We start from the raw sequence: 57,671 nt of genomic DNA on the forward strand, positions 1-57,671 counted from the left end.
TGACCGTCATGCTGTGGCCAGAATTGTGCTTGATGGCTAGTTTGCGGTTGTTGGTGGCTCGGTCCAGCTCAGCGATGGCCAGCTCTTCCCCACCCATTTTCGACGGGCGGAAATTCGAAGCAATCAGCCACTCCTGGTCTGGACGATCCTTTTCTGCCTGGGCCAAGGTGTCATACACATCCTGTGCACTGTGGCAATCACTCAGGTCAATCTCCGCCAGCGTCAGGCCAAACCACACCGAGTGGCAGTGTGCGTCGTTAAAGCCCGGCGCGATAAACGCGTTGTTCGCATCAAAACGGTGGCGCGCACCCAACTGGTGGGCTTGGGCCTCATCGAGGATGAAAAACCGGTCGCCGACAATGCCGACTGCGCTTGCCGACGGGTTCTCGCGGACACCAGTCCAGATGCGGGCATTAGTAATGAGCGTGTCGAGCAAGGCCATGATGAATGTTGCTTCCTTTCAGTTCTTCTCAGCGTTCAGTCTCAGTCACAGGGAGGTTCCGCAGCTCCTTGCGCAGGATCTTCCCGGTGCTTGATTTCGGAATCACGTCAATGAACTCCATCATGCGGATCTTTTTGTATGGTGTCACGCGCTGCGCCACCCATTCCAGTAAAGCCTCGGCACTAACAGCTGGATCAGCAGCATCAACGCCCTGCTGCAGCACCACAAACGCACGCGGTAGCTCTTCCCCAGCAGATTCACGCCGGTGCCCGACTACTGCGGCATCGGCAATGGCCTCATGCGTCATCAACAGCGCTTCCAATTCCGCAGGCGCAACCTGATAGCCCTTGTACTTGATCAATTCTTTCAAGCGATCAACCACGTAAACGTTGCCGCGGTGATCCAGGTTTGCGATATCACCGGTGCGCAGCCAGCCGTCGTCAAGCATGATCCTGCGGGTCGCCGCCTCATTGTTGAGATACCCCAGCATCACTTGTGGGCCACGCACCCACAACTCGCCGTCGGCCGAACGCTGGCCCGCACGCGCAGGCGGTGGAATTTCCTCGAAAGCGGCAGAGTTAACGTCTACCACCTTGATTTCCGTATTAGCTACCGGCACCCCGATGGAATCCAGTGGGGTCACGCCGATATCGCCGACGTTCGTAACCGGGCTGGTTTCTGTCATACCAAACCCCTGAATAACGTTAACCTCCAAGCGATCAGCAACGGCGCGCGCTAACTCACCATCCAGGGAGGCCGCCCCGGAGAGCACAGTTTCTAAAGCGCTGATGTCAAAATCAGCAACCAACGGATGCTTAGCTAACGCCACAGCAATCGGCGGGGCGATAAAAGTAAAAGTCACCCCATATTTTTGGTGCGCGGCCAAAAAACTTCCCAATTCAAACTTCGGCATGGCCACGATGTGCGAACGTAAACGCAAACCAACGTTCAACAACACATTCATGCCATATATATGCGAAAACGGCAGCACGCACATAAGCACAGAATCGCGGTGCACCCCGTTAGCCTGTAGCCGAGCAGTCATCTGCACAATATTCGCCACCAAGTTCCGGTGGCTAAGACGCACGCCCTTCGGAAGCCCCGTGGTTCCTGAAGAATAAGGCAGCGCAGCCACATGCGTGGCAGGATCAATATCAAGATCCGGCGGGGCATACCCTGCAGCCACGAGAGCCTGCACACCGGTGTTTTCATCAGTAAGATCCACGATGTTCTGAGCAACGATTCCAGCCTCTTCGGCTCCGGCAAAGCCAGCTTGCCCCAGCATGCTGGTGGTGAACAAGTAGCTCGCACCAGAATCTGTGAGCTGCTGCGCAATATCCGCGGTGTTCAACAGTGCGCCCAACGTGGTTACGCTCGCCCCGGCGCGCAAACTTCCGTGGAATGCCACGGCAAAAGCAAGACTATTCGGGCAGTGCAGCCCGATAACATCTCCCGGTTTTATTCCCCGGTGCGCGAGCGCACCAGCAAATGCGTCGACAAGCGCTTTGAGTTCCGCGTAGGTGGTTATGGAACCGGTCGCATCATCGGTGATAGCGATGTGGTCACGATCTTCATCGGTCAGGTTGCCAAACAACACGTCATAGACAGTGCTATTCGGGATTTCCAGATCTGGTTGTGCACTGTAAATTGGCATGTTTTCTAAGTTTTAAGCTTTCTAAACCCCGTAAGCTACTTTTAATCGCGGGAATTATAGCGGCTCATCAAACGTTCAATGAGTTCATCTGTGAGCTTGTCATCCGCCAAAATGGCATCAAGCAACCGCTGCGATTCTTCCGTGGATACCGGCTCTTCGGTGTCATAAGAATCACCGCTCAAGTCCATGCCGAAGTCGGTCTCGTCAGCAGCGCCAGAGTCGGTACTAGCGCTGAGTTGATCCACATCAGAATCAAAAGAATCCATAAAGTCGCTGACTTCTTCTTCCGTCATCTTCTTGTGCTTGCCCGAGCGTGCCTCTTTTTCCATACGACGCTGCAGCGCTGCTTCCATCTGCCGGTGCCTCCAAGAACGCACGCGGTGTGGTTCCAGCTTGCGCCCCACCGCGCGGCTTTTATGCTCAGCCTTCTTAGCCAGCACTTTCACCTGCGCCGCGGTGTCATTGATTGGTGCCCAATCCTGGTGGGCAGGCACGCGCCAACCAGCCCAAATACCCAACAGTGCAAGGAAAATAGAAACTAACGGGCCGACGACCATGCCGACGGCCAGCATGCCGAAGTGATTGCCGATGAGCACAATGCTGGCACAGGCAATCGCCGGAATGACCGTGGGCTGATTATTGCCAAAAACAGCTGGCTCCCGCCCCATGGAAATATCACGAATCATGGAACCACCCGTAGCGGTAAACACGCCCATCATGATGCACGGAATCAACGGCAGACCGTAGGTAATAGCCTTCACCGCACCAGTTCCTGCCCACAGGCCAGAGACGACGGCGTCGCCATGCGCCTGGATATAATCCCAGGTTTTACCCTTGAAATAGACAAAGCGTGCAATCAGCGCACCAGTAAAAGCCAGGTACAGATATTCTGGCTCGCTCATTGCCGCGACGGTGCCCTGGTTAATGAGCACGTCGCGCACCATACCGCCACCCAGCGAGGAGAACATCGCGATAAAAAAGAACCCGATGATGTCATAGCCGCTTTTCCGAGCGATAGTGCCGCCGATAATTCCCATCAGCAGCACGCCGCTGACATCAGACCAGCGGTACAAGGATTCAATGAGCGGATCTACTTCAGACATAAGCAATATTGAACTCCACCGCTACGCAGAGCGCGAAATTAGTCCACCCAAATACGGCAAAGATTTCTTAGCTCATCGCGTTCTTATCACGTGCGCTACTGCTCTCACTAGCGCGCTACTTCTCCTGCAGTACCGCCTGGCCTTTGCTTGGATAATCGGTGATGAGGCCATCTACGCCGGCAGCAATCTGCTCACGCATAGTGTCTTCATCATTGACAGTCCACGGCACCACCGCCATGCCCGCCTTGTGCGCCTGAGTAATCAGCTCCGGCGTAGCGACCGGGTGGTAGTCGTCGTCACGCGGGGTTTGCCCATAAGGAACCGCATGTCCAGGCGAAAGCACCTGCACGCCTAACTGTTTTGCGGCTTCTACGATGTCACCGTCGACGGCATCATAATCAACATCGCCAATCCAGGCCGAGCCCGATTTCCATGTAGTTTCGTCCCACAACAAGACCAGCGGAATCTCAGCATCGCGTTCACGCACCAGCGGCAGCGATGCCCAATCGAAGGACTGAATCATGGTGCGATCCGCGACATCAGCATTCTCCACCTCATCCATGATCGCATCGACGAATTCCTGTGGGGATGCCGTTTGTTCGCGGTGCTCCGGCTCCAGCTTGGTTTCGATATTGAAGTGCACATCCGGGTAATCTGCGGCGATCTCGAAGACCTCAGAGAGTTGCAGCAAACGGTTGTCGTCCTGCGGGGCAGCGTCCGGGAAATCGTCCAGGTTCTTATTGCAGTTCAGCATGGACAGCTGCGCGAAAGTCAGATCGTGGACCAGCTTGCCGACGTACGGGAACTGTGGATCACCCTCGGTAACAGGCTTGGTGTCCTGGCATTTCTCGGCATCGATCTTCGTATCGTGCCAAACGACAGGGACCCCGTCGGCAGACAACTCGATGTCGAATTCCAGGGTGGTCACGCCCATTTTCAGGGAATTAACCAAGCCCTCACGCGAAGACTCGATCCATTCACCACGCCCAAAACGGTGTGACTGCAAATCAAACCCTTGCGGCAATTTCGCCGCCGCTGCTGGTACGGGGTTCGCCTGCACGTCCAGGTCTGCAACCTGCTGTTTTTCAAAGGTCAACTTTTCTTCCTTCCCAGTAGTGGCGGCTTCAGTTGCGCTTTCTACGATTTCACTAGCACTGTCGGCCGCGTTGTTTGCTGCATCAGCGGCGTCATCAGCCTGCGAACATCCCGCCAGGGCAATAGCACTTGCCCCGAGTGCTGCGATGACTTGTACACCACGACGTCGGCTCATCCGCGGATTATGCGGGCTACGCGGACCAAAAATACGTGCACTGTCTGTCATAAATTGCTCCTAACATGAATAAAATATCGAAATTCAGGGCATCCCAACGCGCTCGTGTGGCATCGTTGAAATGAACGCTCCCCCGCGTTTCCCTGTTTACTGGGCTGTTTAGAACAGCTTGTTTACTGAGCTCTTTACAGAGTTAAGGAGATTACCGTGAAGTTTTCCACCCGTACATTCGCGGCAACTTTTGCTGCTGCCGGAGTTTTCGCTGGAATGATCGCTGCACCAGCTAGCTCTCAGGCACAAGCTTTCAACTTGCCTACAAGCAGCATCCCGCTTTCTTCTAGCCTGCCGACGCCACAGCAGCCGGGAACCCCAAGCACGCCTGGTACGCAGCACCGGCCGAGCACGCCTGGAACCCCTGGTGCACCAAGCAAGCCTTCTACCCCATCGAACGTGGAAGCTAAGCGGGCAGCAGTCATCGCGGAAACAAATAAGTTCCGCGCACAGCAAGGGGCACAACCGCTGCAAAGCAACCCTGCGCTTAATGCCGAAGCACAACGTCGCGCCGAGGAGCTTGCGCGGAACAACGCTTTCCATCACTTCGAGCTTGGCTCGCTTGTAGCAAACCACGGCGGAGTCGGTGAAAATATTTTTCAGCTCTCAGACGGCTTCAATTTCGCGCCAACAATAGTGCGCGGCTGGGCCAATAGTCCAGGACATCACGCGAACATGGCGAACGAGCAAGCAACACAAACCGGCATCGGCATTGCGAAGGGGCCCGATGGTAATTGGAGGGTTCTCGCTCTATATTCCGAGCGCTAATCCCCACTAGTAGCCGGTCGCTAGTAGCAAGTAACTACTGGCTCAACTCCCCCGGCTCCGGCCGCATGGCGTTGTTACCCGCCATGCGGCTTTTTGTATTCCGTGTACTGCGAAAGCAAACGCATAAGAAGCGCCCAGCTAGCACAAAAACCCACAAAACCCCCGCAGAAAACTCACGGAAAACACGGAGAAACCAGGCATAACTACGCAGGCCGATCGTCTCTACACGCAAGGGCAATTTGCTTCAGATCGCTAGAATGGTCGCTGACTAATATCCCTGCTACATCACGAGGTAACAGCATGAGCGTAGGCCACGTGGGCACAGCAATCGCCCGTAGTCTTGAACTCCACGACGTCCCACGAATCTTCCAGGTACCAGGCGAAAGCTTCCTTCCGGTACTGGATGGTCTTTACGAATCATCCATCGACACCATCGTGTGCCGCCAAGAAGGCGGCGCCTGTTATATGGCAGAAGCCCACGGCAAAGCCACGGGACAGCCCGGCGTCGCCATGGTCACCCGCGGCCCGGGCGCCGCGAATGCGTTCGTCGGCATCCACACCGCCTGGCAGGACGCTACTCCCCTGGTACTGTTCGTAGGGCTGGTACCCACCAACGACCGCGACCGCGAATCCTTCCAGGAATTCGACATCAAAGCGTGGTTCGGCACCCAAGCAAAGCGCGTTTATGTGCTTGACGACGCCTCCCGCGCCAGCCGCGTCGTCGCCGAAGCCTTCCATCTAGCCACCCAGGGCCGCCCCGGCCCGGTGGTCATCGGCCTACCGGAAGACGTCCTACACCAAGAATTCACCGGCGATCTCTGCAATCCTCTACCTGCCAGCCCTGGCGCGTTCAGCGATGCCAACCTCGATTACCTCGCTTCCGAGCTCCGAACAGCAGAAAAACCGCTGATCTTTGCCGGTGGCGCGCACTGGACCCCGGAAACCAGCGCAGCCGTACAAAAATTCGCTGAGCAACAGCAGATCCCGGTGGTGCACGACTGGCGCGCCAGCGACCGCACCGCGTTTTCCTCGCCAGCAAATGCCGGCTGGTTGGGCTATGGCCGCAACGATGCCGCCGCTGAATTGCTATGCGAAGCAGACTTGGTCGTAGAACTCGGCGCCGTCCTCACAGATGTCCCTACCGATGGCTACACACTGCGCCAGAACTTGGACGCGAAAAATATCGTAATCACTACCGATACCACTTTGTTGGGGAATTCCGCGGCCGTCAGCCACCACATTCTGGCCAGCCCGCAAGCGTTCGCGCAGGTTACCGAGGAACTGGCCAAGCGCATCGGCTCCGAAGAGCGGGTCACCGCTGGCAGTGAAGCTAGCACGGGCACCAGCGACAGCACAGATGCTGCTATCACCGCCACACAGCGCGAATGGTTCACCGCTGCCCACCGCAAGCACCTAGCGTTCTCGCACGTCGGTAAGCCAGAAGATTGGCCCGCCACCGCAAAAGGCACCGCGCACATGGCAGCCATCATGGCCGCGATCCAGGAACAGGCCCCACACGATGCGTTGTACACCTTTGGCGCGGGAAACCATTGCTTGTGGGCGCAGCGCTACCTACGCACGGAAACATATCCTTCGCAGCTCAGCGTACGTAACGGTTCAATGGGCTATTCCATTCCCTCAGCCGTCGCGGCCTCGTTGCAGTTCCCGGAACGCACCGTCATCACCATTGCTGGCGACGGCGAATATCTGATGAACGGGCAAGAACTTGCCACCGCGGTGCAAGCCGGCGGGGCCTTTCTGGTAGTGGTCATGAGCAACGCGGAGTTCGGCACCATCCGCACTCACCAACTCAACCACTACCCTAAGCGAGTGTCCGGCACGCAACTGGCGAACCCAGATTTCGCTGCCGCCGCCGTGGCCTTCGGCGCGCATGGCGAAACCGTCACCTCTGACCAGGACGCCACCAGCGCAGTCAAGCGCGCCCTGGCCGCGGTGCGTGAAGGGAAACCGGCATTAATTAACGTGATTACCGACCAAGCACTTTCCATCCCCACCATTCGGCAAAACACTGAGGAGTAGCATTACGACGAGTACAATTCGTCACCCAAACAACTAGCAGCCAACAAACAGCGCCCAATAACTAGACTTCAACAACTAGAACCCAACCACTAGAACCCAGCACCCAGTACCCAGCTCAAACAAGAAAGCAACCGCTATGAGCACAAACAACCAGAACGCCAGCAACACCGGCGTGCACCCCGACGGGGTTAGCCAAGCTAGCCCCACCAGCACGAAGCAACGGAAAAAGAAGAAGGCAGAGCCAGCCGGTTCTACTTCCACCTGGGTAATCACGTTGTTCGGCACCGCCGTGGGCGCGGGCATTCTGTTTTTGCCTATCAACGCTGGTTCTTTCGGTTTCATCCCGCTGCTGTTCGCCACGATCATCGCATTTCCACTGGTCTATTATTCGCACCGCACCTACGCACGCATCGTCTCCGGCGCACCGGAAAAAGACCACGGCAAAGATGTTTTAGAACTCTGCACGCAATACCTGGGACGGCGTGGCGGTGTAGCCATCGCCATCCTGTACTGGATCTCAGTATTTTCCACTGTGCTCATCTACGGGGTTTCCATCACCAATGCCGTCGATAGCTTCATCGTGCACCAAATGGGCGGGCCCTCCATTAACCGTTGGGTCTTGGCGACGCTGTGTGTTGGTTTGATGACCGCCGGTTTTGCCTTCGGCCGCAAACCTATGCTGTGGCTCGCGCAAATGTTGGTCTACCCACTGATCGGTTTCCTAGCGATCACCTCGATTTACCTCATTCCACGCTGGGATATTTCCAGCTTCTTGGAATTCGAATATGGTGACGGCGGTTTCTTGTCCGTCGTCAAGGGTGTTTTGCTGATCCTGCCGGTGATGGTCTTTGCTTTCTCCCATATGGCAGCACTCTCACAGCTGTCCGTTGACATGCAACCGGCATATGGCAAAAATACGGAAAAGCGTGTGTCCAAAATTGAATTCTACACCGCGATTCTGCTGGTCGTATTCACCATGGTCTTCGTGTGGTCGTGCGTGTTGGCTCTTGGCGCGGACGGTATGCGCGAGGCGCGTGAACAAAATATTCCGGTGCTGTCCTATTTCGCCAACGTCACTGGAACTCCCATCATGGCCGCGATTGCGCCAATGGTTGTGGTCTGTGCGATCGTTTCGTCGTACTTCGGTCACCTGTTGGGCAGCGAGGAAGGTACCGAATACCTCTTCAAAACCGTGGCACCAAAAACTGCCGAGCGCATTCCACGTCGCAACCTGCTCATCGGCATCTACGTCTTCGCTTTCGTGACCACGACGCTGGTCGCTGTGTTCAACCCGTCGATCGTTACCCTGGCATCTCTGGTCGCCGGCGTTTTCGTGGTCTTTATGGTCTACTTGTTGCCGGTCTATATGTTCCGCAACCTGGATGTGTACAAGCACTTCCGCAAGGACAAAGCGAACTATTTCGTTCTTGGACTCGGTGTGGTCATTATGCTCATCACCATCTGGGATCTGTTCTAATTCTTCATCCCCGCATTTTTAGGAGGTCAGCCACATGCTGCGCAAAGATCTTGGCGAGTTCCCGTATTATCGCCCGGGCAAAAGCGCCGAGGGGAAAGTAAAGCTCTCATCCAACGAAGCCGACTACGCCCCACCATCATTCGTGCAAGATGCCATCCACGCTGCTGTGCAGTATGGCAACCGCTATGGCGAATTCAGGTCCCCGGAGCTCACAGCAGCGCTTGCGGAATACCTTGGGTTGAGCGAGGACAATCTTTGCGTTGGCCCTGGCGCTTCATCCATCGTGCAACGCGCCGTCCGCATCACCTGTAATACCGGCGATGAGGTGGTCTTTCCTTGGCGCAGCTTCGAGGCCTACCCGCTGTATGTGCGCATGGCTGGCGCCGTTCCAGTCACAGTCCCGCTTGCCGACGACTACAGCATCGATTTGCGTGCCTGTGCCAAAGCCATCACGGACAAGACCAAACTGGTGATCTTGTGCAACCCGAACAACCCTACCGGCACGACTTTTAGCCGCGCAGAATTCCGCGAGTTCATGGATATGATCCCGGATGATCTTGTGGTGCTGATCGACGAAGCTTACTGGGAATTTAACGATGACCCGGAGCGCCCAGATGCAGTGCAGGAAATTCAGGATTACCCAAACCTGATTGGCGCACGGACCTTTTCCAAGGCCTTCGGTTTGGCCGGCATGCGGGTTGGCTACGGCTTTGCCCAGCCAGAATTGGCAAAAGCGATGAACTTGGTGGCACTGCCACTGGCCGTGACCGGAATGGCGGAACAGGCAGCAATTGCTGCCCTGGCACACCGCGAAGCTTTTAGCCCGCGGGTGGAAGAATCCAAGCGCCAACGTGATCGCATTGCACAAGCTATCGGCGCGGCACCGTCGCAAGGCAACTTCGTGTGGCTACCACGCGCGGATGCGGCAGACGTGGAACAGCGCATCTTTGATGAAGGCGTGATCATCCGCCGTTACGGCGACGAAGGCGTACGCATTTCCGTGACTAGCGAACAAGAAGCCGATGCCTTCTTGAATGCGTGGGAACGCGCGGGGTTGAGCAAAAGCGATTCCCATTGCTAAACAACCCGGCGACCCGGCGCGCTGCATTAGTGGTCACACGGAACCAGTGGCACCGCTGCACTGGTTAGAACTGCACTGGTTAAAACAACGGCTCGTAATTCGGCAGTTCCATGGTCGAATCGAGCCCATACGTTGCGCACATGGCAGCCAGCCTACCGGGTGACTTAATCGAGAATTACGCCTTTCCGCAAAATGATATTGCCGTATTGGGCGGTTTCACCAGTCACGACTGTCAGATACGAACTTTGTGCGCGCTCATAGAAGCGAAACCGCTCTAAAAATTCTGGTTCTGCACCTGGGTCATACGCCGAAATTATCTTGCGATAGCTGTCCCAGACCGGAGCGTCAGAATCACCTGCTACCGGTGCCATGAGCAAATATTGTTTATCCTCGTATTGATCGAGTTTAAACAAAGGCATGATTGCCTCAAGCAAAGCAGGGATTCCTAGTCCATCCATGCGGATGGCACGCTGCCCATCACCGAACCGGGGATAATGGGCGTCGGCAAGCGTTATCTCGTCACCATGCCCCATTGCGGATAGTGCTGACAATAATTCGGGAGTCAGTAAGGGCGATATTCCGCGCAACATTGTTATTTCTTCCCCATCGTTGGTGCTGCCTCAATATCATCAGGTTTCTGGTGCTTGATGGCGTACAAGCCGAAGGCACCGATAACGATGAAGCACAGCAGAACGAAAGTGAAACCAACTTGCGGGTTAGTCGCGTCTTGGATTGCACCTTGGATCATTGGCGCGATTGCACCACCAATGATCGCCATCACCAGACCCGAGGAAGCGAATTTGGTATCGCGCCCCACTCCAGTCAAAGAAATTCCGTAAATGGTTGGGAACAGCAGCGAAATGCACGCGGACAAAGCGACAATGCACAATGCGCCCAAGACGTTTCCGGAAAGGATGCCGATGATCGTGAATACCACACCTAGACCACACATTATGGTCAACAGGTAGCGACCCTCGATTTTACCCATCAACCAGACCATGACGAACCTGGCAACCAAGAAGAACACGAGTGAGATCTGCAGCCACCAACCAGCAGTTTTTAGGTCTGCATCGAGCGTGTACTGGATATAAAACGGAATGAAAGTCCAGATACAAGTCTGTGCCGCCACATTAAAGAACTGCGCGACGACGCCGAAACGATAGGTTCCGTTGTTCCACAGGCGCCCAACAACGCCCTTCGGAACATTAGAGAAGTCGGTTTCTTCCATCGCTTTGTTCTTTGGAACTTTAACGAAGAAGATCGATAGCGCCAGCGCTACGTACAACACGCCCAGGATGATGTATGGAATCATCACCTTTTCCAGTTCCTGGGAGGTTTGCTCGAGCAACTGGTCTTCGCTAAGTCCGGACTTGTCGACGGATTCACGAATATGAGGTGCTACCAACAGGGTGGCCATCAAAACGCCGATGTTGGCACCGATCGGGTTGAAGGCCTGCGCAAAGTTCAGGCGTCGAGTCGCATTCTTCTCCGGCCCCAGCGACATTACGTACGGATTCGCTGAAGTTTCGACAATCGACAATCCACCGGCAAGAATAAACAGTGCCGCAAGGAATACCCCGTAGGTCATAATTTGTGACGCAGGGAAGAACATGAAGGCGCCCAGTGCTGCCATGCTCATGCCCAGGACAACTCCGCCTTTGAATCCCAGCTTGGTATTGATTATGGCTGCCGGGATGGCAAGTAAGAAATATGCCCCGAAGTATGCAAACTGTACGAGAGCTGATTGAAACGCGTTCATATCGAAAACCGAGCTGAACACGTTAACCATTGGAGCGGTGAGGTCAGTCGAAATTCCCCACGCCGCGAAACACGAAACGATCAGGACGAAGGGAAGCAGCAACCCTGGGTAAAGGAATCCACCGGATTCGTTTTTCTTCGTTCCAGTAGATTTTTGCGTTCCTGTAGCTTCTGTTCCCGCGCTATTCGCTGGGTTCAGATTTGATTTTCCATTCATATCGCATCCTTAGAAAATGAAGGCTTAGGCCTTGGGTAGTGGCTCTGGGTGGTGGCGATTTATCCTGTTAGGCACCAGGCGTGTAAAGATATTTCTCTGTGCTGGCCAGAGTCATTTCACAACTGTTTCCCGGTAACAGTGGCGGCATGTAGTTACCGTTTTTGATCACGACCGGGTCCACGAAATGCTCGTGTTGGTTATCGACATATTCGATCAGCCGGTTTTCCAATGTGCATGACACTGACAGATAATCGAACATCGCAAAATGTTGCACGGCCTCGCACAAGCCGACGCCGCCAGCATGCGGCACCACAGGCTTGTTAAATTTATGTGCCAGCAAATACTCGATGAGGAGTTCTTGTGGCCCCGCCACCCGGGTAGCATCTACCTGCATAATTCCGAAGGCATTAGCCTGCAAAAATTGCTTATAGAGGATTCGGGATTGCATCTGCTCGCCGGTTGCTACGGGGATTGGGTCCACGGCGCGGGCAATCGCAGCGTGCCCGAGCACATCATCAGGGCTGGTCGGTTCTTCCACAAACGCGAGATCGAATTCGTGGAATTGTTTAATCCAATCAATTGCCTGTGGGACGTCCCATACCTGATTGGCGTCCACTGCCAAGCGAACGTTGGGACCGATTGCTTCCCTGGCTAGGGCCAACCGACGCAAATCGTCATCAAGGTTCTGGCCGACTTTGAGTTTGATCAGCTGGAAGCCTTTGTCCTGGCTTTCCGTTTTCGCCAATCTGACCATCTTGTCATCGGAATAGCCCAGCCATCCGGCCGCCGTGGAATATCCCGGGTAGCCGTGAGCCAAAAGATTATCGATTCGCTCTTGCTGGCCTCTTTTACCATCTTTTAGGAAAGAGATAGCTTCTTCTGGAGTTAAAGCATCCGTGAGATACCGGAAATCGAGAGTCGCCACCAAGTCGGCTGGATCCATCTCCGCTAATAACCGCCAGAGTGGCACCTCTGCACGTTTAGCTTTCAGGTCCCAGAACGCATTCAGCACTGCACCGATAGCCATATGCTCGACGCCTTTTTCTGGGCCCAGCCAGCGCAGTTGGGAATCATGCACCAGGTCATCCCAGGCACGCTTCATATTGTCGAGGTATGGTTCTATCTCTTGCCCAATAAATCGTTGGCTAAGCGACTCAATAGCTTTACACACGACGTCGTTACCACGTCCGATGGTGAAAACGAAGCCGATACCAGTATGCCCGTCGTCTGCGTCCGTCGAAATTTCTACGTACGCAGAAGAATAATCCGGGTCGGGGTTCATCGCGTCAGAGCCGGAGAGTGACTGCGAGGTTGGAAATCTAAAATCGTAGGTTTTTATCTGCGTGATTCTGGACAATTGTGCCCTCCTTACCGGATGGCTCTGCGCGCACCATGAAGCGTGAAGTTTCACATGGCAGAACCTAGTTCCTAAATTGTGTAGTTAGGAATGTAGTTCAAGTCACGAACATACGCAAGGGGTTGTACAAATTACGTTCAACCTCACACACAAACCACCCATAACAATCGTGCGACAATAGGCATTAGCCCAGCTACTGATGAAGTAATTTTCACCCCATGCCTGCCAATATCCGCGAGGAGCACCCCCAATAATGACTGCGCCGAACGCTCGCCTCACTGCCGCCGACAAAACGTTGCTTGTTTTACAAGCCGCCATTGAGCACGAACGCTTTTCAGACATCGTCACAGCTACCGGATTCGCCAAGGCTACGGTGCACCGAATCCTGCAAACGCTACTTGACTACGAATTTGTCTACCTCGCAAATGATGGGACTTATGCGCCTGGTGTCACCTCACTTCGCCTCGCCAGCCGAGCGTTTAATTCGATTGACATTTCCGAAGTTGCCAACCCAGTACTGACACAGCTTGCCGAAGAAACTGGATACACCGTGCACGTTGGTGCGCTCAACGTCAATGAGGCAATTTACGTCGCCAAACGCCAAGGCCCAACCCCCTACGAGATCCCATCCACAATCGGCAAACGCCTTCCACTCCACTCGACTGCAATTGGAAAGTGCCTACTCGCCGGCATGGATAAGTCAGAACTAGAAAGCGCCATCAGGCAAGCAGGACTCGCTGCACTAACCCCAAACACCATTACCACCCCAGAAGACCTCGACCAGGAAATCGCGGTCGTACGCACCCGTGGCTACAGCTTCGATGATGAAGAAAATGTCCCCGGAATTCGCTGCATTGGTGCACCGATCTTCAACCACTCCGGGAAAGCTACATACGGGATTTCCCTCACCTCCCTGGCAATGGAAAACACATTGAAGCAGGTGGAACGGTTTGCGCCGTTGATCACCGAAGCCGCAGCCGAAATATCACATAATTTGGGTGCACATACGACGAAATATTCCAGCTAGATCACACTAATTGACATTGCGGGTTCCATCTCACATTTTCTTGGGGTACTATGAGAAAAAACATGAAACAGGGTTTCACACCATAGAACCAAAGGATGGTGCAGCATGGACCTTCACCTCGACAAAAAAGTTTTCGTCGTCACCGGTGGCATGGGCGGAATCGGCAAGGCAATCGTATTTGCGCTCGCGCGCGAAGGTGCGGTTCCGGTCATCCTTGATCGCACTCCCCTCAACGACGAATACAGAACCGAAATCGAAAATCTCACGGCAGATTACGCTGCCTACGAGATTGATCTGAATAACACCGACGACATAGCAGGCATTATCGATGATGCCTACCAGCGTTATGGGCATATCGACGGCATCGTAAACAATGCGGGTGCCAACGATAATAAAGCGCTCGAAGAAACTTCCTGGCGTGAGTTTGAACAATCTTTGCATAGCAATCTCACGCATTACTACGAGACCGTTCACGCAGCTCAAAGATACCTGCAAGAATCTGCCGGAGCCATTCTCAATATCGGCTCGAAAACCGCGCTGACCGGCCAAGGAAAAACCTCAGCCTACGCAGCCGCTAAAGGTGCCATCCTAGGCCTGACCCGTGAATGGGCTGCTGCATTAGCTCCCCATGGGGTGCGCGTGAACGCACTCGTCGTCGCAGAAGCATGGACCCCTTTGTACGAAAAGTGGATTAAATCTTTTGGCGATGAAGAGGCTCAACAGAAGCGTCTACAGCTCATCACCAACGAAATTCCCCTGCACAACCGCATGACCACGGTCGAAGAGCTCGCTGATACAGCAGTGTTCTTACTGTCGGACCGGTCTTCGCACACTACCGGCCAGTGGATCCATCCGGATGGTGGCTACGTGCACTTAGACCGGGCTTTGTAAAGCAGGTTGCAACGACAGCTGTAATCGCGAAAACGGTACGGGAAATGACTAATCTGAAGATTTTCGATTCTCACATTCATGTGTGGGATCTTGCAGCCCAACAGCTCGACTGGCTGCAGGGCGTAGATTCCATGTTGCATAGGTCTTTCAGTTTTTCTGACCTTAAGCAGGCTTACAACAACCTGCACGACAAAGGTCTGGAGGACGTCGAACTAGTCGGTGCACTGCATGTGGAAGCCGACGTCGCTGATCCTGTTGACGAAGACGCTCGCATTACATCTTTAATGCAGCAGGAACCGTTACTAAAAGGCTTCGTTACGCATGCTTATTTACACAAAGATTTGCAAGTTACTCTAGGTGCCGCCGGAGTGCGGGAAGTGTTGCATAACGATAACGTACCCCGAGGCCGCTGCTTAGAAAGCAGCTTCGCCGCGGGTTGCAGGAACTTATCTAGCCAAGCAAAGGTTTTCGATCTCTGCATGCGCACCCCGGAATTAGGAGATTTCTCGACAGCCTATGCAGATTGTGCAAATACCCGCGTTGTTATTGACCATTGCGGCAATGCCCAAAATCTCAATGGCGAGTTTGCCAGCAATATGAGAGCTCTAGCCGAACACCCCAATGTGTACTGCAAACTCTCAGGGCTAAGTTACGAATCCACAGCAGATGCCTACCGGCTATTGGAGTTTCTCGGCGAGATCTTCGGCCCGCAAAGACTCATGTTTGCATCAAACTGGCCGGTCATCGGTATTTATACCGAGTTACATACGCATATCACCGCAATACGGAAAGTGTTTGGCGATGATCCTGATGTGTTTTCCAGTACTGCCCGTTCCGTTTATAACTTGAAAGGAAAATAAATGTTTACAGGAGTTTACTGCCCGTCAATAACTCCATTTCACAGCGACGGCAGCATTGATTTTCAGGCTTGGGAAGCCCATCTCGAGCGACTGATTTCCGGAGGCATTTCCGGTGTTTTAATCTTCGGCAGCATCGGTGAGTTCTATGCGTTGAGCACGGAACAAAAGAAGCAGGCTATCGAATTTGTTAGCCAGGTTGTCCAAGGCCGCATGCATTTCTTTATTGGCTCGGGCAGCGCCCGAATAGAAGAAGTCAAAGAACTCAATGCCCATGGTCTGAAACATGGGGCCGATGCTGCAGTTGTCGTCAGCCCATATTATTTTGGCCCCAGCGATGAACTTGCAGTGCAATATTTCACTGAGCTTGCCGACGCTTCTGAGTTGCCCATCGTGCTGTACAACTTCCCCGACCGCACAGGCAATGATCTTTCGGCGGAACTTATCAGCCGGATTGCACAGGCACACCCAAATATCGTCGGGGTAAAAGACACCGTGGATTCCGCAGCCCACACTAGACGGGTAATCCGAGATACCCCAGATAGTTTTTCCGTGCTTTCCGGTTTCGACGAGTACTATTTCCCCAACCGCATCGCAGGGGGCCAGGGCGTTTTGTGTGGACTCACCAATGTCGTTCCGGAGATTTTCGGCGACATGCACCGCGCATATGAGTCTGGCGATTTAGCCGCTGCAGCACAGAATGCGGAAAAGATTGCTGCTCTGATGTCTGTCTACGAGGTAGGTGATCACTTCATCCACACCATAAAACACGCTGTGCGTTATGCCAGCGGCGCAGATTTCAGCACCGCCACGCATGAGCCATATATCGAGCTAACAAGAGCACAGCAGGAAGAAATTGCTCGACTCATTGACACTGCTCGCAGCTAACGCAGTAGTGCAACTAACCCAGTAGTTACACCAACCAAGGAGTTTTCATGTCCAGCTACCAGAACTACATCAACAACGAATTCGTCGCCCCAGCCGAATTCCACGACGTTCTCAACCCGTCGACGGGTGAGGTCATCGCCCAGGCACCAGCTTCCGATGCCGCAGCAGTAGATCAGGCAGTACAAGCAGCCAAGACCGCTCAGGTGGAATGGGCAAAGCTACCTGCCATTGAGCGTGCCGGGTATTTGACCAAGATCGCAGCAGAACTACGCAACCACGTCGACCGTTTCGCTGATTACTTGGTGCGTGAGCAAGGTAAAGCCCGTGGCCTGGCCAAAGTCGAGGTCAGCTTCACTGCCGATTACCTCGACTACATGGCTGGTTTTGCCCGTCGCATTGAAGGCGAAGTCATCCCATCGGATCGCCCAAACGAGTCCATTTTCCTGACCTACCAACCCATTGGCGTCGTCGGTGGCATCTTGCCATGGAACTTCCCGTTCTTCCTCATCGTGCGCAAAATGGCGCCGGCCCTGGTCACCGGCAACACGATCGTCATCAAGCCTTCAGACGAAACCCCCATCAACGCCTTCGAGTTCGCCAAACTGGTCGACGGCATCGGCCTGCCTAAGGGCGTATTCAACATGGTCGGTGGCCGCGGATCTGTCGTGGGTGATGCATTGACCCGCCACAAAGACGTCGACATGATCTCGATGACGGGATCGGTAGCAACCGGCAAGAAAATCATGGCAGCTGCTGCGGAAAACCTCACCCGCGTCAACCTAGAACTCGGCGGTAAGGCACCAGCGATCGTGCTTGCCGACGCCGACCTGGACCTGGCAGCCACCGCCATCTGGAACTCACGCGTGATCAACACCGGCCAGGTCTGCAACTGCGCGGAAGTCGTGCTCGTGGAAGAAGCCGTGCATGATGAGCTCGTCGCCAAGCTGAAGGACAAATTCGAGTCCACCCGCTACGGTGATACTTCCACCGAGGACGAGCTGGACATGGGCCCACTGATCAACCAGGCCGGATTGACGAATGTCAGCGAAATGGTGCAAGCCGCCGTCGACGCCGGCGCCCAGGTGGTGTGTGGCGGTGCCGCTGCTGAGGATAAAGGCAAAGGCTTCTTCTACCAGCCAACGCTGTTGGACGGCGTAGAAAAAGGCGCTGCGATTACCCGCGAAGAAGTCTTCGGTCCTGTTCTACCGGTGGTTACCGTCAAGGATTTGGATGAGGCCATTGAGTTCGCGAACAGCTCGGAATACGGCTTGACCTCATCGGTATATACCGAGAACGTGCACAAAGCCCACAAGGCTGCTCGCGAGCTGCTCTACGGCGAGACCTACATCAACCGCGAAAACTTCGAAGCAATGCAGGGCTTCCACGCTGGCCGTCGCAACTCTGGTATCGGCGGTGCCGATGGCAAGCACGGCATCATGGAATTCGTCGAAACCCACGTAACCTACATCGAATCCAAGATGTAATTCCTAGAGTTTTGGCAGCAGATTTTTTGCTAACGTAATAATTATGAAAAAGATTGTTCCGCTATGTGTAGCTGCTGCCTTGACCCTGAGCGCGTGCTCTTCTGCTGACGAAGCCGCTGATTCTGTCAAAGACGCAGCCTCGGAAGCAGCAAGCACCGCATCCTCGGTTGCTTCGGACGCCGAGAAAACCGCCAACAAGGATGGCGAATCCCGCACTGTGGATACCGAACTCGGCGAGGTAGAAGTACCTGCCGATGTGAAATCCGTCGTGGTGCTGACTGGCAGCCGCGACCTCGATATTGCTCTATCTTTGGAGCTGCCGGTCACCGGTTATCCGAAGGCACCAGAGGCGTTTGATTTGGATTCGCCATTGGCTGCAGAAATCAAACAAGCCGACGAAGATGGCGCAGAAACGCTGTACACCGCTGGTGATGAAGAAGTAGACATCGACGCTGTTAAAAAAGCCGACCCGGACCTAATCATCGGTGCGGTCCAGGATGTCACCCCGATCCACGACGAACTCAAAGAGATCGCCCCGGTTCTGCCAATCGGTGATTTTTCCACCGCTACCTGGCAAGATGATCTGATGCTGGTTGCGTCTGCCACCGGTACTGAAAAAGAGGGTGGCAGCCTGATTGCCGATTATGAGAAACGCGTCGGCAAGCTGTCGGATAAGTACGCCAAGGTCCTGGCGGACAACAAGTTCGCCCCGGTCAGCTACGACGGCGAAGAGTTCGTCATCAACGGAACCCGTTTGCTCTCGCAGATGCTGCAGGACCTCGGCGCGGAACCTTCGAAGGCATTCAACGAAGCCCTGGAGGGTGTCACTGGCAAGTACTCTGTCGATGAGATTGGCGATGAGCTTGCCGACGTCGACGCCTTGGTGGCCCTGGTCAACGAGAAGTCCGTTTGGCAATCGCTGCAGTCGAATGCACAGTTCGGCAAGATTCCAGCGGTGAAGAACGAAGCCGTGGTCCGCTCTGATGAGCAGACCCATGAAGGCGCTTATTACTCCGCAATGCACGCCCTTGATGTCATTGAAGAGCTGCTAGAAATGCTGGATGCAGACAGCAAATAAGCTCAACTGATGCGCTCGACCCGGCTGCATGATCTAGGCTTTCACTGCATAAGTACAGCTCGGCTGCATAAGCTCAGCTACTGAAAATCCCGCGAGCGCACCGCAAGCAACTCACTGATTTCTAGGGGTTCCAGCCGGTCGGCCACCACGGTGGCTGCCCCGCTGGCGTTTTGCACTATCCCGCGCACCACCAAAGCTCTGGCGGTGCGCGCTAGTCTTTTCTGCCTCTTCCACAACCCCGGCGAAACAATAACGTTAATCAGCCCGGTTTCATCTTCCATTCCCAGAAACGTCGACCCGCTAGCGGTATTCGGGCGCTGCCGGTGGGTAATCATGCCTGCCACACGGATACGTTTACCATCCGTAACCCGCAACAAGTCCGCAGCACGAAGCACCTGTTGGCCTGCCAACGCATGCCGCAGCAACTCCATCGGCTGGGTATCCGGGGTTACTCCGGTGCTGGCAAGATCTGCCACCAGCATTTCAAAACCACTCATTCCGGGAAGCGCCGGTGCAGCAATCGCCGAAAGCCCCGGCAACATACCCGGCTGTTCGGTAGCAGCCACACCAGCCACCCATTGCGCTTGCCGACGATCCAGCCCGAGTATTTCCAATGCCCCAGCGCGGGCGAGTGCTTCGACCTCGCGTACTGATGCCCCGGTTCGGCGCACCAGATCGGCTACCGAAGACTGTCGAGACAACGCGGGTTGCGCGGTGACGATAGCTTCGGCGGTAGACGTCGACAAGCCTTTCACAGAACCAAGCCCCAAACGGATGGCCCCGCTGGTCACGCTGGCTTCTACCTGCGAATCCAACACCGAAACTGGCAGGATCTGCACCCCGTGGCGGCGGGCATCCTGAATCAGCGACTGCGGAGAATAAAAACCCATCGGCTGGGCGCGCAGCAGCCCCACACAAAATTCTGCCGGATAGTAGCACTTGAACCAGGCAGAGAAAAACACCAGTGAGGCAAAAGACTGCGAATGCGATTCCGGAAACCCATAAGCTGCAAAGGCTACGATCTTTGACCACAGCTTATAGGCTATTTCTGCCTCGATCTGGTTGGTTTCCCAACATCCGCGCAAAAAGCGTTCTTGCAGCGCGGCCATGCGCTCAGGTGAGCGCTTCGATCCCATCGCCCGGCGGAGATCATCGGCTTCTGTGCCACTAAAACCTGCGGCATCAACCGCGATATGCATTAATTGTTCCTGAAATAATGGAATTCCCAGGGTTTTCGCCAAAGCTTTTTCCAGCACCGGGTGGTCATAGGTGATCTTTTCCAGGCCATCCCGCCGTCGTAAGTACGGGTGCACGGAACCGCCTTGGATCGGCCCAGGGCGGATCAGTGCGACTTCCACCACCAAATCGAAAAAACAGCGAGGTTTTAACCGCGGCAGGGTGTTCAATTGCGCACGTGATTCCACCTGAAATACGCCCACGGCATCAGCCCGGCACAGCATGTCATAAACATTGTGGTCTGCTAAATCGATTTCCCAAAGATTCACGGTATGCCCGTGTTGTTCCTGCACCAGGTCAATCATGTGGTGCAAAGCTTCCAGCATGCCCAGCCCCAGCAAGTCGAATTTCACCAAGCCTGCGCCCGCGCAGCTGTCTTTGTCCCATTGCACGACGCTGCGGCCTTCCATCGCCGCCCACTGCGTGGGCACCACGTCGGTGACTGGCCGGTCGCACAAAACCATGCCCCCGGAATGAATCCCCAAATGGCGTGGTTGTCCCAGGAATTGCTCGGAAAGAGCCACCACATTATCCGGAGGCTCTGTTTTGCCTTGCGCCCAGCTATCTGCGGTGCCTTGGGGGAACCCCAACGCCCGCGCAGCATCACGAACCGCACCTTTCCGGCGGTAGGTAATCACATTAGCCACCTGCGCGGCACGGTCACGCCCGTACGTGGCATAGACGTATTGGATGACTTCTTCCCTACGAGTGGATTCAATATCAAGGTCAATATCTGGTGGACCATCACGGTCTGCCGACAAGAAGCGTTCGAATAGCAGCTGCGCACTGATTGGTTCCGCGTTGGTGATCCCCAGGCTAAAACACACCACGGAATTAGCTGCCGACCCCCTGCCCTGGGCCAAGATGTTCTGTTTCACACAGAAATCAACAATATCCATCACGATCAAAAAATAGCCAGGAAACCCGAGTTTCTCGATAACCCTGAGCTCATGCGCAATCTGGTTTTTAGCTTTCTGATAGACCTGTTCCGGATACGCCTGGTAGCGTTGCCGGGCCCGCTCAAAGGTCAGCTGCCTTAGCCAGCTCATTTCAGTTTCTCCGTCGGGTACAGCAAAATGCGGTAAGCGCGGAGCCACGATATCCCAACTAAAAGCACATTCTGCAGCAATATCGACGGTTTCTTGCAGCAGCTGTTCCCGCCCCGGAGCTAAACGCAGCATGCCACGGCCATCACGCAACCACTGCGCCCCCATCGGGTGCGTGTGCCAACTAGCGGTGTCCAGTGATTCGCGCTGCGCCAACGCGGCTTTCGCACTAGCTAGACGAGTTTCCTTACGGGTAGCAGCATGTGGGCTGGCGCTAATGATGGCACGAAGGCGCGGCCTTCTCCACGTAGTTTCCCCGTTAGTTCCACGTGTTTTAAGACCTTGTGCGGCAGCTACTTGCACCAAATTCTCAGATTCTGCAGTTTTCACCGCCGCAGCAGCGGAATCCAAAGCAGCAAAGTGATCAGCGTCTTCCGGTAATAACTTAGATTCATAGTGTAGAACCAAGCTGTCTATTCCGAAGCATTCGATCAAGGTATCGAGCATACTAAGCCAAGAATAATCCACGAGAATATAGCATTGCCCGGCCAATTGCTCGGCCAAAGATTCCAAGCTTGGATACCGCGGGCGCCGATCATCACTAGCCATATGCGCAGCCGCCATCACCCGAGACAACAGACGGTAGCCTTCCGGGGTGCGCACCAGGACGGTAAGACTGCCATGATCCAGACTCAGCCGAGCACCAAAAATGGTCGGCAAACCAGCTTTAGCTGCAGCTTCCGCAAAGACGATGGAACCATAAAAGCCGTCGTGATCGCAGATACCCAACGCGGTCAAGCCCAGTTGACAGGCACGTTCCACCAGGGCTTCTGGATCCGAAGCTCCCACAAGGAAGCTATAGGAGCTCACCGCAGTTAATTCCGCAAAGGCTGGGCCGTCGGCAAGCTTATACCCTGCAGAATCTTGCGAGTTAGAGACAATATCAGCACGTGCGGGCAGCAATACGGGGGCAGGCACTGGATGCCCAGATAAGATCCTTTCCAAACGGGACCACGGCAGGCCCGCACCACCATTGAAATTCATGAGTGCAACCCTACACAGAAAGCCGCACGGGTGCGTATACATTTTCGAACAAAGCAAAATCTACGCCCCCTTAAACAGCAGCAGTTGAACAAAAATGTAGACAAAGCTGTATAGCGTCTGCTAGATTCCACGTCATTGCATCCGCATGCACCAAGGGCCAAAACTGCATGCTGGAAACTCCCATGAAAGGACCCCACACCCTATGAAGATCCGCCGTATTATTGCAGGCAGCACCGCTGCACTGACCGCAGCCACCCTGGTTGCCTGCTCCAGCGATGACTCCGCCAATTCCGCTAACGGTGAAGGCGGATACTCCAAAGACGACACCATCGTTATCGGCACCACCGATGCTTCGATGCCATCGTGGGCAGTATTCGAAGAAGTCGCAGAAGAGCACGGCTTCAACATCGATCTGCGCAACTTCGCGGAATATTCCACCCCAAACCCAGCGCTAACCCAGGGTGAACTGGATACCAACAAATTCCAGCACCTGATGTACTTGGCACAGCACAACATTGGCTCCGGCGACGACCTGGCGCCACTAGTTTCCACAGAGATCTACCCATTGGGCCTGTACTGGAAGGACGCCGAAAAGCTCGACGTTGACCAGATCGAAGGCGAAGAAATCGCCATCCCGAACGACACCGTGAACCAGGGTCGTGCACTGTTGCTGCTACAGGAAGCTGGCCTGATCAAGCTGACCGGCGATTCCAAGTACACCCCAACCCCGGCTGATATCGACAAAGACGCTTCCAAGGTCACCGTCACCCCGATCGACGCTGCCCAGACCGCACGCTTGTACGGCGAAGGCCGCCCTGCTGTGATCAACAACTCCTTCCTGGAGAAGGCCAACATTGATCCAAAGGAAGCCATCTTCGAAGATGATCCAAATGGTGAAGGCGCCGAGCCGTACATCAACCTATGGGCCGTGCGTGCCGACAACGTCGACGATGCTGTACTGAACGAGCTGGCAGAACTGTGGCACGACGAGCGCGTCGCAGAAGCTGTACGCGAAGAATCCGGCGGCACCGCCGTGCAAATCAAGCGTCCACGCGCAGAACTGCAAGAGATCCTGGACAAGCTGGAAGAGGAACTACAGCAGGGCTAATTCGGAGCACATTCGGGACTCATCCGAATATTTCTAACCAGGCTAGTAACGAAATACGCTTAGTCACGGCTAACATAGCTGCGACTAAGCGTTTTCCGTCTAAGAAGAAATGATGGTTTTTTCGTGGTAAAACACTCGGGCCAAAGCCCTACTAGCGGAAGTGGCGAACGCCGCGGCACCCGCATCGAATTCACCAACGTCGAGAAAGTCTTCGCGAGCAAGAAGAAAGGCTCTGCGAAGGTCACCGCCGTCGACGATGTCACCTTGACCGTTGAGTCCGGTGAAGTCATCGGCATCATCGGCTATTCCGGCGCAGGTAAATCCACCCTGGTGCGCCTGATCAACGGCCTAGATTCACCAACTTCCGGTTCGCTAAAACTCGACGGCACAGAGATCGTCGGCATGTCCGAAGCAAAAATGCGCGGACTACGCCGCAATATCGGGATGATCTTCCAGCAATTCAACCTCTTTAATTCCCGTACCGCAGCCGCAAATATCGAGTTCCCGCTGAAGCTCGCCGGTATCGCAAAAGCCGAACGCAAAAAACGCGTGCAAGAGCTACTCGAATTCGTCGGTCTTGGCGAACGTGGCAACTCCTACCCCGAGCAGCTATCCGGCGGACAAAAACAGCGCGTCGGCATTGCCCGCGCCCTGGCGACAAACCCGTCGCTGTTGCTTGCCGACGAAGCCACCTCCGCACTCGACCCAGAGACTACTCAAGAAATCTTGGAAGTATTGCGGAAAGTCAACCAAGAATTCGGGATCACCATCGTGGTGATTACCCACGAAATGGAAGTCGTGCGCTCCATCGCGGACAAAGTCGCGGTGATGGAAAACGGCTCCGTCGTGGAATACGGCGAGATTTACGAAATCTTTTCTGCACCGAAAACGGACGTCGCCAAGCGATTCGTCGCTACTGCCCTACGCAATGAACCGGACTCTATTGAAGCCGATGACCTACTGGCCCACGACGGGCGCCTGTTCACCATCGAGCTGACCGAAAACTCCGGGTTCTTTGAAGCCGCCGCCACGCTGCGTTCAGGCGGTGGTTCCATCAATATCGTGCACGGTGGCGTCACCACCCTGCAGCAGCAGTCCTTTGGCAAAATGACTGTGCGTCTCAACGGCTCTGATGACACCATCGATGAGTTCTACCGCACCTTATCCCAGCGCACCCACATTGAGGAGATTAAGCGATGATTTCCGCAGCTGATACCAACTGGGACCGCCTGGGCCCCATGTTTTCCGACGCAATCGTCGACACAGTGGTCATGGTTGCTTTCGCCATGGCTGTCGGCGGCATCCTCGGCCTAGTCACCGGCGTTTTCTTATTCACCACCCGCGAAGGCGGGATCCTGCAGAACAAATTCTTCTACACGGTCCTAAACATCCTGGTGAACTTCGTCCGCCCAATCCCCTTCATCATTTTGCTGGCGTTGCTACAACCAGTGACTGTGGGAGTGATCGGCTCCTCCATTGGCCGCGAATCCGCGGCATTTGTGATGGGGATTGCCGCAACCTTCGCCGTCGCCCGTATCGTCGAACAGAACCTAGTCGCGATCGATCCCGGCATTATCGAAGCTGCCCGCGCAATGGGTGCTGGCCCGTGGCGAATCATCACCCGCGTGATCCTCCCCGAAGCCCTGGGGCCATTGGTCCTGGGTTACACCTTCATCTTCATCGCGATTGTCGACATGTCCGCCATGGCCGGTTACGTCGGCGGCGGCGGTTTGGGTGACTTCGCCATCGTCTACGGACACCGCGCCTTCAACTACGAGGTCACACTGGTTGCTACTGCCGTGATCATCCTGATGGTGCAGGCCGCGCAGTTCTTCGGCAACTGGTTGTCCAAAAAGATCATGCGCCGCTAAATCATCTGGCGCTAGATCATGCACCGCTAGTGTCCGCACCCTTTACTACCACCCAGCCCGGCTTAATCGCCGGGCTTTTTCCATACGAACAGCACGTCATTAAACACAGCTGCAGTCAGGTTACTGTCCGGTAGTCGGCGTGGTCATACCCGGCAAGGTTGCGTCACCAGGGAAAAGCCTTGGCCCAACCCACAACATGACGTAAACCAACCCGACAAGCACAGGAATCTCGACCATCGGACCTATTGTTCCAGCTAACGCTTGTGCGGAATGCGCTCCGAAAGTACCGATGGATACGGCAATAGCCAATTCGAAATTATTTCCGGCAGCTGTAAACGACACCGACGAAGACTGCGCATAATTCATCCCCACCAGTTTTGAAACAACCAACGACACAGCAAACATCCCAACAAAATAAAGCAGCAATGGGACGGCTACACGAACTACTGCCGTCGGTTGCGCTGCAATGTGTTCACCTTGCAGGGAAAACAATAAAACGATGGTGTACAACAGCCCAAGCAGCGCCAATGGTGAAATAGCTGGCAAAAATTTCGTTTCATACCATTGCCGCCCTTTGATATTTTCTCCCACACCCCGGGACAAAGCACCAGCAACCAGAGGCACTCCGAGGAACACCAACACAGAACTCACGATGGTCCAGAAGGAAAACTCCACTTCGCTGGCACCCAGCCCCAACCATTGGGGTAATACTTGCAGATAAAACCAGCCAAGCAGCCCGAACATAAGTACCTGAAATACAGAGTTAATAGCCACCAAAACAGCTGTAGCTTCCCGGTCACCACAGGATAGATCTGACCACACCAGCACCATTGCAATGCACCTGGCCAAGCCAACGATGATTAATCCAGTACGAAGTTCCGGCTGATCAGGTAAGAAAAACCACGCCAATGCAAACATGAAGGCTGGCCCCACCAGCCAATTAAGCACGATTGATACTGTCATCAACCGCTTATCTGCAACGATCTTGCGGGTTTTATCGTAACGAACTTTCGCTAGAGGCGGGTACATCATCACCAGCAAACCGAGTGTAATAGGCAAAGAAATGCCACCTACTTCTAGCCGCGCCAGCGTTTCTCCGATTCCCGGCATCGTGCGCCCCAGGAGTAGTCCAACACCCATCGCGACGAGGATCCATACCGGTAAAAATCGATTCAACCAGGACATACGCGGACGTTGGGCAACGGTCATAAAACTCCTTAAAAACAATTCTGAGCATCAAGCCAGAATCCTAAACTTATATCGATAGCTATCAATATTTTATATCGATAGCCGTCAATATAAAATAGTTGTTATGACCTCCCCAGAGACTCTCCCGCTGACTGATCTCACCTCCTGTTGTTCCCTGGGATCTGGCCTTTTGACCAAAAGTGAAGCTGAACGCTATTCCATTCTGTTCACAGCGCTGTCCGATCCCACCCGCCTACGATTACTCTCGCGGCTAGCTGCGGAGGGATGCGAACCAGTTAGCGTCGCAGAGTTAACAGAATTATCAGGGTTGAGCCAACCTACCGTATCCCATCATTTAGCACGCTTAACCGAGGTCGGCTTATTGACCAAGGTACGAATCGGCCGTACGGTCACCCACCGCGTGCGTCCACAGCTTTTCGCAGAACTACGTACCGTCCTGCAGATCGGATAGAACTAAGCAAACAGCAACGGCGACACGATGGAAGGCAAGACATCGCAAGGGACAAAATCTATGAATACGGCCGGCACACGCGCTCACGAACGCAACCCCAACATTGACCACCACGAAGCCATCATTATTGGAGGGGGCCAAGCCGGCCTAGCTACCGCATACTATCTACTGCGCGCTGGGGTCGACACCCTCGTTCTGGATGATCAAGACGCCCCTGGTGGGGCATGGCGTCACGTATGGCCGTCGATGACCTTGTTTTCCACCGCGAGTTTTTCCAATCTTCCGGGCAAACCCATGCCAGAATACGACGGCTTCCCTCCGGCTGACCACGTCGTTGCTTATTTGGACGATTATGAGCAGCGCTACCGGGTCCCCGTCGAGCGCCCTGTACACGTTGACCAGGTAGAACGGAAAGACGACGGCTACCACGTTTTTGCTGGCGAGCAGTCCTGGACCGCAACACACATCGTCGCTGCCACTGGAACCTGGTCTAGCCCTTTTGTTCCGCATTACCCAGGCACGTTTGACGGCACCCAGTGGCATTCCGCGAATTATCCCGGGCCGGAGCCCTTCCGCGATTCTTCTGTCGCTGTAGTAGGTGCCGGAAACTCTGCGGCACAAATAGCCGCCGAACTCACCGACTATGCCGATGTCACCTGGTACACCCGGAATGAACCACGGTGGATGCCTGATGATGTCGATGGCCGCGTGTTATTTCGCCGCAACAGAAAGCGAGCCCTAGCCATGCAACGCGGTGACAAAGACCCTGGGGCTGATAGCAACCTGGGCGACATCGTCGCACTGCCGAAAGTGCGCGAGGCTCGTGACTCCGGGCGGTTGCAGGCAACCCCCATGTTCGACTCACTCGATGAGGTAAGCACCGATCACCTTATTTGGTGCACAGGTTTCCGCCCGGCACTAAAACCGATTCGCCATCTGCTCAATGGCACGACACCAAAATACACCGATCTACACTTAGTCGGTTACGGTGACTGGACTGGCCCCGGGTCAGCAACGATCACCGGAGTCGGCCCCTTTGCCAAAGAAACCGCACGGAAAATCGCAACCACATTCGGGAAAGAAGTGAAATAGCCGGCGCGAAAATATCAGGACGCCGCTAAATCAGTGACCGCCCAGCCCGGCTTCGTCGCAGGGTTTTTCCCGCAGGAAGCCACGACACCGTCGAAAAGCTGCTGTTCCAACGCAACCCGCCAGGTACGGCCGTCGCGGTGTACAACTTCCACCACGCACAAGTCTGCACCGGGGCCACTGGTCCCGCTAGATTCGCCGGGGGCACCGGTGGCACGTTCTGCAACCTGCCGAGCATAAACCAAGTCCTGGTAGTGCACATGCTCACCGGCGGCTAACAATTCACCGGCCACCGCTACTTCCGCGGCCTGGCTCGGCTCATCGTAGATTCCCCGCCCACGGTTGGCGGGATGAAAATACTTGCCTTCCAGTGCCGCCTGTAAAAGTTCACCACCAGCCTGCTCATTCAGCCGTCCAAAGCTATAGCCCCACGGCAGCAACAGCATCGCCGGCGCAAACCTGTGACCTTTAGTGTGCGAGGTTTCCCAGACCACATCACCGGTAGGCGATTTCTTTTCCAAGTATGCAGCCAGCGGACGCCCTTTCACCGCGCAGCAAACGTCGCGTTTAGCGTGTGTGCATACCAGGAGCAGTGGATCGCGGCTGGGGCGGGCAGCAAATTGTTTATTGTTCCCCGGCCCTGTCAGATCCAGTTGCAGAATATCTTCCGGCCCACCGATATAAAGTATCTCCGTATATGCCTGCTCCGGATACACCAAATACACCCGGTGCTGTCGGGGCATCTGGTGCCCGGCGCGACCAGGTTTGCGGATGAGCTGAAAACCGACCCCAGAACCCAAGTGCTCTTTGATTTTCTTGGAGAGCTCCGCGCCGAAGGTATCACCATCAAGTACGTCATGACTCCAACCGGCGGGCCATTCAAAAACCACATACATCCGGTCGCGTTTAGCGGTACCGGGCAATGGTTCTATTTGCACATCAGAACATCGTGGATTGTGGTTCCGGGATTCAGGTTCAGTCATACCCCCAGCCTAGAACACAATTAGGCAACGATTTGGTTGAGTCTTTCTATCGCTTTGCTCTTGTACGCTGATTGTCTTGGCCCCCAGTATTGTGGGCGACTACGGTAATGAATATGGTTTCCCGGAAGCGATACGTGCCAGGCTTAGCTACTGCGGTAGCAAGCTGTATGCTGTTGGGCGCGTGCACGGATTCCGGGACGAATGTTGCCGGGATGGGGTTCGGGGGGCACCGGCCTGATAACGATTCTGTGAATTCACATCCCGCACACACGGATGCTTCTGGTAAAGCGCAGAAAGGAAGCTCAAGTTCCGACGGTGCGCTTACCCCACGAACTCCAGCCTCGCCACAGCCTGAGCATTCGGCACCGGCTGGTTTGACGGCTCTTGGCGATACTAATGGCGCGCCAAAAACGGAGCGTTTGGAGGCACCGGCCCAATTGGCTGTCACGGATATCCGCATTGCTGGGCATGATGATTTCGATCGTGTGGTTTTTGAAATGGCGGGCAACGGCATGCCGGGCTGGTACGTCTCTTATACCGAACAGCCCTTCTACCAAGGCTCCGGCCGCACTGTGGATATGGAGCATTTGGTGGCCTTGAACATCAATATCGACGGCGTGGTGCGCTCGGATGAGGTTGCAAAGGATCTTCCCAGCCCAGATTATGCGGAGGTAGCCAAATTAGAGTCTGATCTGGGCAAGCAGCTCGGCGTCGTCAAGGAGTTCATCCCTGGTGGTATGCATGACGGCCGTGCCCAGTATTTCCTGGGGTTGGATATGAAACAGCCATTTTCGGTACAGGTTTTACGGGGACCGACGCGGCTGGTCATTGATATTTTGCATTAGTACATGGCTTCGATACGCCAAGCACGGTGTTGCCACACTAAGAGCCACGCTTTTGGATGCTGATCACCGGTGTTCTTGCCGACGAGCTGCATCCGCGCTAGCCGCTGGCTTTCATCAAAAATCTCGCTTTCCCACCATCCGGTATCCACGGGCCATGGCACCGACCAACCAAGCACCTGGAATTTCTTTTTTCCCCAGGACATGCCGGCGGGATCGGCACTCAATAGTGCCTCTGCGGTGACAAAAACCGGGTTTCCGTGTTTATCCACCAAGCGCACTCGGCTGACGGGGTGGTCCAGCCCGCCGCCCAGTCGCGTTGGTAATGGGGAGGGGATGGCACCGATCCATTCTGCACTGTGCCGGCCAGGTTCCCGAATATTTTCTGCAGCCTGCCCATAGGGCAAAAAGCGCACCCGCTCGGCAACTCCCCTGCCGCCAACAGCATGCGGTTGTTGTACGGCATCAAAACCGAGCATTGACTGCAAACGAGAAACCACGGTCACGGTGGTTTCTTCTGCCACAGCGGTATCGGCTTCGATGATAGATCCGGTGTTTGTTGGTATTTGAGTTTCTAGTGGAGTCAAAGACAATTCCACGATTGCTCCGGCGCCGCCACTGGAGAGCCACCCATCAAGCTGCCAACGTACGCGTTCGGCAGTGGCATGCTCTGTCAGCGCAGTGGTGGTGCGCCAAATCTTCGAGATCGTCGTACCGTCGTCGGTTTCTGCAGCAATCTTGATGCGCACGCAATTCAGCCCCTGCGTGGCCAGCTGTTGGTGCACCTGGTCGGCGAGCATGCGCGCGATGAAGGCTGCTTCGTCGACGCGTGTGATGGGTGCTTCCGGTGTGATAGAAGCTGACAAATCCAGTTCCACTGCACCAGGAGCAACTTTGCGTTGTTGTTGTGCGCTAGCGATGCGATGGCAGTGCAACCCTGCGCTGCCAAAACGAGTACTAATGGCAGTGGTTGGCAGTTCGGTGAGCTCACCCAGGGTAGAAATGCCGAGTCCAGCAAGGGTTTCTACAGTGTCTTTTTGACAGCCCAATGCAGGTTCTGCGAGCAGGACGGACAACGGTTGCTGGTATAAGAATGCAACAGAATCACCGGGTTGAACGACGGCTCCAAGCACACGGTGCCGGGCAGCAATAATGGCAGTGGGTAACTCGTCGGCAGCCCCAGCGGTGGCATCGATTCCCTCGTGTGCAGCAGCATCAATGAAATGTTCCAAGGCAGCTTGCTCACTGCCGTAGAAACGCGTGGCGGCAGTCAGATTCAGTGCAACCATCCCCGGGCGTAGCACCTCAAGGGATGCAGAGACATTCTCCAGTTCCTCGACAATGGTGCTAAACAAGCGCCCGTCGCGTTGCGGGTCAGTATCACGCACCACCATAGATGGACAGAGCGCTTGAGCTGCCCGCAATTTCATGCCCCGGCGCACCCCATGACCGCGGGCTTTATCGCAGCACGCTGTGATGCGGTGATTACTAGCCAGTGCAATAGCCGGGCTTTCTGGGCTGATACCGTGGCGAGTTTCTTCCAAAAGCGCTGCCTGGACGGGCCAGTCCGGAAACCACAGCACGGCGATGCGGTTGTCTCCCCTGCGGGCATGCTGTTGTCTCTCTACTGCAGGCTGAATGCGAGACGGAACCGCGGCAGTCATTTACTGCACCGCCTGTAGTGGTTCGGCGCTGCTAGGTACGGCGCTGGAGCGCGCACCACACGTGAGCATGACAGGCCCATTCCTGTGGGTTTTGCTGTAGGAGCTGACCGCAATTTCTGTATTTCGGATGCGCCCAGTACCGCAACCGATGCCAGAAAAACCAGTGACCTGAGCATTAATTGTCAGTGCCGGTGAGGGTACTTGTACACCAACAGTGAGCACAGCCGCCCCACCCTTGCGGACTTTCGCCAGCAACGGGCGTGCTTGCGTAGGACTCAAAGTCTGGGTGCGCGGGCTGCGGTAAATCAGCACATCTACACCTTCTGCCAGCACGCCGAGCACCGTGATCCACTCCCTACCCGGGTTGGGAACCGTGATGATTTTGGAGAGATCCCCGCTTTCCGCGACCTGTGCCAGGGAAAGTTCTGACCAGTTCACAATAGCGATTGTTTTTCCCTGTGCGCTAATTTGTGCGATAAGTTCAGAGACGAGTGCAGGGCAATCACTACAATGAGATACAGAGTTTTTCGGCAACCCACCGGTGGAAATAACACCAGCGAGCTGACCAGACAATTCCACCACACGATATAGATCTGCAGAAGATTCATTTCCATCAGAAACGGAATCATTACTGAGCAGACGCGGTTTTTGTTGAACAGGAGTTAAGTTTGCTGCGGACTCTAAACCAGCAATTCTATTCCGTAATGACGCCACACGCTCCGCACGCACGTCGGCAGGAACAGCCACAGAACCATCCTGCAACCGCCCACCTTGCGCACGAATACCTGTTTGAGCCATAGCGACAGTATGGCACAGGTTTTCTAAACGCGCAATCATGTTCGAACACTTGGGGGTATCACACCTAGATAAATGGACAAGCTATCTTAGCCTGATGGATCTACATGACAACGAGTGCTGCATCTTAGCGATCAGTCAAAATAAGACATTAAGTAACCCTGGGGCTATCAAGAATCTCACATTTCCAATGTGTAGACCCAGAAAATCAGATTATTTTCCATACACCCTATCCTTACCTAAAGTTTAATTATTGAAAAGATTAGGCAAAGTTTAATAAAATAATCTTACCCAAGAGGGGTTTCTGCATAAGCACAGCGTTGTCAAGCCCACTGACTGGGAGGAAAAATGAGAAATCTAGTGGCGGCAGTATCTTTTGGTACTATTCAAAGCCAGGCTCATGCCGAAATTTCGGGAATTCGTGAGAATTGCTTTTAAAAAAAATGCGGATTCATAACATTGCATCCATAGTGCTAGCGTTAATTGCTATCATATTGACTATTACCGAAATAGCTTCGACATTAGCGACGATGGCAATAGCGACACTAGCACTGATCGTTTTCATCTCCGGAGCTGAGACTCGAAAGCGCTAACGCCAAATGCCTGAAGAAAGCTGAGATCTAAACTAGCTTCAGGCCCAGCATTTTCAACTACTCCTTATTCCCACTCGATGGTTCCCGGTGGCTTCGAGGTCACGTCGACGACCACTCGGTTAACCTCCGCAACCTCGTTGGTAATGCGCGTCGAGATCGTCTCCAACACCTCATACGGCACGCGAGTCCAGTCGGCAGTCATCGCATCCTCCGACGACACCGGGCGCAGCACAATCGGGTGACCGTAGGTACGGCCATCGCCCTGCACACCGACAGAGCGCACGTCGGCAAGCAAGACCACCGGACACTGCCAGATCTCGGCATCCATACCGGCGGCAGTCAACTCCTCACGGGCAATCAGATCGGCAGCACGCAAGGTTTCCAAACGATCCGCGGTGACCTCGCCAATGATGCGGATGCCCAAACCAGGGCCCGGGAACGGCTGGCGCGAAACAATCTCATCCGGCAAGCCCAACTCGCGGCCCACCGCGCGAACCTCGTCCTTAAACAGCAAACGCAGCGGCTCCACCAGCTCGAATTCCACGTCATCTGGCAAACCACCGACGTTGTGGTGCGATTTAATATTCGCAGTACCCGATCCCCCGCCGGATTCCACAACATCCGGATACAACGTGCCCTGCACTAAGTAGTCCACGGAAGCGCCCTCTGGAGCATCATCCAGCACGCCTGCCACCGCGCGCTCGAAGGAACGGATGAATTCCGCACCAATCGCCTTGCGTTTGGCCTCCGGCTCAGTCACACCGGCCAGCTTGCGCAAGAAAGCCTCGCGTTCGTCGACGGTCACCAGGCGCGCACCGGTAGCGGCAACGAAGTCCTGCTCCACCTGCTCACGCTCACCGGAACGCAACAAACCATGATCAACGAACACACAAGTCAGACGGTCACCAATCGCGCGCTGCACCAGTGCCGCAGCCACCGCGGAATCCACGCCACCGGACAGACCGCAAATAGCGCGGCCTTCGCCGATCTGGGCGCGAACATCAGCCACCAAAGACTCCGCAATAGCACCCGGGGTCCACGTCGGCTGCAAGCCCGCAACCTGCGTCAAAAAACGCTCCAGCACTTGCTGACCATGCGGGCTGTGCAACACCTCAGGGTGGTACTGCACACCGGCCATCTTCTTTTCCAAGCACTCGAACGCCGCCACCGGCGCACCCTCAGAAGTAGCAGTAACGTCGAAGCCTTCCGGAGCCTTTGAGACAGAATCGCCATGCGACATCCACACCTTGTGGGTCTCTGCCAGGCCCTCGTGCAGCACACCGCAGCCGTCGGCAAGCGTCAAATCCGTACGGCCATACTCGCGCTTACCGGTCTGGGCGACAGTGCCGCCCAACGCGTGCGTCATCGCTTGGAAGCCGTAGCAAATACCGAAAACCGGCACCCCCAGCTCCAGCAATTCTGGCTGCAACGACGGTGCACCATCGGCATACACGGAGCTCGGGCCACCAGTGAGCACCAGGGCAACCGGGTTTTTCTCCCGGAACTGCGCAATCGGCGCATCGTGGGCGATGACCTCGGAATACATCTGCGCCTCGCGCACACGACGCGCGATCAGCTGCGCGTATTGCGCACCGAAGTCGACAACAAGGACAGGACGTGGAGTTGCTGCATCAGTCACGCCCCATAGTTTAACTCACTGCGACAACCTAGATGACGCACACTGTTATTTAGTGCTCGGCTGACAATGCTTTTCCAGCCCCACGAGTGGCAAGAAAACTAGCAAAACCCCGGTTGGACGCAAGAATCATACAAACGGAATAATCACTGCCATGGCTTCATCAGCAAACCCGATCTCTGTGCTGTGCATCATCGGCTCGTGCATCTCCCTGCAACTGGGATCTGCACTGGCAGTGAAGCTTTTCGACGACGGCGGCACCTGGGGCACCTCGGCGGTGCGGCTACTCGTCGCGGCGGTGGTACTACTGGCCATCACGCGCCCGCGGGTACACGAATGGAACCGGCAACAATGGGCCGGGGTACTCGGACTTGGACTATCGCTGGGGCTGATGAACGGATTTTTCTACGCCGGAATTGACCTAGTACCCCTCGGACCCGCCGTGACCATCGAGTTCTTAGGCCCACTGCTCCTGGCAGCATTTTTATCGCGGTCTCTGCGCGACGGCATCTGCGTCGTCCTCGCCATGACCGGCATGGCACTACTGGGCCTGGATGCTTTCAACGGCAACCCGCTCAACCCACTGGGCGTGGCATTCTTGCTGGGGGCAGCCTTGTTCTGGGCCATTTATATCCTGGCGAATAAAAACGCCGGTGCGCTGGTGCCCGGCCAGGGCGGGCTGGCCGTGGCATTCGTCGTTGGCGGCGTCGCGATGCTACCAATGGGCGCTGACGGCGCATGGAACCTGATTAGCTCCACCAACACCTTGTGGTTTGCCATTGGAACCGGAATCTTGGGGTCGCTGGTGCCCTATTCCTTGGAACTGATCGCGCTGCGCGGGCTGGCCCCCAATGTCTTTTCCATTCTGATTTCCCTCGAACCCGTCTTCGCCGCATTCTTCGGGTGGCTACTGCTCGCGCAAAACATCAGCACGCTGAAACTAGTAGCCATCGGCGTGGTTATCGCAGCATCCGTAGTACAAACCGTCGGAACCGGGGGCTCTGGCGCGGATGGCGCGCCCCGGTCGAAGCTGAAAAAGCTACAGGACGTTGGCAGAAAAGTTGTGCCACGACGTCGCCAGTAGCAGCCAGCGACTAGTGCACAGCCACGAGCCGCTAATGCACAGCCAAGTCGACTTTTTGGAAAGCCTTCAAATCGGTGTACCCGCACTTTGCCATCGCACGACGCAAACCACCGACCAAATTCTGCCGCCCAAATGGATCGGACGACGGGCCGTGCAACACAACTTCCAGCGGGGAATTTTTGGAAACAACCGTCGTGGGATCGAAAGCTTGATCTTCCCCAGTTAAGCCCTCGCCTAGTTCAATATCGCTATAGATTTCCACATATCCGCGCGGGAAGCTTGGGTGGCCAGCCACCGACGGCCAGAACCAACCACCCGCAGGCGCTTCCTCGGCCTGTGCCAACAACGGGCCGAGGACGACGGCATCGGCGCCGCACGCGATTGCCTTAACAATATCGCCAGCATTCGCCAGCATGCCGTCGGCAAGAATATGCACGTAACGGCCACCGGTCTCATCCAAATAATCCCGGCGCGCCGCAGCAATATCGGCGATCGCGGTGGCTTTCGGGACATTGATACCCAACGAAATATCGTTGGTATTCACGCCGCCGCCGACGATCACGCCCGCCGCGCCCGTGCGCATCAAATGCAGCGCAGTCGTGTAATCCACCGCGCCACCAGCAATAACGGGGACTTCCAACGAACCAATGAACTCCTTCAAGTTCAGGGGTTCGCCGTTGGCAGAGACATGCTCAGCAGAAATCAATGTTCCCTGGATTACCAGGATTTCCGTACCCGCGCTAATGACCGTCGGCGCCAATTCCCGCGCACGCTGTGGCGAAACACGCACTGCAACGGTCACACCAGATTCCCGGACCTCAGCGATACGGCGCGCCAGCAGCTCCACATCGAGTGGCAGCGCATGCAGCTTTTGCAGGTGCTCAGTAGGGTTTTCCGCCTTGGTTACGGCCTCGACGGCGCCAGCGAGGTCGTCGACACGCCCCCACAGCCCTTCCGCATTGATGATGCCCAGACCACCTTGCTTGCCCATCTCAATGATGAACTCCGGGCTAGCCAACGCATCAGAAGCATGCGAGCAGACCGGGATATCGAAGTGATAAGCGTCGATGCTCCAGGTAGTATCGACGTCCTTCGAGGAGCGGGTACGACGGGTCGGGATGATGGAAATGTCCTCAAGCCCGTAGGTACGGCGCGCCTCACGGCCGATCCCTATCTCTGCATATTCGCGCACTGAATAAACCTTCCTATAACGACAACGTTATGCGTGAGCTTCTCGAGGTAGCTCTAGCGGTAGTTCGGAGCTTCCATGGTTTGCTGCAAGTGGTGCGGGTGCGATTCCGCCAAGCCTGCCGCGGTAATTTGCACGAAGCGCTTGGTCTTCAGATCCGCAATGGAAGCAGAACCGGTGTAGCCCATCGAAGCACGGAGACCACCGATGATCTGGTGGGTGATCGCGTCGATCTCACCGCGGTACGGAACTTTGCCTTCCACTCCTTCTGGCACCAGCTTGTCCTCACTGCGCACGTCGGACTGGAAGTAACGGTCCTTGGAGTAGGAACGCTTCTCGCCAGTCAGGCCGCGCCCCTGCATCGCCCCCATCGAACCCATGCCACGGTAGCGCTTGTACTGCTTACCGCCCACAACAACGATATCGCCAGGCGATTCCTTGGTTCCGGCCAGCATGGAACCCAGCATGACGCAGTCCGCGCCAGCAGCCAGGGCCTTGGCGATATCACCGGAGTACTGCATGCCACCGTCGGCAATCACGGGAATGCCAGCTGGGCCAGCAACAGAGGCTGCTTCCAAAATGGCGGTGATCTGTGGAGCGCCCACACCAGCAACCACGCGAGTGGTGCAAATCGAACCTGGGCCAATGCCCACCTTGATGCCATCAGCTCCCGCATCGATCATGGCCTGCGCGGCCTCACGCGTTGCCAAGTTACCGCCAACGACGTCGACCTGCGGGAAGGCCTTTTTCACGTCCGAAACCATCTGCAACACGCGGTTGTTGTGTGCGTGCGCGGAGTCAACCACAAGCACGTCGACGCCAGCTTCCACCAAAGCCTCGGCGCGCTGGAAAGACTCTGCACCCGTGCCGATACCGGCAGCGACCAACAGACGACCTTCCTTGTCCTTGGAGGCGTGCGGGAATTGCTCAGTCTTCACAAAGTCTTTCACCGTGATCAGGCCAACGAGCTTGTTGTCCTCATTAACGATAGGCAGCTTTTCTACCTTGTTTTCGCTAAGCAAGCTCAATGCTTCTTGTTTGCTGACGCCCTCTTTCGCCACCACCAGTGGAGTCGGCGTCATAACATCCTGCACCAGGCGGTTCGGGTCTGCTTCAAAGCGCATATCACGGTTCGTGCAAATCCCGACCAAGCGACCGTCGGCGTCGACCACAGGCAGGCCGGAGATGCGGAAACGTCCGCAGAGGTCGTCCACCTCAGTGATTGTCATATCCGGGCGGGCAGTCACCGGATCAGTAACCATGCCGGATTCGGAGCGTTTCACAATCTCAACCTGCTGTGCTTGCTCATCAATGGAGAGGTTGCGATGCAGCACGCCAATACCGCCCTGCCGCGCCATCGCAATGGCCATGCGGGCTTCGGTAACCGTGTCCATCGCCGCGGACGCTATTGGCAGGCCCAAGTTCACATTGCGGCTAAACCGCGTAGAAACATTAACCTCAGAGGGAATAACGTTCGATTCTGCGGGGAGCAGCAACACGTCGTCAAAGGTCAGGCCATACAATGCAACCTTGTTTGGGTCATCTCCACCAGTGTGTACGCGTTGATCAGTCATTCCCAAGATTCTCCTTTTCCAGCTTCACGTTTGTCAGACCGCTGTCATCCGCTGCTAGCTGTCTAGCTATGTCCTTATATCGTAATGGCTGGCCAAGAAAAAGGGGTAGCCGGGAGGGAACGGAAAGGGGAATTGAATATGAATGGTTTTGACAATAGTGTGTGCTATGTGGACTTTGATTCGAATATGCCCCGCGATCCCTTCGCAGATGATCCGAACGATCCGGCGTCGTTCCTCGACGCTGACGAGCCCATGCCAGAGCTTTCTGACGAAGAACGCCTCATGTTAGAACATGATCTACGCATGGTACGCAAAATGGCACAGACCCTGCCGGAATTCGGCATCGATGGCATATTTTTCATCTGCGAGGACTGCGAAGAACAGCACTACTACGACTGGGACATCATGGCCGCTAATATGCGCTCCACCCTCTCTGGTGAATTAGCGCCGGTACATGAGCCCTCCGCGCAACCGAATACCGACCGCTACACCCCTTGGGAATACGCAGTTGGTTTCTTTGATGGGTTGAACCGCAAGCACTTGAATTAACAAGTACTCATTTTAAGACGCGCCGCCCCGTGTGCTCGCCTGGTGTTCCGGGCCAGCCGGGGCGGCGTGGTCATTTCCAGGGGATACGCCTGCACCCTGACCACCCTGGCCGCGTTGTCCGTCTTCCCGCGACTCGACGTCCGGTTGCGTTGGAGACAACGGTTGCTGTGGCTGTGCAGGCGGTTGTTCACCAACAGACGGCTCACCCGACGGGCGTGGTTGTGGCTCCGGACCGCCACCACCCGGCACTGTCTGTGGGTTTTGCTGTGCCGGAGCCACAGTCTTCGTGACGGTAACTTCCTTGGTTTCTGTGACCGTTTGCGGTTCTGATTCACCTTCCGGCTGCGGCCGCACGCGGGTAACGGTGGTTTTGGTTTTCGCCGCTTTACCGTCAGTGTCCGCTTGCTCACCGCGGTCTTTATTCTCTCCCGCGCCTTTGCTCTGCTTGGCTTCTTTGCGCTCACGCAGGTTTTCCAGCAAAGTGCGGGCCTCAGCGATCAGTTTCCGGGTGGCTTCCTCATCACCCCGGTTAGCACTGTCTTCCAGCTGTTGCAAGGTACTAGCAAGCTCAATACGAGCTGCTTTTTCATCATCAAACAGCGCCTGGTGCATTCCCCACAGCGGAGAATTCGGGGTCGCGTGATAAACGCTCAAACTTCCAACCGCAAACAATGCTGTGGCGGCCGCGGCGCCCACCAAGGCACTAGTCCACCCAAAACGTCGGCTAGCAACGGCACCAGTGCCAAAACCGAAACCTCTCCTTGGGGCCCGGTGGGTTCCGCGCGCAGCTCGGCGACGGCGGGCGTCAGCCAACTCATCAGGAGTATCAGCTTGGGGTTGCGCAGCGTGAGACTGCGCGGCGTGAGGTTGCGCAGCGTGGGGTTCCACTGCCCAATCAGCAGGAAGCTTTGGCGCAGCTGGCATCTCGGATTCGATTTCTGTACGCAAACCCAACAATGCTGCCGCTAGGGGGTCCTTCCCCTGCGAAGGGTCTTGGCCCTGCGCCAGCTGGTCCAGGAAGAAATCGTCTTTCTCCCAGTCGCGTTGGTTCACGTTTACTCCCTTGAATCCTCGTTTTCCATACGCTTGCGAAGTTGCGCAAGCGCGCGATGTTGCGCCACCCGTACCGCGCCAGGAGTGCTGCCCAAGGCTTGTGCTGTTTCCTCGGCCGTCAGCCCCACGAATACGCGCAGGATGATAATATTACGAGCTTTGTCATTTAAAGTATCGAGCATCCCGCGGACTGTGTTACAACCATCAGATTCCAAAGCCGCATCCTCCGGGGTGGGCATCAGATCCAGCTCTTCTGGTATTTCCTCTGAAGGGTGCAGCCGGTCTTTGCCCATGAAGCGATGGGCATCGGCAACTTTATTAAAAGCAATCCCGTAAACAAACGCCATGAATGGTCGGCCACGGTCCACAAACTTCTGCACCGAACTAGCTACCGCCAGGCAGACTTCTTGAGCCACGTCTTCGGCTGTAGGAGTTTTTCCGCCACCGATACGGGCGCGGCAATAGCGCAGCACCTGCGGATGAATAATCCGCATGACTTGCTGCATGGCACGGCGATCCCCATCTACTGCCAGTGGAACCAGCCGCGCGAGTTCTTCATCAGAATCGCTCACGTCCCAAATCTTTCGTTGACTGCAGGCCAATTTGCCGACACAAGTGCACGCGCGGCATTCCGGCCGAAGCCGACCTAAACTCTCGTTCCATCATATAACCGCGTGCGAACACGTGTTAAATTAATTGCTCTAATTTCGATAATTTATTCGACCCTATTTTTACCGGCCCACCACAGAGAATATTTTCTTCTGCCAGCGATAGTCTGGGCATTGCCTTCACTGTCATAAGAGAACTGCAAAACCGGAAAACCGCCGAAAGAACCAGGTTATTACCCTGGCGCTTCCGGCGGTTCAGGAAAATTCCCGCTAGAAAGATTGCTAGCGCAGCCGACAGATCGTGCACAACCGGCTAGCAAGCAGCGGCTTAGTGATGATGATGGCTGCGGCCAGCCTCAGAGTTCTCCGACTCTGCAGGTTTGTCAACAACCGACGCCTCCGTGGTCAGCACCATACGGGCAACCGAAGAAGCGTTAACCACAGCAGAGTGCGCAACCTTTACGGGATCAATGATGCCGCTTTCAATCAGGTTGCCGTATTCCAGGTTGGCGGCATTAAAACCTTCGCCATTAGCCATTTCCGCAACGCGGGAAACGACCACGGCGCCGTCTTCACCAGCATTGTGGGCAATCCAGAAAGCCGGCTTGGTCAGCGCGCGAGCGACAGATTCCACACCCACGCGGGCTTCGCCCTCGAACTGTTCGGCATAAGACTTCAACGTCTCAGCGATCTGTACCAGCGCGGAACCGCCACCAGCGATCACGCCTTCTTCCACCGCCGCACGTGCGGCATTGATGGCGTCTTCTACGCGCAACTTTCGCTCGTTCACCTCGGTCTCAGTAGCAGCACCGATGCGGATTACAGCGACGCCACCGGAAAGCTTAGCCAGGCGTTCTTCCGCCTTTTCTTTATCCCAGGTGGAGTCGGTGGCTTCGATCTCGCGGCGAATCTTCTCGCGGCGCTCCTCCAAGGCAGTATCAGAACCGGCGCCGTCGACAAGCACGGTCTCGTCCTTCTCGACGGTGACACGACGAGCAGAGCCCAGTACTTCCAGGCCTGCCTCATGTAGATTGACACCAATTTCAGGGTCAACCACGGTGGCATCGGTAACCACTGCCAAGTCATCCATGAACGCTTTCCGACGATCACCAAAATATGGTGCCTTCACGGCAGCGACCTTGAGAGTCTTGCGGATAGCGTTGACCACCAGCGCCTGCAGGGCTTCGCCCTCGACATCTTCGGCGACGATCAGCACCGGCTTGCCAGCCTCAGCGATCTTTTCCAGCAACGGCAAGAAATCCGGCAACGAAGAAATCTTGTTGCGCACCAGCAGCACGTATGGATCATCCAAGACCGCCTGCTGAGTTTCCTGGTCCGTCACGAAATATGGCGACAAGAATCCCTTATCGAAAGCTACACCTTCGGTGACCTCGACAGAGGAATCCATGGACTGCGATTCTTCCACAGTGACCACGCCGTCTTTGCCGACCTTGTCCATCGCGCCAGCGACCATCTCGCCGACTTCACTGTCACGAGAGGAAACGGTAGCGACCTGGGCAATTTCTGCGCTGGAATTAACCTGAGTGGCACGAGCCTTCAGCTCTTCCACGGTTTTTTCTGCAGCTGCAGCAATGCCGCGGTTCAGTTCCACGGGGTTGGCACCGGAAGCAACGTTGCGCAGGCCCTCGAAAATCAGAGCCTGGGCCAACAGCGTAGCGGTGGTGGTACCGTCACCGGCAACATCGTTGGTTTTCACCGCAACGGATTTCACCAGCTGCGCGCCGAGGTTCTCGAAAGGCTCCGAGAGATCAATATCCCGGGCGATAGTCACGCCGTCATTGGTGACCAGTGGGCCACCAAATGCTTTATCCAGCACGACGTTGCGACCACGAGGGCCGAGAGTGACCTTAACGGTGTCCGCAAGCGTGTCGACGCCCGCTTGCAGATGCTCCCGCGCCTGTTGATCAAAAGCAATGAGTTTTGCCATAGTGGCTTACTCCCCCTTACTTTTCGATGACTGCCAGCAGGTCACGAGCCGAAAGCAACAGGTATTCCTGGCCGTCGTACTTCAGCTCAGTGCCGCCGAACTTGGAGAAGATGACGGTGTCACCTTCATTGACGTCTGGTTTTACGCGCTCACCCTTGTCGTCGGTGCGGCCTGGGCCAACAGCGATGACGGTGGCTTCCTGCGGCTTTTCCTTAGCAGAGTCTGGGATGACCAGGCCGGATGCCGTGGTGGTTTCTGCTTCTTTAATCTGCACCAGAACTTTGTCTTCGAGCGGTTTGATGTTTGCCACGATGATTCCTTTCGTGAAATCAGGTCCGATGCGCGCGATCACCTATGTGACCAGCACGCGAAGCTGTTATGTGCCGGTTGTGGATGTCCAGCACAGCCGTCGTCGCGGGTGAACAACTGTGGGTCAAACAACCTATTAGCACTCTACCTACCCGGGTGCTAAGTGACAACTATCTTGAGCGTAGTGCTAGCAACTTGCTTCCCGCTTGCCAATCGCTTGCCGACGGGGTGCCGGTGCCTTGCCGACAGCTGGCCCGAACTCGCTTCGCAGCTGGAGTGTGGCTGGAGTGTGGCAACGGCCGGCATGCCACTGCACAGGCACTAAGCGCTACTATGCACCTAATTCTAACGCTGGATCAGTGGCAATATCCCAGTTTGCGGGCTGCATACCATGCGCAATTTGCTGTGCAGCCGCTGCAGCAATCATCAAACCGTTGTCCGTGCAGTATTCAAACCGTGGAATTCGCAAACTAATACCTGCAGAATCACAACGCCGCTGCGCTAGCTCCCGCAGACGTGAGTTCGCGACCACTCCACCACCAAGTAATAGCGTGTTAGCACCAGTGTCTTTACACGCCAGCACAGCTTTTTTGGTCAGCACGTCGCAGACAGCTTCTTGGAACGAAGCACACAAATCTTCAGCATTGATCGATTCACCATTGCGCTCAGCTTTTTCCACGAACCGCGCCACCGAAGTCTTCACACCGGAAAAGGAGAAATCATAACGATGCTCGCCGCGCAAATCCTCCGCCCGGGACAACCCCCGTGGGAAATCAACGGTGACCGTGCCTTTTCGCGCCAACTTATCAATCAATGGTCCACCCGGATACCCCAGACCAAGCAACCGCGAGACTTTATCGTAAGCCTCACCAGCAGCGTCGTCTAGCGTGGCACCCAGTTCCCGATACTGCTGTTTCGCAGCATCAACCTCCAACAAAGAAGTATGCCCACCCGAAACCAACAGGGCGACGGCATGCGGGAGCTGCTCGCCTTCCAAATTCGCTACCGCAACATGGCCGGCCAGATGGTTCACGCCATAAAACGGAACACCCCACCCCGCAGCGTATGCCTTCGCACCAGCGACACCAACCAACAAAGCACCCGCCAAACCCGGGCCAATGGTGGCAGCCACGGCATCGGGCTTGTCGATGCCAGCTTCATCCAATGCTTGTTGCATCACCTGCGGCAGGGCTTCCAGGTGCGCCCGAGACGCAATTTCTGGGACGACACCACCAAAACGCGCGTGTTGTTCCATAGAACTTGCGACTACATTGGCCAAAACCTCAATGCGCGGTTGGGTGCTGGCAGCGCTTCCGTCATCTGTGTGCAAGCGGACGATGCCGACGCCAGTTTCATCGCATGAGGATTCAATTCCGGCAATAATCATGGAGCGTCCTTTCGCTGCAATTCCGCTGGGTTCGCTGGCCGACGCATCGTATAAGCATCACCGCCACCCGCATAATAGTTTTTTCGAAGCCCCAGGGTGTCGAATCCATAGGCTCGATACAGGCCAATCGCGGGTTCGTTGTCAGTACGGACCTCTAAAAACACCGGCGCCGAGACGCGATCCGCAACATAACAAAAATTATCCATGAGTAACCGGGCCACACCGCGACGCTGCGCTCGTGGATCAACTCCGATGGTATGAATTTCAAACTCTGGATCATCACTCGGCCCCAATTGCGCCAAACCTGCATACCCCACTAGAACGCGCGCCGGAGGCTTGCCCGATTCTTGGCTCGCCACGCCTTCCACCCCCAAGTAAAAGGTATGCGCCGAGGCAAACTCCGCGCGGAAATCAGCTTCCGTCCAGGGGCCTTCATTAGCAAACAACTCACGTTCTAGCTGCGCGCACCGGTGCGCATCAGCCGGACCTAATTCACGGAGACGCAGCTGTTCCAAAGCCAGGCTCGCAGGGCCAGCGGATTGTGCACTCGGGCGCTTGCGGGCCGAGTTCCCGCCACCTTGTCTATCCGTCATTGGTTGCTCTGCTCATCAGTTGTTTCTGCTCATTTATTGTTCTGCTCAGCCCAACGCAACGCGGCAGAAACCGGTTTGGCGGCTGGTTCTTTCGCATCTGGGCGCCGAAGATACAACGGAGTCAACGGCTGCGGGGCAACTGCGAAATCCGCCACCGCAACCAGCCCACGAGCACTAGGAACCGCCGGAACCTCTTCTTGCTGAGCAAGCGCCCGCAAACGATCCGGCAGCCGCGCAGCAATAGTCGGGTTAGCCAGCACACGGGAAACTTCCGGCTGCAAGATTTCGGCGGGCCCGACTTCCGGTCCCGTGACACGTTGAGCACCACGATAGGTCGCCCAGTAAGTCTCTCGACGACGCGCATCAGTGGCGACCAATAAATGCTCTTCTGCTGAAGCAGAAGCGTCCTGGGCGCGCCAGGCAATCGCATCATGCGAACAAACACCATACACCGGCACCTGCAAAGCATGACCGAGACCAGAAGCCGTCGCCATGCCCACACGCAAACCACTAAATGGCCCGGGCCCGCAGCCAACCACAATGGCCGTAAGGTCGTGCAATTCACTTCCGCTGGATTCCAATAACTGGAAAATCGTTGGCATCAGCAGCTCATTGTGCGCGCGGGTGTTTTCCACCGTGTTCTCAGTGGCATCACTGCTGCCGTCGGCAAGCGTGCGCACCAAGCCTGTCACCAGCGTGGGAGTCGAAGTATCCAGGGCTAGCACACGGTGGTCCGCGGTACCCCGAGAAGACGATGTGGAAGGACTAAACGACATAATTACCCGATGAAGTTCCAGGTTCCTTCATCATCTTTTTCCAAGTGGATGATTGCCTGGGTTTGGAATGGCCCCTGCAACGGAATGGTGCAGAGGTTGACGTTGTGAATGGACATCTTCTCCACGTGGTACTCACCGTTTTCTTTCGCTACCAGCAAGTAGTTATCGTGCTTGTCAATCTCACCGTTGACCAGGTTGAACTCTGCCGGGTTCAAACCACTAACCAACAATTCCTGCTCCGTAACACCGGGGCATACGAAGGTTCCAGCAACCCATTCCTCGCCGAAAAGATCGGCTGGCGAAATGCCGGTGGTCGACAAACCTTGCTGTTCTACCTTATGTAGAGTCCCAGCGAACGATTCCTTCGGCGCGGAATCGTCTTGTGCCAATGCAGCTGCCCCAACCATAGTTGCCAAGGCCAGACAGAACAGTGCAACAAGGGTACCGATGATGGCTCCGCCGTTTTTCGGCATACAAGCTCCTTAAAAATAAAACAGACATGGGGTCTTTGCCGTGCAATCTGTCTCAAGGATAGCGCGTAGCCCGACAGCTCCAAGAAACGGGGTTTCCGCCTAACATTCCCTTAGCAACATTGTGGCGACAACTTCTTAGTTTTCCACCCAACGCCAGGTAATGATACGCGTTTCAGAATCCGGATCGCTCACCGCTGCGGTTTCACGGTCCAGCTCAACCAATAAATAACGACGAGTCAGAGCTTCCACCAACCCCGCTCCCCATTCCGCAACCACGACGGAAGTTTCTAAATCAGTATCCAGATCTAGTGCGTCCAGCTCTCCCCAAGGATCAGCTGCAGCAGTGCTACCATCTAGCTCTTGCCCCACAGGTGATTCGGTGGCTGAAGACACGGGCTGGTGAGCAGATTCACCGAGCAAACGGTAAGCGTCGACATGCACTAAATCTGGGGCCTCTGACCGACGCGCTCGATGCACTCGCGCAATAGTAAAGGTGGGACTTGTCACCCTGCCACGCACATCCATCCCTTGGGCAATGCCCTGGGTGAGCGTAGTTTTTCCGGCGCCGAGAGCACCTGCCAAGATAACGACGTCACCAGCAACCAGCGTAGAGCCGAGATATGCGCCGAACTCACGAGTGGCATCAGCGGTGGGCAACTCGACGGTGCCAGACTGCGAAAAATCTAGTAGCGACAATGCACTCATAGCTGGATTCCCCCTTCATACTCGCGAACAGTGCGCCCGCCAGGGCGAGTCACGATCTCGTAATTAATAGTTCCCGTAGCATCAGCTAACTCCGTGGCAGACATGCCACCTTCCCCAAACAACACTGCTTCATCACCCGGTTGCACGCCGAAGGGGTTTTCACCAAGATCCAGCAAAATCTGATCCATGCATACTCGCCCAACCTGCGGATAACACTTCCCAGAAATACCCACCGCAAGATGCCCCTGGATACTGCGTGGCAAACCATCAGCGTAGCCACAAGGAATAACCGCCAAATACCCAGTCTTTCCTGCCCGCCAAGTCAAGCCATAGGAAGCGGCTTCACCTGCGGTAATGGGCTTGACGTTAACGACAGTACCGGCCCAAGTCATCGCCGGGCGCAAGTCATGTGCAAAACCAGCAGCGGGTTGCAACCCATAGCAGGCAAGGCCCGGGCGAACTTGTTGAAAATGAGTATCAGGGAGCTGCACGGTCGCGGCCGAATTAGCTATATGGTTGACCGGAACCTCCAAGCCCATGGCGCGCGCTTGCCTAATTGCGGCGCGGAATTGCTCAAGCTGTGCGGTATTAGCGGGATTATCCGGCTCATCCGCACACGCCAGATGTGACATCAACCCGCACACGGCGAGGTGTGGGGCATTTTTCGCCATCTCGAAGGCACGCTGCCAATCAGTGGGATCAATGCCATTGCGATGCATCCCTGTTTCAACTTTCAGCGTGATCGTCGCAGGGATGCCAGCGTTAACGAGCACGGCCAGGTGATCTAATGACGGCGCAGCCAACTGGATGTCGTCGGCAAGAGCATCTGCAACTACCTGTGCAGCATCCTGGCTCGCGGCATCCCACAACCACGCCATGACCGGTAGTTCTGTACCGAGTTCACGCAAGCGTTGGGCTTCGGCGATCGTGGCCACACCAAAAAGGTCAGCCCCTGATTTTTCCATTACCGGAACCACGCGCTCCATACCGTGACCGTAAGCGTCAGCCTTGACGACGCACATCAGCTGCGCTTCGCCTGCCGCCCGCTTAAGCACACGGACATTGTGGGCGATGGCATCCAAGTCGATGCGAGTGCGCAGCATGTTCATACGTTCGGCTTTGCTCTTTCCGGCGACGGCGGGTTGCTTAACTCAGGTTTATGCACACCAGATCTATTCCACGGTGCAGGCTTATTCCACTGTGCAGATCTATTCCACGGTGACGGACTTCGCCAAGTTACGTGGCTGGTCGACGTCATAACCTTTTGCTTCAGCCACCGCGCAGGCAAAAATCTGCAGCGGCACGGTGGCCAGCAATGGCTGCATAAGTGTCGGCGACTGCGGGATGCGAATGATGTGGTTAGCGTAATCCTCCACGGCAGTATCGCCTTCCTCGGCAATCACAATCGTTACTGCACCGCGGGCTCGGATCTCCTGGATGTTCGAGACAACCTTAGAATGCAGCACATCACGTCCACGTGGTGATGGCACAATAACGAAAACCGGCTGGCCTTCTTCTACCAAGGCAATAGGCCCGTGTTTGAGCTCACCTGCAGCGAAACCTTCGGAGTGCAAATAGGCAATCTCTTTCAGCTTCAACGCACCCTCAAGCGCAACCGGGAAACCGACATGACGGCCCAAGAACAACACGGTGCGCGCATCGTGCATCTTCTCCGCGATAGATTTCACATCACCCTCAGCATCAATGACCTGCTGAATCTTTTCCGGCATCTGGCGCAGCTCGTTGAGCACGGCATGCACCTCGTCAGAGAACATATTGCCGCGCAACTGCGCGAGGTAGAGACCGAACAAATAGGTTGCGGCAATCTTCGCCAGGAAGGCTTTGGTGGAAGCAACCGCAATTTCCGGGCCGGCGTGCGTGTAAAGCGCTGCGTCAGATTCACGCGGGATTGAGGAACCACGGGTATTCGAAATCGCGATAACCTTGGCCCCTTGCTGGCGGGCGTGGCGCACAGCCATGAGCGTGTCCATGGTTTCACCAGACTGTGACAGGGCAACGACGAGGGTCTTTTCATTGACGATCGGGTCGCGATAACGGAACTCGTGCGCCAATTCAACCTCGGTCGGGATGCGGCACCAGTGTTCAATCGCGTAGCGAGCAACGTGCCCGGCATAAGCTGCGGTACCGCAGGCAATCACGATGATCTTGTCGACTGATTTCAAAATCGACTCGTCGATGCGCACCTCATCCAACGAGAGCTGGCCATTTTCGTCGAAACGGCCCATCAAGGTATCGCGAACTGCAGCGGGCTGGTCATGGATTTCTTTGTCCATGAACGAGGCATAGCCACCCTTTTCTGCGGATTCTGCATCCCACTCCACTTTGAATTCGCGCGGCTCGACGACGTTACCGTCATAGTCGGTGATCTCGATATCATCGGCAGTAACAGTAACCACCTGATCATTGTCGATGATCACGGCATCTTTGGAATAGTCGATAAATCCAGAAACATCCGAGCCCAGGAAGTTCTGGCCTTCGCCGCGACCAATCAGCAACGGCGAGTCACGACGGGCAGCCACAATCCGGTCAGGTTGATCGACGTGCATGGCCAACAAGGTGAATGCACCCGCAAACCGGCTAGCGGTACGACGCATCGCTTCTGCCAGATCTCCGTTGGCCTCGGTAGCGAAAACGTCGGCAAGCAAGGTGCCAGCGACCTCGGTGTCCGTATCTGAGACGAAGTTATAGCCTTTGTCTTTTAGCTCGCGTTTGATTTCCGCAAAGTTTTCGACGATGCCATTGTGCACGACGGCGACTTTGCCGTTCCCCACCACGTGTGGGTGCGCATTGACGTCACTGGGGCCGCCATGGGTAGCCCAGCGCGTATGACCGATGCCGAGAACGGAATCCGGCAGCGGTCGCTTCTTCAATTCTGCTTCCAGGGAAGCAACTTTGCCAGCTTTTTTACGCCAGGCGATCTGACCGTCTGCATAAACTGCAACACCAGCGGAATCATAGCCGCGGTATTCCAGGCGTGATAGGCCTTCCATCACCACGTCAAGAGCATAAAACTCACGGTCAGCGCCAGGGTGTCCCACATATCCAACGATTCCACACATGAGCTGGATACTACATTACGCAGAAAAATCGTGATGGCGCGCCTCTTACTCGTCGTCGCTATACAGGACGCTATACATTAGGCTGTTCTGTGTGAGTCTTAAAAAGCAGCTAGCAAACGTGTCCAAGCGCGGCCCGCACCGTGTGCTGGTCGGCGATTTAGATTATGCCGGCCTACCCGGCAAAGTTTATGCCCCAGCCGAAGGCAATTCTCTGCCTGCCGTTGCTTTTGGGCATGACTGGCGGATTTCGCTGAAACACTACCGCCATACCCTGCGGCATTTGGCTAGCTGGGGCATTGTAGTGGTCGCACCTGAAACCGAAATGGGTATGTGGCCAGATCACCGAGATTTCGCATCTGATTTAGAAACTTCGTTGCAAATTGCTGCCGGCGTGAAACTAGGCCAGGGCAATATCACTGTCAGCCCAAACAAGTTAGGTGTAATCGGCCACGGAATGGGCGGCGGTGCCGCTGTGCTTGCAGCCTTGGAAAATGAAAAGGTGCAATGCGTAGCCGCACTGTACCCTGCACAAACCTCACCTTCTTCACAAGACGCGGCTAAATATATTGACAAGCCAGGCTTAATCATCGGCCCAGAAGATACCGATATTTTCTCCGCTGGTAACCCACCACAGATGGCACAGAACTGGAACGGCCCAGTCTGCTACCGCGCGGTTGATAATGGCAAGCAAGCAACGTTTAGTGAAGACACCCTACGGAAGCTTTTCTTAGGCATTGGCATAGGAAAAGCTTCTGCCGTAGAAACCGCGCGCGGCCTGGTCATTGGCTTTTTGCTGCACCAGCTCAACGACGACAAACAATACTCCGATTTTTCTGATCCAGAAGCGGACGGAAAAGGATTCAGCAGTGTTACCGGCGATGAGCTGGAAGAAGAGCAAAAACCCTCTGGGTTGTTGGGCAAGCTGTTCTAATCCAGTAATCCCTCATCTTTAGCCAGGTCCGCGACGCAACACAGATTTCACTTGTCGCGGCCTAGCAGCTCCGGCCGCATCCCGCATGTGGCTTATTCGATTCGCCGTTGGTCTCGCTCGTTTTGTCTGAGCCTGCTGTGGGTTCTGCGGCGAACCGTACTCGCCGCTAGTCCGACCACGCCCCTGCTGCGGACCAGACGGTTTTTTAGCCTGCGTTTCTGCCTGTTTCTCTAAATCTTGCTGGGCTTTTTCTAACTTGTTCTCAAATTCCAGCAGGCGCTTGGCTGTGCGCTCCCGGAATTTTTCAGCGAATTCTTGAAATTCCATTACCATTGTCCCATTCTGTGCGTGTTGCCGCCTGCTTTCTCAGCTTCGTTTTCTCCATCACCTGGCTCATAAGCAGCGGAGTGTTCGGGCTCTGCAGGTGTCTCGGGTTCGGGTTGCGGGGCTGGGGTTGCAGGTTGCGCTGGTTGCACCGGCTCTGGTGCAGGTTCTGGTTTCGACTGCGTCTCCGGTGCTACCTGTGCTGGACCAGAATGGAACTGCTTTTTGTCCACAGAGTGTTCCGGCATTGGTTTTTCAATAACCTCGTCTTTTGGTTCCGGCTCTGGTTTTGGCTCAGGCTCCGGCTGTGGTTCCGGCTCTGGTTTTGGCTCAGGCTCCGGTTGTGGTTCCGGCTTTTCCTCGGATGGGCAATCTGATTCCGGCTCTGGTTCTGGTGCGGGTGCGGGTGCGCACTCTGGTTCAGGTGGGCACCCCGGTTCCGGTTGTGATGCAGTTTCAGTTTCACACGACGTAGAAGGAGCACAAGGCTCAGCAGCTTGCACCGTTTGTGGTTCCTGCGCTGACGAATAGTCAGGCTCTATACCTTGGGGCTCTGACTGGGATGGAACGGCCTCGCAACGAAGCTGCTCCAAACATTCAGTAGCCATGTCTTGCACCAGCTGTGCCCCCATCACTGCCATCCCTAGACCTGCCCGGGCCAATTCACCGACGCATGACTTGGCAACCTCGCAACCAAGCTGCACGGAACTAGCCGTATGCGTTGGTGGTGCTGCGGGATCCAGCTGCTCAGGCTCTGGCAGCGGAGTGGGTTGTGGCTCGGGTGCGTTTGGCACGCACTCTGTCCGTAACCGTTCATCGGTGACCTTCTGGGAGGCCCCGGACGTTTCGCAGTACTCAGCAGCGGAGCCGCTTGTCCCGGTCAGCCCTAGTTTCTGCTCTGTGGCCGTCTTACCTTCCGCTTGGCCAACTGGGTGACTCGGGTGGCTTGGTGTCCCAGGTTCGCACGAAGCAGTTGAGATTGGCGGAGCGCCTCCTGGATTTTCCACTACAGAAGTAGATTCTGCAGTTTTTTGTTTGCCGCCTATTGCCGGGCTGGATGTTTCCGACGCCTGCGCTGGTGGGTCGACGAGTTCTTTTTCACATAGCTGCTCACACCTACGCAAAAACTCTTCGTAACAGCCACAGATAGCATCATCTCGATCACCAATCATGCGCATGAACGCCGAGACCGCAGGTTCGATCACCATACTGGCCAACGTTCCCACCATGCCGGTAATCCGCATGATCGGATGCAGGCGCAGCAAACGGGTCACCAACTGAATGATTGGTATCACCGACCCCAGAATCTCTGATAGACCAATTTCTGAACTATCGCGGATATCGTCCACGGCAGTGCCGCAGGACTGAGCATCATCGGCAAACTTCTTGCTCGCTACTTCATCTTCTTCGTGATCCGACTGAAAGTCGCGCAACCTTTCTTCCAGACCACCTCCGGCAAGCTGCATCCCCGAACCGGAAGTCAAGATGTCTAAGACGTAGCTGAATCCATCGCCCTTATCTCGTTTTGCACCAGATGCTGCCGAGGACTGAGCTACCAGTTGCGAAGAATCCAGTCCATCTACCCTGCCAGCAGCTTCCCGCATGGTATCCACGACTCCCACCGGTGGCTGATAACTACCGCCGGATACTACAGAAAGTTCTGCCAAGCACTGCTGAAAATCATTAAGTAATCGATTAATCGCTACGCTCATCGAACCCGTCCCACCTGCTGTGCACTAAATGGTGCTGCATTGTGGTCATCTCGGACGCAGAAATTATCGCATTCTACGATGCCCGACTGCGCAGTTTGCTGGCGTCGGTAGATCCGTGCACTCCCCTGCGCATGCACAGCTTCGAGTGCTGCTGCAATACGCGCACCATAATGACTAAAACCCTGACCAGCAGCCTGAGAGGGATAAACCGGCCGGTCAGCAGCATGCGCGTGCTGGTGCTCATTATCAGCATGAACTACGTGGCGGAATCCCTCACGCAATGCCTCATAGTCAAAATCGACATTAGACATGAAAAACCGCACCTCCTTTTCTCCACTGCAAATCTGGGGGCACATAATGTGCACTAGTTACCCAGAAAGACGAGCAGAATCATCCAACGTTTTCTCTCGCCCATATTGGACTGCAGAAGTAGAGGTGCGGTTCCCGGAGAAATATTTTCGGGGAAGTTTTATACTGCAGAGACCACAGCCGCGAGTTGACCTGCGACTTTCCGTGCAGTTTCTTCTTGTTCTGCTTCCACCATCACCCGGAATAATTCCTCGGTACCAGAAGGCCGTAACAACACACGCCCGCCGTTGCCCAGCTCTTCTTCAGCCTTGGCAATAGCCGCTCGGACGTCGTCGTTGCCCATGATCACAGATTTATCCGAGACCGGAACGTTAATCAGCACCTGCGGAAGCACCGTCATGACCCCAGCAAGTTCTTGTAAGCTCTTGCCGGTTTTGACCATTTGCGACATCAACAGCAAACCAGTCAAAGTGCCGTCACCAGTCGTGCAGTGCTCTGGCAGAACGATGTGCCCGGATTGCTCTCCGCCCAAGGCGAACCCACCGTCATGCAGTGCCTCCACAACGTAACGGTCGCCGACCTTGGTCTGGATCATCTCAATTCCTTGCTGCTCCATAGCCAGGCTCAGTCCGAGATTCGACATGACCGTGGCTACCAACGTGTTGTGGCGAAGGTCAGAGTCATTTTTCATGCCAACGGCCAAAATCGCCATGATCTGATCGCCGTCGACGACATTGCCTTCGGCATCGACAGCCAAGCAGCGATCCGCATCACCGTCGTGCGATAAGGCCAAATCCGCACCATATTCCTTCACGGCTGCCTGTGCCTTCTCGATGTGCGTAGAACCGCAGTCATCATTGATGTTGTAGGCATTAGGCGCGTTGTAAATCGCATCGACGCGAGCCCCAGCTGCCGCATAGGCTTCAGGAGCGATCTTAGAAGCGGCGCCATTTGCACAGTCGACGACAACGTGCAGGCCGCTAAGATCCGTCGCACAAATTTCTTGCAAATGCGTCAGGTATCGTTCGTGTGCATCCGGGGATTCCTCAACCACGCGCCCGATGGCAGAGCCAGTAGGGCCGGACTCCTCTAATACATTCATGCGCGCTTCAATTTCGTCTTCCACGTGATCCGGCAGCTTGCGCCCACCAGCGGAGAAAAATTTGATGCCGTTATCCGGCATCGGGTTGTGCGAAGCAGAAATCATCACGCCCATATCCGCGCCGTAGTCGTCGGTAAGAAACGCCACCGCGGGTGTGGGAAGTACGCCTACGCGCAACACATCCACCCCACGAGAAGCCATGCCTGCCGCCATCGCCGCAGCGAGCATCTCTCCGGAAACACGCGGGTCACGGCCAATGATGGCAGTTGGGCGACGCCCCTGCCTATCGCGTTGCGAAGTCAGTACTTCTGCCGCTGCTGCGCCCAAACGCAGAGCCAGCGGAGCTGTGAGTACCTCATTAGCGTGGCCACGGACACCATCGGTTCCAAATAGACGAGTCATGCCCTCAATTATGCACCCTTAGCCAAGATCGCGACCTATCTGCTGGCTTTAGCCCTGAGATCCCGGCGCAGTACAGACGTACTGTTGGAGTAGCCTATAAGCCATGAATTCCTCCTTCAGCTCCGATGGGAAATCTGGCAAGGCCACGGCGAGCGCACAACAACTCACCCGAAGCCAACGGCTTGAGCAACTGCCTTTGACGCGTGCGCACGGAAAATTACTCGGCGGCTCCGGTATTGGTTGGGCGCTCGATGCCATGGATGTCGGGCTGATCTCGTTCGTGATGGCCGCGCTCGTCGCCCAGTGGGGGCTATCGCCTGAGCAAGCCTCCTGGTTAGGTTCCATTGGGTTCGTGGGGATGGCCATTGGCGCTACGCTCGGGGGATTGTTGGCGGATAAATTCGGCCGACGGCAAGTCTTTGCCGCCACGCTGTTAATTTATGGCTTGGCGACGGGCGCGTCTGCCCTGGCTGGTTCGCTGGCGGTGTTGATCATTTTGCGTTTTATCGTCGGACTCGGTCTGGGTGCAGAACTGCCTGTGGCCTCGACCTACGTGGCCGAATTCGCGCCGCGTTCTATCCGCGGACGCATGGTGGTGATCCTGGAAGCTTTCTGGGCCGTGGGCTGGATTCTCGCTGCGGTGATCGGCACATTCGTGGTGGCTTCTGGCGACAACGGTTGGCGTTGGGCACTGGCGTTAGGATGCATCCCAGCCATCTATGGCCTGGTGATCCGAATGGCACTGCCAGAATCCGTGCGCTACTTGGAAAGCCGCGGGAAAACACGCGAAGCCGAAAAAGTAGTGCAGGAATTTGAGGATTCCCCACGGCTGAAATGGCAAGCCAAGCGCTTGCCCAAGCGTACCGACGACGTCCAAGAAAACGCCGGGGTGCGGGGTGGAAAATCCATTTGGTCGCCATCTTTGCGGTCGCGTACCCGCAACCTATGGATCATCTGGTTCTGCATCAACTTGTCGTATTATGGCGCCTTTATTTGGATTCCGTCACTGCTTCATGAACAAGGCTTTAGCCTGGTGAAATCTTTCGGATTCACGCTAATTATCACTTTGGCACAGCTTCCCGGCTATGCGGTAGCGGCATGGTTGATTGAACGTTGGGGCAGACGGGCAACCTTGGCGACGTTTTTAGCGGGTTCCGCTGCGGCAGCTGGGTTGTATGGTTTCAGCTCCACCGAAGCAACGATCATTATCGCTGGATGTTTGCTCAGTTTCTTTAACTTGGGCGCCTGGGGCGCACTGTACGCGATTGGGCCGGAGCTCTACCCGACGGCGCTGCGCGGGACAGGAACTGGTGCCGCTGCTGGGTTCGGCCGCCTAGCATCAATCCTAGCTCCGCTGTTGGTGCCGGTTGTATTGAATCTCGGCGGACAAGGATTATTATTTGTGCTGTTCGGGCTGAGCTTCGCGATCGCTGCCGTTGCTGCATTCCAACTCCCGGAGCAAAAAGGTAAGCAACTGCGGTAAATAAATTAAAGAAATGTAGATAATATGTGGTTTCCTCTGTTAGTCGTAGCGAGTGCAGCAATATTGTCTGGTAGTGCTGCATGTTCTGCAGGGAAGCAAAACCCGAAGCACCCATCGGTAGAAAGACCATCAAAAATAGGCGTATGCTCATTTTGCATAGCTACGATTTTTTACCTCACTTCAGCGTTTTACCTCTTCCAAGGACATATGGCGCCCGCAATAGGCCTTGGATTCGCGGGACTAGTTACGTTTGCGATTGGCTACGGTGTGACACACTAAAGCGTCCCAGCCCCCGCAATCGAACACATTGAATTTTTGAATTAAACACCTAAATTTTCCTGGTCATAGGAATATTTATAGGTTCGCCCTTCTTGTCTATCACCCCTCACGAGTCCCAATAGGATGGCATAAAACAAGCCGCCGCTTCCGAAAAGGAAGCAGCGGCTTGCGGTTTTCTCGCGGCCCGTGCACCGCAGGGTGCGCCGGGCGGACAACGAGATAGAAAAGCGTAAAAGAAAATTTAACGCTTGGAGTACTGCGGGGCACGACGTGCCTTGTGCAGACCAACCTTCTTACGCTCAACGGCACGAGCGTCACGAGTGAGCAGGCCAGCCTTCTTCAGCTGGTCACGCTCAGCAGGGTTGTAAACGTTCAGTGCGCGGGCAATAGCCAAACGCAGTGCACCGGACTGACCGGTTGGGCCACCGCCGTGAAGGGTAACCTTGATGTCGAACTGGTTCTCCCGCTCGAGCAAAGTCAGCGGGGTCATGATGTCCTGCTGGTGCAGCTTAGATGGGAAGTAATCCTCGAAGCTACGACCATTAACAACAATCTGGCCGGAACCTTCCACCAGGCGTACACGAGCGACGGCGCGCTTACGGCGACCGACGGTTTGGATTGGACCCTCGTGGATTTCTGGAGCAGCGGTTTCTACCTCGTCGGAAACCTCCGGAGCCAGGGAATCACCAATGGTGTTGGTGAACTGCTCGGTAGCTGCGGTTGCAGCAGCAATGTCGGAAGCGTCAGCGACGGTGTTTTCTTCAAAGTTCTGATCAGTCATTACTGTGCCA

General features: G+C 55.5%; 52 protein-coding genes (2 of these 52 cut by a window edge). 20 read left to right on the forward strand and 32 right to left on the reverse strand.

Annotated elements, in window-relative coordinates; translation table 11 throughout:
* The 4 genes from A5774_RS09610 to A5774_RS09625 form a co-directional block, all read right to left on the reverse strand.
* Positions 1 to 442, reverse strand: the beginning of a protein-coding gene (locus A5774_RS09610) for an amidohydrolase (protein ID WP_064834604.1). It extends 1,202 nt beyond the left edge of the window; the window shows 442 of its 1,644 coding nt (coding positions 1–442); the start codon lies at positions 440 to 442; its stop codon lies off the left edge, out of view.
* Positions 443 to 470: 28 nt separating this feature from the next.
* Positions 471 to 2,096 (reverse strand): AMP-binding protein, encoded by a 1,626-nt coding sequence (locus A5774_RS09615; RefSeq protein WP_064834607.1) that lies wholly within the window; start codon positions 2,094 to 2,096, stop codon positions 471 to 473.
* Positions 2,097 to 2,137: 41 nt separating this feature from the next.
* Entirely contained in the window at positions 2,138 to 3,199 is a 1,062-nt protein-coding gene (locus A5774_RS09620; protein ID WP_021351903.1) for a trimeric intracellular cation channel family protein, read from the reverse strand.
* 115 nt (positions 3,200 to 3,314) lie between these two features.
* Entirely contained in the window at positions 3,315 to 4,520 is a 1,206-nt protein-coding gene (locus A5774_RS09625; protein ID WP_231892411.1) for a glycerophosphodiester phosphodiesterase family protein, read from the reverse strand.
* 156 nt (positions 4,521 to 4,676) lie between these two features.
* Between A5774_RS09625 and A5774_RS09630 the strand changes: the two genes are divergently transcribed.
* The 4 genes from A5774_RS09630 (at position 4,677) to hisC (ending at position 9,886) form a co-directional block, all read left to right on the forward strand.
* The gene (locus A5774_RS09630; protein WP_064834609.1) at positions 4,677 to 5,288 is read left to right on the forward strand and encodes a CAP domain-containing protein; all 612 of its coding nucleotides are present in this window, start codon (positions 4,677 to 4,679) and stop codon (positions 5,286 to 5,288) included.
* A 300-nt stretch (positions 5,289 to 5,588) separates the two neighbouring features.
* Positions 5,589 to 7,328 (forward strand): thiamine pyrophosphate-dependent enzyme, encoded by a 1,740-nt coding sequence (locus A5774_RS09635; protein WP_064834611.1) that lies wholly within the window; start codon positions 5,589 to 5,591, stop codon positions 7,326 to 7,328.
* A 136-nt stretch (positions 7,329 to 7,464) separates the two neighbouring features.
* Entirely contained in the window at positions 7,465 to 8,805 is a 1,341-nt protein-coding gene (locus A5774_RS09640; RefSeq protein ID WP_027017552.1) for an amino acid permease, read from the forward strand.
* A 34-nt stretch (positions 8,806 to 8,839) separates the two neighbouring features.
* Entirely contained in the window at positions 8,840 to 9,886 is a 1,047-nt protein-coding gene (hisC, locus tag A5774_RS09645; RefSeq protein WP_064834613.1) for a histidinol-phosphate transaminase, read from the forward strand.
* Between the two features lie 164 nt (positions 9,887 to 10,050).
* Here the strand turns inward: hisC and fucU are convergent, their stop codons facing one another.
* From fucU to A5774_RS09660, 3 genes are all read right to left on the reverse strand, one after another.
* On the reverse strand, positions 10,051 to 10,476 hold the full coding sequence (gene fucU / locus A5774_RS09650) for an L-fucose mutarotase (protein WP_021351910.1): 426 nt from the start codon (positions 10,474 to 10,476) through the stop codon (positions 10,051 to 10,053).
* A 2-nt stretch (positions 10,477 to 10,478) separates the two neighbouring features.
* Positions 10,479 to 11,861: an L-fucose:H+ symporter permease gene (fucP, locus tag A5774_RS09655; protein ID WP_064834615.1), complete on the reverse strand. Its 1,383-nt coding sequence runs from the start codon at positions 11,859 to 11,861 to the stop codon at positions 10,479 to 10,481.
* Positions 11,862 to 11,928: 67 nt separating this feature from the next.
* Positions 11,929 to 13,143, reverse strand: a complete 1,215-nt coding sequence (locus tag A5774_RS09660; protein WP_197490284.1) for an enolase C-terminal domain-like protein — start codon at positions 13,141 to 13,143, stop codon at positions 11,929 to 11,931.
* Positions 13,144 to 13,471: 328 nt separating this feature from the next.
* Between A5774_RS09660 and A5774_RS09665 the strand changes: the two genes are divergently transcribed.
* The 6 genes from A5774_RS09665 to A5774_RS09690 all read left to right on the forward strand — a co-directional run bounded on the left by A5774_RS09665 (position 13,472) and on the right by A5774_RS09690 (position 19,443).
* Positions 13,472 to 14,245: an IclR family transcriptional regulator gene (locus A5774_RS09665; protein ID WP_064834620.1), complete on the forward strand. Its 774-nt coding sequence runs from the start codon at positions 13,472 to 13,474 to the stop codon at positions 14,243 to 14,245.
* Between the two features lie 105 nt (positions 14,246 to 14,350).
* Positions 14,351 to 15,136 carry an SDR family oxidoreductase gene (locus tag A5774_RS09670; RefSeq protein ID WP_027017548.1) on the forward strand — a complete coding sequence of 262 codons (786 nt, stop codon included), beginning with the start codon at positions 14,351 to 14,353 and terminating at the stop codon, positions 15,134 to 15,136.
* Between the two features lie 44 nt (positions 15,137 to 15,180).
* Positions 15,181 to 15,996 (forward strand): amidohydrolase, encoded by an 816-nt coding sequence (locus A5774_RS09675; RefSeq protein WP_021351916.1) that lies wholly within the window; start codon positions 15,181 to 15,183, stop codon positions 15,994 to 15,996.
* Complete coding sequence (locus A5774_RS09680) at positions 15,997 to 16,881, forward strand: dihydrodipicolinate synthase family protein (protein WP_021351917.1); 885 nt, start codon at positions 15,997 to 15,999, stop codon at positions 16,879 to 16,881.
* A gap of 47 nt (positions 16,882 to 16,928) precedes the next feature.
* Positions 16,929 to 18,365 (forward strand): aldehyde dehydrogenase, encoded by a 1,437-nt coding sequence (gene aldA / locus A5774_RS09685; protein WP_064834622.1) that lies wholly within the window; start codon positions 16,929 to 16,931, stop codon positions 18,363 to 18,365.
* A gap of 43 nt (positions 18,366 to 18,408) precedes the next feature.
* Entirely contained in the window at positions 18,409 to 19,443 is a 1,035-nt protein-coding gene (locus A5774_RS09690) for an ABC transporter substrate-binding protein (protein ID WP_021351920.1), read from the forward strand.
* A 77-nt stretch (positions 19,444 to 19,520) separates the two neighbouring features.
* On the opposite strand, the gene A5774_RS09695 is transcribed toward A5774_RS09690, so the two are convergent.
* Positions 19,521 to 22,769, reverse strand: coding sequence for an error-prone DNA polymerase (locus A5774_RS09695; protein WP_064834624.1), 3,249 nt, complete (start codon positions 22,767 to 22,769; stop codon positions 19,521 to 19,523).
* Between the two features lie 202 nt (positions 22,770 to 22,971).
* On the opposite strand from A5774_RS09695, the gene A5774_RS09700 reads away from it, so the two are divergent.
* From A5774_RS09700 to A5774_RS09710, 3 genes are all read left to right on the forward strand, one after another.
* Complete coding sequence (locus tag A5774_RS09700; protein ID WP_021351922.1) at positions 22,972 to 23,877, forward strand: MetQ/NlpA family ABC transporter substrate-binding protein; 906 nt, start codon at positions 22,972 to 22,974, stop codon at positions 23,875 to 23,877.
* A gap of 123 nt (positions 23,878 to 24,000) precedes the next feature.
* Positions 24,001 to 25,077: a methionine ABC transporter ATP-binding protein gene (locus A5774_RS09705; protein ID WP_021351923.1), complete on the forward strand. Its 1,077-nt coding sequence runs from the start codon at positions 24,001 to 24,003 to the stop codon at positions 25,075 to 25,077.
* Complete coding sequence (locus tag A5774_RS09710) at positions 25,074 to 25,748, forward strand: methionine ABC transporter permease (protein WP_021351924.1); 675 nt, start codon at positions 25,074 to 25,076, stop codon at positions 25,746 to 25,748. The genes A5774_RS09705 and A5774_RS09710 overlap by 4 nt, the downstream gene beginning before the upstream one ends.
* Positions 25,749 to 25,868: 120 nt before the next feature.
* Here A5774_RS09710 and arsB read toward each other — a convergent pair whose 3' ends face one another.
* Positions 25,869 to 26,957, reverse strand: a complete 1,089-nt coding sequence (gene arsB / locus A5774_RS09715) for an ACR3 family arsenite efflux transporter (RefSeq protein WP_021351925.1) — start codon at positions 26,955 to 26,957, stop codon at positions 25,869 to 25,871.
* Positions 26,958 to 27,060: 103 nt separating this feature from the next.
* On the opposite strand from arsB, the gene A5774_RS11050 reads away from it, so the two are divergent.
* Both A5774_RS11050 and A5774_RS09720 read left to right on the forward strand, forming a co-directional pair.
* The gene (locus tag A5774_RS11050) at positions 27,061 to 27,408 is read left to right on the forward strand and encodes a helix-turn-helix transcriptional regulator (RefSeq protein ID WP_081703730.1); all 348 of its coding nucleotides are present in this window, start codon (positions 27,061 to 27,063) and stop codon (positions 27,406 to 27,408) included.
* A gap of 60 nt (positions 27,409 to 27,468) precedes the next feature.
* The gene (locus A5774_RS09720) at positions 27,469 to 28,500 is read left to right on the forward strand and encodes an ArsO family NAD(P)H-dependent flavin-containing monooxygenase (RefSeq protein ID WP_064834626.1); all 1,032 of its coding nucleotides are present in this window, start codon (positions 27,469 to 27,471) and stop codon (positions 28,498 to 28,500) included.
* Between the two features lie 14 nt (positions 28,501 to 28,514).
* On the opposite strand, the gene A5774_RS09725 is transcribed toward A5774_RS09720, so the two are convergent.
* On the reverse strand, positions 28,515 to 29,480 hold the full coding sequence (locus tag A5774_RS09725; RefSeq protein WP_064834629.1) for a sucrase ferredoxin: 966 nt from the start codon (positions 29,478 to 29,480) through the stop codon (positions 28,515 to 28,517).
* Between the two features lie 248 nt (positions 29,481 to 29,728).
* Here A5774_RS09725 and A5774_RS09730 point away from each other — a divergent pair, with 248 nt between their 5' ends.
* Complete coding sequence (locus tag A5774_RS09730) at positions 29,729 to 30,325, forward strand: hypothetical protein (RefSeq protein WP_155896216.1); 597 nt, start codon at positions 29,729 to 29,731, stop codon at positions 30,323 to 30,325.
* On the opposite strand, the gene A5774_RS09735 is transcribed toward A5774_RS09730, so the two are convergent.
* The 3 genes from A5774_RS09735 to guaA form a co-directional block, all read right to left on the reverse strand.
* Positions 30,322 to 31,986, reverse strand: a complete 1,665-nt coding sequence (locus A5774_RS09735) for a DNA polymerase Y family protein (protein ID WP_081820534.1) — start codon at positions 31,984 to 31,986, stop codon at positions 30,322 to 30,324. The two genes, A5774_RS09730 and A5774_RS09735, sit on opposite strands and share 4 nt — an antisense overlap.
* Complete coding sequence (locus tag A5774_RS09740) at positions 31,987 to 32,784, reverse strand: hypothetical protein (RefSeq protein ID WP_051619203.1); 798 nt, start codon at positions 32,782 to 32,784, stop codon at positions 31,987 to 31,989.
* A 654-nt stretch (positions 32,785 to 33,438) separates the two neighbouring features.
* Positions 33,439 to 35,013, reverse strand: coding sequence for a glutamine-hydrolyzing GMP synthase (gene guaA, locus A5774_RS09745; protein ID WP_064834631.1), 1,575 nt, complete (start codon positions 35,011 to 35,013; stop codon positions 33,439 to 33,441).
* Between the two features lie 151 nt (positions 35,014 to 35,164).
* Here guaA and A5774_RS09750 point away from each other — a divergent pair, with 151 nt between their 5' ends.
* Positions 35,165 to 36,094, forward strand: a complete 930-nt coding sequence (locus A5774_RS09750; RefSeq protein WP_064834633.1) for a DMT family transporter — start codon at positions 35,165 to 35,167, stop codon at positions 36,092 to 36,094.
* A 31-nt stretch (positions 36,095 to 36,125) separates the two neighbouring features.
* Here the strand turns inward: A5774_RS09750 and A5774_RS09755 are convergent, their stop codons facing one another.
* Both A5774_RS09755 and guaB read right to left on the reverse strand, forming a co-directional pair.
* Positions 36,126 to 37,286, reverse strand: a complete 1,161-nt coding sequence (locus A5774_RS09755; RefSeq protein WP_023019000.1) for a GuaB3 family IMP dehydrogenase-related protein — start codon at positions 37,284 to 37,286, stop codon at positions 36,126 to 36,128.
* Between the two features lie 53 nt (positions 37,287 to 37,339).
* The gene (guaB, locus tag A5774_RS09760) at positions 37,340 to 38,857 is read right to left on the reverse strand and encodes an IMP dehydrogenase (protein WP_023018999.1); all 1,518 of its coding nucleotides are present in this window, start codon (positions 38,855 to 38,857) and stop codon (positions 37,340 to 37,342) included.
* Between the two features lie 168 nt (positions 38,858 to 39,025).
* Between guaB and A5774_RS09765 the strand changes: the two genes are divergently transcribed.
* On the forward strand, positions 39,026 to 39,406 hold the full coding sequence (locus tag A5774_RS09765; protein WP_027017540.1) for a DUF5319 domain-containing protein: 381 nt from the start codon (positions 39,026 to 39,028) through the stop codon (positions 39,404 to 39,406).
* Positions 39,407 to 39,418: 12 nt separating this feature from the next.
* Here A5774_RS09765 and A5774_RS09770 read toward each other — a convergent pair whose 3' ends face one another.
* From A5774_RS09770 to glmS, 11 genes are all read right to left on the reverse strand, one after another.
* The gene (locus tag A5774_RS09770) at positions 39,419 to 40,459 is read right to left on the reverse strand and encodes a hypothetical protein (protein ID WP_023018997.1); all 1,041 of its coding nucleotides are present in this window, start codon (positions 40,457 to 40,459) and stop codon (positions 39,419 to 39,421) included.
* A gap of 2 nt (positions 40,460 to 40,461) precedes the next feature.
* Positions 40,462 to 41,031, reverse strand: a complete 570-nt coding sequence (locus tag A5774_RS09775) for a sigma-70 family RNA polymerase sigma factor (RefSeq protein WP_021351937.1) — start codon at positions 41,029 to 41,031, stop codon at positions 40,462 to 40,464.
* A gap of 364 nt (positions 41,032 to 41,395) precedes the next feature.
* Complete coding sequence (groL, locus tag A5774_RS09780) at positions 41,396 to 43,015, reverse strand: chaperonin GroEL (RefSeq protein WP_064834636.1); 1,620 nt, start codon at positions 43,013 to 43,015, stop codon at positions 41,396 to 41,398.
* A 16-nt stretch (positions 43,016 to 43,031) separates the two neighbouring features.
* Positions 43,032 to 43,331, reverse strand: coding sequence for a co-chaperone GroES (groES, locus tag A5774_RS09785; RefSeq protein ID WP_126844147.1), 300 nt, complete (start codon positions 43,329 to 43,331; stop codon positions 43,032 to 43,034).
* A gap of 324 nt (positions 43,332 to 43,655) precedes the next feature.
* A complete protein-coding gene (gene tsaD / locus A5774_RS09790; RefSeq protein ID WP_021351939.1) occupies positions 43,656 to 44,711 on the reverse strand; it encodes a tRNA (adenosine(37)-N6)-threonylcarbamoyltransferase complex transferase subunit TsaD in 1,056 nt (351 codons plus the stop codon).
* Entirely contained in the window at positions 44,708 to 45,217 is a 510-nt protein-coding gene (rimI, locus tag A5774_RS09795) for a ribosomal protein S18-alanine N-acetyltransferase (RefSeq protein WP_064834663.1), read from the reverse strand. The genes tsaD and rimI overlap by 4 nt, the downstream gene beginning before the upstream one ends.
* Before the next feature lie 116 nt (positions 45,218 to 45,333).
* Positions 45,334 to 46,080 (reverse strand): tRNA (adenosine(37)-N6)-threonylcarbamoyltransferase complex dimerization subunit type 1 TsaB, encoded by a 747-nt coding sequence (tsaB, locus tag A5774_RS09800; protein WP_064834638.1) that lies wholly within the window; start codon positions 46,078 to 46,080, stop codon positions 45,334 to 45,336.
* Between the two features lie 2 nt (positions 46,081 to 46,082).
* The gene (locus A5774_RS09805) at positions 46,083 to 46,553 is read right to left on the reverse strand and encodes a hypothetical protein (protein ID WP_064834640.1); all 471 of its coding nucleotides are present in this window, start codon (positions 46,551 to 46,553) and stop codon (positions 46,083 to 46,085) included.
* A 135-nt stretch (positions 46,554 to 46,688) separates the two neighbouring features.
* A complete protein-coding gene (locus A5774_RS09810) occupies positions 46,689 to 47,258 on the reverse strand; it encodes a tRNA (adenosine(37)-N6)-threonylcarbamoyltransferase complex ATPase subunit type 1 TsaE (RefSeq protein ID WP_064834642.1) in 570 nt (189 codons plus the stop codon).
* Positions 47,255 to 48,367, reverse strand: a complete 1,113-nt coding sequence (gene alr, locus A5774_RS09815) for an alanine racemase (RefSeq protein ID WP_064834643.1) — start codon at positions 48,365 to 48,367, stop codon at positions 47,255 to 47,257. The genes A5774_RS09810 and alr overlap by 4 nt, the downstream gene beginning before the upstream one ends.
* A gap of 99 nt (positions 48,368 to 48,466) precedes the next feature.
* The gene (gene glmS / locus A5774_RS09820; protein ID WP_031267907.1) at positions 48,467 to 50,338 is read right to left on the reverse strand and encodes a glutamine--fructose-6-phosphate transaminase (isomerizing); all 1,872 of its coding nucleotides are present in this window, start codon (positions 50,336 to 50,338) and stop codon (positions 48,467 to 48,469) included.
* Positions 50,339 to 50,429: 91 nt separating this feature from the next.
* Here glmS and A5774_RS09825 point away from each other — a divergent pair, with 91 nt between their 5' ends.
* On the forward strand, positions 50,430 to 51,269 hold the full coding sequence (locus A5774_RS09825; RefSeq protein WP_064834644.1) for a dienelactone hydrolase family protein: 840 nt from the start codon (positions 50,430 to 50,432) through the stop codon (positions 51,267 to 51,269).
* Positions 51,270 to 51,287: 18 nt separating this feature from the next.
* Here the strand turns inward: A5774_RS09825 and A5774_RS09830 are convergent, their stop codons facing one another.
* The 4 genes from A5774_RS09830 to glmM all read right to left on the reverse strand — a co-directional run bounded on the left by A5774_RS09830 (position 51,288) and on the right by glmM (position 55,118).
* Positions 51,288 to 51,602: a hypothetical protein gene (locus A5774_RS09830; protein ID WP_064834645.1), complete on the reverse strand. Its 315-nt coding sequence runs from the start codon at positions 51,600 to 51,602 to the stop codon at positions 51,288 to 51,290.
* Positions 51,596 to 53,305: a hypothetical protein gene (locus A5774_RS09835; protein WP_064834646.1), complete on the reverse strand. Its 1,710-nt coding sequence runs from the start codon at positions 53,303 to 53,305 to the stop codon at positions 51,596 to 51,598. The genes A5774_RS09830 and A5774_RS09835 overlap by 7 nt, the downstream gene beginning before the upstream one ends.
* Positions 53,302 to 53,616, reverse strand: a complete 315-nt coding sequence (locus A5774_RS09840) for a hypothetical protein (RefSeq protein ID WP_035000469.1) — start codon at positions 53,614 to 53,616, stop codon at positions 53,302 to 53,304. The genes A5774_RS09835 and A5774_RS09840 overlap by 4 nt, the downstream gene beginning before the upstream one ends.
* A gap of 158 nt (positions 53,617 to 53,774) precedes the next feature.
* Complete coding sequence (gene glmM / locus A5774_RS09845; RefSeq protein ID WP_023018986.1) at positions 53,775 to 55,118, reverse strand: phosphoglucosamine mutase; 1,344 nt, start codon at positions 55,116 to 55,118, stop codon at positions 53,775 to 53,777.
* Positions 55,119 to 55,221: 103 nt separating this feature from the next.
* Between glmM and A5774_RS09850 the strand changes: the two genes are divergently transcribed.
* A complete protein-coding gene (locus A5774_RS09850) occupies positions 55,222 to 56,601 on the forward strand; it encodes an MFS transporter (RefSeq protein WP_064834648.1) in 1,380 nt (459 codons plus the stop codon).
* Between the two features lie 520 nt (positions 56,602 to 57,121).
* On the opposite strand, the gene rpsI is transcribed toward A5774_RS09850, so the two are convergent.
* Together rpsI and rplM are read right to left on the reverse strand one after the other, a co-directional pair.
* Complete coding sequence (gene rpsI / locus A5774_RS09855) at positions 57,122 to 57,661, reverse strand: 30S ribosomal protein S9 (RefSeq protein WP_027017529.1); 540 nt, start codon at positions 57,659 to 57,661, stop codon at positions 57,122 to 57,124.
* Positions 57,661 to 57,671 carry the final stretch of a 50S ribosomal protein L13 gene (gene rplM / locus A5774_RS09860; protein ID WP_021351957.1) on the reverse strand. 433 nt of this gene lie beyond the right edge of the window, so 11 of the gene's 444 nt are visible here — the last part of the coding sequence; the start codon falls outside the window, past its right edge; its stop codon occupies positions 57,661 to 57,663. The genes rpsI and rplM overlap by 1 nt, the downstream gene beginning before the upstream one ends.

Source organism: Corynebacterium sp. EPI-003-04-2554_SCH2473622 (assembly GCF_001665955.1).
Classification (GTDB): domain Bacteria; phylum Actinomycetota; class Actinomycetes; order Mycobacteriales; family Mycobacteriaceae; genus Corynebacterium; species Corynebacterium pseudodiphtheriticum.

Bases quoted from the DNA above. Each gene is read 5' to 3' on its own strand.
- A5774_RS09615 (WP_064834607.1), bottom strand. From the start codon at position 2,096: ATGCCAATTTACAGTGCACAACCAGATCTGGAAATCCCGAATAGCACT.
- A5774_RS09620 (WP_021351903.1), bottom strand. From the start codon at position 3,199: ATGTCTGAAGTAGATCCGCTCATTGAATCCTTGTACCGCTGGTCTGAT.
- A5774_RS09625 (WP_231892411.1), bottom strand. From the start codon at position 4,520: ATGACAGACAGTGCACGTATTTTTGGTCCGCGTAGCCCGCATAATCCG.
- A5774_RS09635 (WP_064834611.1), top strand. From the start codon at position 5,589: ATGAGCGTAGGCCACGTGGGCACAGCAATCGCCCGTAGTCTTGAACTC.
- A5774_RS09640 (WP_027017552.1), top strand. From the start codon at position 7,465: ATGAGCACAAACAACCAGAACGCCAGCAACACCGGCGTGCACCCCGAC.
- hisC (WP_064834613.1), top strand. From the start codon at position 8,840: ATGCTGCGCAAAGATCTTGGCGAGTTCCCGTATTATCGCCCGGGCAAA.
- fucU (WP_021351910.1), bottom strand. From the start codon at position 10,476: ATGTTGCGCGGAATATCGCCCTTACTGACTCCCGAATTATTGTCAGCA.
- fucP (WP_064834615.1), bottom strand. From the start codon at position 11,861: ATGAATGGAAAATCAAATCTGAACCCAGCGAATAGCGCGGGAACAGAA.
- A5774_RS09660 (WP_197490284.1), bottom strand. From the start codon at position 13,143: ATGAACCCCGACCCGGATTATTCTTCTGCGTACGTAGAAATTTCGACG.
- A5774_RS09665 (WP_064834620.1), top strand. From the start codon at position 13,472: ATGACTGCGCCGAACGCTCGCCTCACTGCCGCCGACAAAACGTTGCTT.
- A5774_RS09670 (WP_027017548.1), top strand. From the start codon at position 14,351: ATGGACCTTCACCTCGACAAAAAAGTTTTCGTCGTCACCGGTGGCATG.
- A5774_RS09675 (WP_021351916.1), top strand. From the start codon at position 15,181: ATGACTAATCTGAAGATTTTCGATTCTCACATTCATGTGTGGGATCTT.
- A5774_RS09680 (WP_021351917.1), top strand. From the start codon at position 15,997: ATGTTTACAGGAGTTTACTGCCCGTCAATAACTCCATTTCACAGCGAC.
- aldA (WP_064834622.1), top strand. From the start codon at position 16,929: ATGTCCAGCTACCAGAACTACATCAACAACGAATTCGTCGCCCCAGCC.
- A5774_RS09690 (WP_021351920.1), top strand. From the start codon at position 18,409: ATGAAAAAGATTGTTCCGCTATGTGTAGCTGCTGCCTTGACCCTGAGC.
- A5774_RS09695 (WP_064834624.1), bottom strand. From the start codon at position 22,769: ATGAATTTCAATGGTGGTGCGGGCCTGCCGTGGTCCCGTTTGGAAAGG.
- A5774_RS09700 (WP_021351922.1), top strand. From the start codon at position 22,972: ATGAAGATCCGCCGTATTATTGCAGGCAGCACCGCTGCACTGACCGCA.
- A5774_RS09710 (WP_021351924.1), top strand. From the start codon at position 25,074: ATGATTTCCGCAGCTGATACCAACTGGGACCGCCTGGGCCCCATGTTT.
- arsB (WP_021351925.1), bottom strand. From the start codon at position 26,957: ATGACCGTTGCCCAACGTCCGCGTATGTCCTGGTTGAATCGATTTTTA.
- A5774_RS11050 (WP_081703730.1), top strand. From the start codon at position 27,061: ATGACCTCCCCAGAGACTCTCCCGCTGACTGATCTCACCTCCTGTTGT.
- A5774_RS09720 (WP_064834626.1), top strand. From the start codon at position 27,469: ATGAATACGGCCGGCACACGCGCTCACGAACGCAACCCCAACATTGAC.
- A5774_RS09725 (WP_064834629.1), bottom strand. From the start codon at position 29,480: ATGACTGAACCTGAATCCCGGAACCACAATCCACGATGTTCTGATGTG.
- A5774_RS09735 (WP_081820534.1), bottom strand. From the start codon at position 31,986: ATGACTGCCGCGGTTCCGTCTCGCATTCAGCCTGCAGTAGAGAGACAA.
- A5774_RS09740 (WP_051619203.1), bottom strand. From the start codon at position 32,784: ATGGCTCAAACAGGTATTCGTGCGCAAGGTGGGCGGTTGCAGGATGGT.
- A5774_RS09750 (WP_064834633.1), top strand. From the start codon at position 35,165: ATGGCTTCATCAGCAAACCCGATCTCTGTGCTGTGCATCATCGGCTCG.
- guaB (WP_023018999.1), bottom strand. From the start codon at position 38,857: ATGACTGATCAACGCGTACACACTGGTGGAGATGACCCAAACAAGGTT.
- groL (WP_064834636.1), bottom strand. From the start codon at position 43,015: ATGGCAAAACTCATTGCTTTTGATCAACAGGCGCGGGAGCATCTGCAA.
- tsaD (WP_021351939.1), bottom strand. From the start codon at position 44,711: ATGATTATTGCCGGAATTGAATCCTCATGCGATGAAACTGGCGTCGGC.
- tsaB (WP_064834638.1), bottom strand. From the start codon at position 46,080: ATGTCGTTTAGTCCTTCCACATCGTCTTCTCGGGGTACCGCGGACCAC.
- A5774_RS09805 (WP_064834640.1), bottom strand. From the start codon at position 46,553: ATGCCGAAAAACGGCGGAGCCATCATCGGTACCCTTGTTGCACTGTTC.
- A5774_RS09810 (WP_064834642.1), bottom strand. From the start codon at position 47,258: ATGAGTGCATTGTCGCTACTAGATTTTTCGCAGTCTGGCACCGTCGAG.
- alr (WP_064834643.1), bottom strand. From the start codon at position 48,367: ATGAACATGCTGCGCACTCGCATCGACTTGGATGCCATCGCCCACAAT.
- glmS (WP_031267907.1), bottom strand. From the start codon at position 50,338: ATGTGTGGAATCGTTGGATATGTGGGACACCCTGGCGCTGACCGTGAG.
- A5774_RS09830 (WP_064834645.1), bottom strand. From the start codon at position 51,602: ATGGTAATGGAATTTCAAGAATTCGCTGAAAAATTCCGGGAGCGCACA.
- A5774_RS09835 (WP_064834646.1), bottom strand. From the start codon at position 53,305: ATGAGCGTAGCGATTAATCGATTACTTAATGATTTTCAGCAGTGCTTG.
- A5774_RS09840 (WP_035000469.1), bottom strand. From the start codon at position 53,616: ATGTCTAATGTCGATTTTGACTATGAGGCATTGCGTGAGGGATTCCGC.
- glmM (WP_023018986.1), bottom strand. From the start codon at position 55,118: ATGACTCGTCTATTTGGAACCGATGGTGTCCGTGGCCACGCTAATGAG.
- A5774_RS09850 (WP_064834648.1), top strand. From the start codon at position 55,222: ATGAATTCCTCCTTCAGCTCCGATGGGAAATCTGGCAAGGCCACGGCG.
- rpsI (WP_027017529.1), bottom strand. From the start codon at position 57,661: ATGACTGATCAGAACTTTGAAGAAAACACCGTCGCTGACGCTTCCGAC.